The organism is Streptomyces sp. NPDC059355 (genome assembly GCF_042752335.1).
Lineage (GTDB): Bacteria > Actinomycetota > Actinomycetes > Streptomycetales > Streptomycetaceae > Streptomyces.
Genome location: NZ_JBHYXN010000022.1, coordinates 55,495 through 113,165, shown reverse-complemented (window position 1 = coordinate 113,165; position 57,671 = coordinate 55,495). Strand labels below are relative to the sequence as shown.

The following is a 57,671-nucleotide window of genomic DNA, read 5'->3' as shown; positions in this document are numbered from 1 at the left end:
GCCTCCCCCGAGCCCGTCGCGGACGGCCCGCGGCTGCCGTTCGCCTGGTCGGGGGTCTCCCTGTCCGCGGCCGGGGCCTCCGCGCTCCGCGTACGGATCACCGCGACCGGCGCCGATTCCGTCGCGCTCGACCTGGCGGGGGCCGACGGCCTGCCCGTCGCCTCCGTCGAGTCGTTCACGGTCCGCCCGGTCACCGCCGAGCAGCTGCGCCCCCAGGCCCACGACGCGCTCTTCCACCTGCGCTGGACCTCCCGGCCGCTGCCCGCGCCGCTGTCCGCGGACGCCCCGGCCGCCGTCGCCCACCACGCCCTGAAGGGCACCGGGGGCGAGGTCCCCGCGCAGGTGCGCGCCGTCGCCGAGGACGTCCTGACCGCGCTTCAGCAGTGGCTGAACGACGAGGACCCGGCCGCGGGCCGCCTCGTCGTCCTCACCCGCGGGGCGGTCGCCGTCACCCCGGGCGAGGACATCGACCTGGCCCAGGCACCCGTATGGGGCCTGGTGCGCTCCGCGCAGGCCGAGAACCCGGGCCGGTTCGTCCTGCTCGACTCCGACGGCTCGCTGGAGCCGGCCGAGCTGCTGCGGATCGCCGCGGCCCTCGACGAGCCCGAAGCGGCCGTCCGGGGCGGCGAGCTGTACGTCTCCCGGCTGGCCACGCTGCCCGCCGCCGACCCGCAGCCCGCGCCGTGGGGCCCGCAGGGCACCGTACTGATCACCGGCGGCACCGGCGGGGTCGGCGCCGCCGTCGCCCGCCACCTGGTCGCCGAACACGGCGTACGCCACCTGCTGCTGACCGGCCGTCGCGGCGGGGACGCCCCGGGCGTGCGCGAGACCGCCGAGGAGCTGACCGGACTCGGCGCCCGGGTGACCGTCGCCGCCTGCGACGCGTCGGACCGGGAGGCCGTGTCGGCGCTGCTCGCCGCGATCCCCGCCGACCGGCCGCTGACCGCCGTGGTGCACGCGGCCGGTGTGATCGACGACGGCCTGATCGGCTCGCTCGACGCCGGACGGCTGGACACCGTACTGCGGCCGAAGGCCGACGGCGCATGGAACCTGCACGAGCTGACGCGGGACCTGGACCTGTCCGCCTTCGTCCTCTTCTCGTCCACCGCGACCCTGCTCGACGGGGCCGGCCAGGGCAACTACGCGGCCGCGAACGGCTTCCTGGACGCGCTGGCCGCCACCCGCCGCGCCGCCGGACTCCCCGCGACCTCCCTCGCCTGGGGTCTGTGGACCGGAGTCGGCGGGATGGGCGGGCAGCTCGACGAGGCCGCACTGCGCCGCATCGAGCGCCTCGGCCTCCAGGTGCTCTCCCCCGCCGAGAACCTCGCGCTGCTCGACGGCGCGCTGACCGCCACCGGCGGCGAGGGCGCCGTCGTACCCGTCCGGTTCAACCTGCGCACCCTCCAGGCGCGGGCGGCCGAGGTCCCGTCCGTCCTGCGCGGACTGGTCCGCCCCGCCCGCCGCAGCGCGGGCGCCGGCGCCGTCCCCGTCGAGCAGTCCCTGGCCCGCCGGCTCTCGGGCCTGTCCCGCGCCGAGCGCGGCGAGGCCCTGCTGGACCTCGTCCGTACGCAGGTCGCGGCCGTCCTCGGCCACGAGGGCGGAGACCGGATCAACCCGACGCGCGCGTTCAACGAGATGGGCTTCGACTCGCTCGCCGCCGTCGAACTGCGCAACCGGCTCAGCTCGGCCATCAGCCTGCCACTCGCGGCCACGCTGATCTTCGACTACCCGTCGCCGAGCGCACTCGCCGACCACCTGGCGGACAAGCTGGGCGACCCGGGCAAGGAGGCCCGGCGTACGGCGCCCGTCACCGCGCTCGCCGCGGCCGACGACGACCCGATCGTGGTCGTCGGCATGGCCTGCCGCTACCCGGGCGGCGTCTCCACGCCGGACGACCTGTGGCAGCTGGTCCAGGACGGTGTCGACGCCGTCGGCGCCTTCCCGACCGACCGCGGCTGGGACTCCGACATCCACGACCCGGAGCCGGGCAAGCCCGGCAAGAGCCTCAGCGACAAGGGCGGATTCCTCTACGACGCCGCCGATTTCGACGCCGAGTTCTTCGGGATCAGCCCGCGCGAGGCGCAGGCCATGGACCCGCAGCAGCGACTGCTCCTCGAAGTCTCCTGGGAGACCTTCGAGCGGGCCGGCATCGACCCGCACGCCCTGCGCGGCAGCGACACCGGCGTGTTCGCCGGTGTGATGTACCACGACTGGGGCCTGCGCCTGGGCCCGCTGCCCGAGCAGCTCGCCGGCTACCACGGCAACGGCAGCCTGGCGAGCGTGGTCTCCGGCCGCGTCGCGTACGCGCTCGGCCTCGAAGGCCCCGCGGTCACCGTCGACACGGCGTGCTCCTCGTCCCTGGTCGCCATGCACTGGGCGGCGCAGGCGCTGCGGCGCGGCGACTGCGGGCTGGCGCTCGCGGGCGGCGTGACCGTCATGTCCACCCCGGACACCTTCATCGACATGAGCCGGCAGGGCGGCCTGGCCGCCGACGGCCGGTGCAAGTCCTTCGGCAGCGGCGCCGACGGCACCGGCTGGGGCGAGGGCGTCGGCCTGGTGCTCCTGGAGCGCCGGTCGGACGCCGAGCGCAACGGCCACCGGATCCTCGGCGTCCTGCGTGGCTCCGCCGTCAACTCGGACGGCGCGTCCAACGGCCTGACCGCCCCCAACGGCCCCTCGCAGCAGCGCGTCATCCGCCGCGCCCTCCAGGACGGCGGCCTGACCGCCGCCGACGTCGACGTCGTCGAGGGACACGGCACCGGCACCACGCTGGGCGACCCCATCGAGGCACAGGCCCTGCTGGACACGTACGGCCAGGAGCGCCCGGAGGACGGGCGGCCTCTGCTGCTCGGCTCGATCAAGTCCAACATCGGGCACACGCAGGCCGCCGCCGGTGTCGCGGGCGTCATCAAGATGCTCCAGGCGATGGAGCACGGCGTCCTGCCGCGGACCCTGTTCGCCGACGAGCCCTCCCCCCAGGTCGCCTGGGACGCGGGCGCGGTGGAGCTGCTGACCGACGCGGTCGAGTGGCCGGCGGGCGAGCGGCCGCGCCGCGCGGGCATCTCCTCCTTCGGCATCAGCGGTACGAACGCCCACCTCATCCTCGAAGAGCCGCCGGCGGCGGCTCCGGCCGAGGCCGCCGAGGAGGCCCCCGAGGCTCCCGGGGCCCTTGGCGGGCCGGTCCCGTGGGTGGTGTCGGGCCGGACGGCGCCGGCGCTGCGCGCGCAGGCGGAGCGGCTGATCACACACCTGGAGACCCTGGACGACGCCGACCTCGCGATCGCCGGGCGGGCGCTGGCCACCCGGCGCGCCGGGCTGGGCGAGCGGGCCGTGGTCATCGGCGAGAACCGCGAGGAGCTCCTCGCGGGCCTGGCCGCCCTCACCGTGGGCGAGACGGCCGCGGGTGTCGTGCAGGGCCGGGTCCAGGAGGGCAAGTCGGCCTTCCTGTTCACCGGCCAGGGCGCGCAGCGGCTGGGCATGGGACACGAACTCCACGCTGCCTTCCCGGTGTTCGCACAGGCCCTCGACGCCGTGGTCGCGGCCCTCGACGAGCACCTCGACACTCCCCTGCACGAGGTCATGTGGGGTGAGTCCGCCGAGGACGAGGCGCTGCTGAACAGCACCGCCTACACCCAGCCCGCCCTCTTCGCGATCGAGACCGCGCTGTTCCGCCTCGTCGAGTCCTGGGGCGTGCGGCCCGACTTCCTGGCCGGACACTCCATCGGCGAGATCACCGCCGCCCATGTGGCCGGGGTCCTCTCCCTGGAGGACGCGGCCCGCCTGGTCACCGCACGCGGCCGCCTCATGCAGGCGCTCCCGGCAGGCGGAGCCATGGCCGCCATCGAAGCCACGGAGGAGGAAGTCCTTCCGTACGTCTCCGACCTGGTCGGCATCGCCGCCATCAACAGCCCGCGCTCCATCGTCGTCTCGGGTGCCGAGGACGCCGTCGAGGCGATCCAGGCGCAGTTCACCGAGCAGGGCCGCAAGACGACCCGGCTGCGCGTCTCCCACGCCTTCCACTCCCCGCTCATGGACCCGGCCCTCGCCGAGTTCCGCACCGTCGCCGAATCCGTGACCTACGCGCCCGCCCGGATCCCGGTCGTCGCCGGGGTCCACGGAGAGATCAGCGAGGACTGGGGCACCCCCGACTACTGGACCCGCCACCTCCGAGAGGCCGTCCGCTTCTCCGACACCGTCCAGCACCTGGCCGCCAAGGGCGTCACCCGCTTCGTCGAGCTGGGCCCCGACGCGATCCTGACCGCCCTCACCCGTACGACCCTCGACTCCGACGACGCCGTCCTCGTCGAGCCGGTCCTGCGCAGGAACCGCCCCGAGGCGCACTCGCTCCTCGCCGCCCTCGCGCAACTCCACACCACCGGTGCGCCCGTGGACTGGGCGGCCTTCTACCAGGGCACCGAGGACCGTTGGTCCGGGCTCCCGACCTACGCCTTCCAGCACCAGCGGTACTGGCTGGAGGGGGCGGCCGCCGGCGGCGGCGCCGGGCTCGGCTCCGCCGGCCTCGAACCGGTCGGGCACCCGCTGCTCAGCGCCGCCGTCCCGGCGGCCGACTCCGGCGAGGTCGTCCTGACCGGGCGGCTCTCCGTCGACACCCAGCCCTGGCTGGCCGACCACGACGTCCTCGGCTCGATCCTGCTGCCGGGCACCGGCTTCGTCGAGCTGGCCGTCCGCGCCGGCGACCAGGTCGGCTGCGACCGGATCGAGGAACTGCTCCTCGAAGCCCCGCTGATCGTGCCCGCCCGCGGGGGCGTTGCCCTCCAGGTGCGGGTCGGCGCCCCGGACGGCTCGGGCGCCCGGTCGATCTCCATCCACTCCCGCGGCTCCGCCCCGGACGCCCCCTGGACCCGCCACGCCTACGGCACGGTGGTCGCGGACGCTCCGGCACCCGCGTTCGACCTGTCCCAGTGGCCGCCGGCCGGTGCGACCCCGCTCGACGTCACCGGCGCGTACGAGCGGCTGCTGGAGCGCGGGTACGCCTACGGCCCGGTGTTCCAGGGCCTGAAGGCCGCCTGGGTCCAGGGCGACGACGTGTTCGCCGAGGTGGCCCTGCCCGAGACGGCGCACGGCGACGCGGCCCTCTTCGGGCTCCACCCGGCGCTCCTCGACGCCGCGATGCACGCGGACCTGCTCGGCGGCAACGGCGCCGCCGAGGGGGCGACGCTGCTGCCGTTCTCCTGGAACGGGGTCACCCTGCACGCGGCCGGTACGTCCGTACTGCGGGTGCACATCCGCCGGGTCCGCGGGGACGAGGTGTCGGCGATCATGGTCGCCGACGCGACGGGTGCGCCCGTCGCGACCGTGGAGTCGCTGGTCTCGCGCCCGGTCTCCGAGGCCCAGCTGGCCGCCGCCTCCGGTGGCGCCGGCGCCGCCCTGCACCGCGTCGAGTGGCTGCGTACCGCGCCGGCCGGGGCCCCGGCGGCCGAGGCCGCCGTGTACTTCGTCCCCGTCCCGGCCGGTGAGGACGCCGCGGCCCGGGTGCGGGCGGTGGTGCCCGAGGTGCTCTCGAAGGTCCAGGGGTGGCTGGCCGATCCGGAGTCCGGATCCGCCCGCCTCGCCGTGGTCACCCGCGGCGGTGCCGCCGTCCTGGCCGGCGAGGACGCCGATCCGGCGCAGGCCGCCGTATGGGGTCTGGTCCGGGCCGCCGAGGCCGAGAACCCCGGCCGGTTCGTCCTGGTCGACGTGGCCGCCGGAACCCGCGATCCGGGCGCCGACGTGGCCGCCGCGGTGGCCTCCGGCGAGTCCGAGACGGCCGTGCGCTCCGGGGAGGTGCGCATCCCGCGCCTGGCCCGGATCGCCGCCCCCGCCCCCGTCTCACCGTGGGGTACGACCGGCACCGTGCTGATCACCGGCGGTACCAGCGGCCTCGGCGCGCTGGTGGCCCGGCACCTGGTCACCGAGCACGGCGTACGGCACCTGCTGCTCACCAGCCGCCGCGGCCTCGACGCGCCGAACGCCTCGGCGATCGTCGCCGAGCTCGCGGAGCTGGGCGCCCACGCCTCGGTGGCGGCCTGCGACGTGACGGACCGGGAGTCGCTCGCCGGCGCCCTGTCCGGGATCGACGCGGCCCACCCGCTGAGCGCGGTGGTGCACGCCGCCGCCGTCGCGGGCGGCGGGCTCGTCGGCTCGCTGACCGCCGAGGGCGTCGAGTCCGTACTGCGGCCGAAGACCGACGGCGCGTGGAACCTGCACGAGCTGACGCGCGGCGCCGGCCTGTCGGCGTTCGTCCTCTTCTCCTCCGCGGGCGGCTCCGTCCTGGCCGCCGGCCAGGCCGACTACGCGGCGGCCAACTCCTTCCTGGACGGCCTCGCCGCGCACCGCCGGGCCGCGGGCCTGCCGGCCACGGCTCCCGCGTTCGGCATGTGGGGGATCAGCACCGGTCTCGGCGGCGACCTCACCGACGCCGACCTGGAGCGCATGAAGCGGCTGGGCCTGCCGGCGCTGACCGTCGCGGAGGGCCTCGCCCTCTTCGACGCGGCCGTCGCCGGGTTCGACGCCGTGGTCCTGCCGCTCAAGACCGACGCGGCGGCGCTCGCCGCCCGCGGCGAGGACCTGCCCGCCCTGCTGCGCGGCAAGGTGCGCGGCCCGGTCCGCCGGACCGCGCAGGCGCAGGCGCCCGAGACCTCCGAGCTGGAGCGCCGCCTCGCCGGGGCCTCCGCCCAGGAGCGCGACCGGATCGTCCTCGAACTCGTCCGTACGCAGGTGGCGGCGGTGCTCGGCCACCCGTCCCCGGACGCGATCGGCCCGGAGACGGCCTTCCGCGAGCAGGGTTTCGACTCGCTCGCCGCCGTCGAGCTGCGCAATCTGCTCCAGGCCGCGACCGGTCTGCGGCTGCCGGCCACGCTGGTCTTCGACTACCCCAACTCCCGGGCGGTCGCGGGCTTCGTGGTGGACAAGCTGTCGGCCACCACGGCCAAGGCGGCCCCGGCCGCCGCCGCGCCGCGCGCCACGACCCCCTCCGACTCGGACCCGATCGCGATCGTCTCGATCAGCTGCCGCTTCCCCGGCGGGGTGCGGTCCGCGGAGGACCTGTGGAACCTGGTCGCGGAAGGCCGGGACGCCGTCGGGGCGTTCCCGACCGACCGCGGCTGGGACGCCGACGCCATCTACGACCCCGAGCCCGGCACGCCCGGCAAGACGTACGCCAAGGACGGCGGCTTCCTCTACGACGCCGCCGAGTTCGACGCGGAGTTCTTCGGGATCATGCCGCGCGAGGCCCTCGCCATGGACCCGCAGCAGCGCCTGCTGCTGGAGGCCGCGTGGGAGACCTTCGAGCGGGCCGGCATCGACCCGCAGACCCTGCGCGGCAGCCGGACCGGCGTGTACGCGGGCATCATGTACCACGAGTACGGCAGCCGCCTCACCGACGTCCCCGAGGACCTGGCGGGCTACCTCGGCAACGGCAGCGCGGGCTCCATCGCCTCGGGCCGCGTCGCCTACACCCTCGGCCTGGAGGGCCCGGCCGTCACCGTCGACACCGCCTGCTCCTCCTCCCTGGTCAGCCTGCACATGGCCTGCCAGGCACTGCGCTCCGGTGAGATCACGATGGCGCTGGCCGGCGGTGTGACCGTCATGCCGACGCCCGACCTGTTCGTCGACTTCAGCCAGCAGCGCGGACTCGCCGCCGACGGCCGCTCCAAGGCCTTCGCCGGGGCCGCCGACGGCACCGGCTGGGCCGAGGGCATCGGTCTGCTCCTCGTCGAGCGCCTCTCCGACGCGGAGCGGCTCGGCCACCCGGTGCTCGCCGTGATCCGGGGCAGCGCCATCAACCAGGACGGTGCCTCCAACGGCCTCACCGCCCCCAACGGGCCGTCCCAGCAGCGGGTCATCCAGCAGGCGCTGGCCGCCGCCGGCCTCACCACGGCCGATGTGGACGCCGTCGAGGGCCACGGCACGGGCACCCGCCTGGGCGACCCCATCGAGGCGCAGGCGCTGCTCGCCACGTACGGCCAGGGCCGCGACGAGGACAAGCCGCTGTGGCTCGGCTCGATCAAGTCGAACATCGGCCACGCACAGGCGGCGGCCGGTGTCAGCGGTGTGATCAAGATGGTGGAGGCGCTGCGCCACGGCGTGCTGCCGAAGACGCTGCACGTGGACGAGCCCTCGCCGCAGGTCGACTGGACCGAGGGCAACGTCAGGCTGCTGACCGAGGCCGTCGAGTGGCCGGCGGGCGGGCGCCCGCGCCGTGCGGGCGTCTCCTCCTTCGGCCTGAGCGGTACGAACGCCCACGTCATCCTCGAAGAGGCCCCGCACGGTACGCCGGAGCCGGAGCCGGAGCCGGAGCCGCAGGCGCTCAAGCCCGCGGCCGCCGCGCCGGTCGCCCTCACGGTGTCGGCGAAGAGCGCGAAGGCCCTGCCCCGGCAGGCCGAGGCGCTGCGCGCCCACCTGGAGGCCCACCCGGAGCAGTCCCTGGCCGACGTCGGCCACTCGCTGACGGCCTCCCGCGCGGCGCTGGACCACCGCGCGGTGGTCCTCGCCGAGGACCGCGGGGCCGCGCTGCGGGAGCTGGCGAAGCTGGCCGGGGGGACGCAGTCCGCGGACATCGTGACCGGCAGCCGCCTGGACGGCGCGACCGCGTTCCTGTTCACCGGCCAGGGCGCGCAGCGCCTGGGCATGGGACGCGAACTGCACGCCGCCTTCCCGGTGTTCGCCGAGGCCCTCGACGAGGTCGCGGCGGCGGTGGACCCGTACCTGCGGACCCCGCTGTACGAGGTGATCTGGGGCGAGTCCGCCGAGGACGAGGCGCTGCTGAACAGCACCGCCTACACCCAGCCCGCCCTCTTCGCCATCGAGACGGCCCTGTACCGGCTCGTCACCTCGTGGGGCGTGCGGCCGGACTTCCTGGCCGGACACTCCATCGGCGAGATCACGGCCGCGCACGCAGCCGGGGTCCTCTCCCTGGAGGACGCGGCCCGCCTGGTCACCGCACGCGGCCGGCTCATGCAGGCACTGCCCGCCGGCGGAGCCATGGCCGCGATCGAAGCGACGGAGCCCGAGCTCCTTCCGTACCTCACCGACACCGTCGGCATCGCGGCGATCAACAGCCCGCGCTCCATCGTGGTCTCGGGCGAGGAGGACGCCGTCGAGGCGATCCGGGCCGCCTTCACCGAGCAGGGCCGCAAGACGACCCGGCTCCGTGTCTCCCACGCCTTCCACTCCCCTCTGATGGAGCCGGCGCTCGCCGAGTTCCACCTCGTCGCCGAGTCCGTGACCCGGAACGAGCCGAGCATCCCGGTCGTGGCCGGGGTGCACGGCGCGATCAGCGAGGACTGGGCGACCGCGGAGTACTGGACCCGCCACCTGCGCGAGGCGGTCCGTTTCTCCGACACCGTCCAGCACCTGCACGCCAAGGGCGTCCAGACCTTCCTGGAGCTCGGCCCCGACGCGATCCTGACCGCCCTCGCCCAGAACACCCTGGACGGCACCGGCGCCGTCGTCGAGCCGACCGTACGCAAGAACCGGCCCGAGGCGCACACCCTCCTGACCGCCGTCGCCCGGCTCCACGCCACCGGCACGGCCGTCGACTGGACCGCCTTCCACGCCGGGTCCGGCGCGCGGCTGGTCGAGCTGCCGACGTACGCCTTCGAGCGCCGTCCGTACTGGCTCGACGCCCCGGCGCCGGCCCCGGCCGGCGATGTCACCAGCCTGGGCCAGCAGCCGGCCGAGCACCCGCTGCTGAGCGCGGTGGTGGTCTCCCCGGAGGCCGGCGGCGTGGTCCTGACCGGCCGCCTGTCGGTGAAGACCCACGCCTGGCTGGCCGACCACGACGTCCTCGGGACCGTGCTCCTACCCGGCACCGGATACGTCGAACTCGCCATCCGCGCCGGTGAGGAGGTCGGCTGCGACGTCATCGACGAGCTGACCATCGAGGCGCTGATGCCGATGCGCGAGGACGGCGGCGGCCTGGCCGTCCAGGTCACCGTCGACGCGGCCGACGCCACCGGCCGCCGCTCGCTCGCGGTGTACTCGCGTCCCGACGACGGCCCGGCGGACACGCCGTGGACGCGGCACGCGAGCGGTGTCCTGGCTCCCGGGGCCCAGCACCCGCCGGCCCCCGAGTCCTTCGGGGTCGGGACCGGGGTCTGGCCGCCCGAGGGCGCCGACGAGGTCGACATCTCCGGGGTGTACGACTACCTCACCGGCCAGGGCTACGGATACGGGCCCATGTTCCGCTGCCTGCGCGGGATCTGGACGCGCGGCAAGGAGACCTTCGTCGAGGTGTCGCTGCCCGAGGACAACCTGGCGGTGGGCCACGAGTACCGCATCCACCCGTCGATCCTCGACGGCTCGCTGAGCGCGACGGACTTCATGGACGGGCGCAGCCCGCAGGACGTCGGAGGCACCCAGCTTCCGTTCGCCTGGGCCGGAGTGACCCTGCACGCCGCGGGTTCCTCGCAGCTGCGGGGCCGGATCACGGCCGTGGAGTCGCACAAGTCGCAGGGTTCGGACGCCGTCCGGATCGAGCTGTCCGACCTGCGCGGCACCCCGGTCGCGACCATCGACTCCCTGGTGGTCCGCCCGGTCACCGCCGCCCGGGTCAACGCCGCCGCGGCGGCCGGCCGCGACGAGCGCTCGTCGATGTTCCACCTGGTGTGGAACCAGCTGCCGCTGGGCGCCAGCCACACGGCGACCGCCGACCGCTGGGCGCTGCTCGGCGGCGGTGCGGACCACACCTTCGGCGAAGGCCTGACCGCCTACCCCGATCTCGCGGCACTCGCGGCGGCCCTGGACGCCGGCGCGGAGGTGCCCGAGGTGGTCCTGCTGCCCGTACCGGCCGTCGAGGGCGAGGTCCCGGACGCGGTCCGGTCCGTGACCGGCTCCGTCCTCGAGGTCCTGCAGGGCTGGCTCGACGAGCCCCGCTTCGGCCGCTCCCGCCTCGCCGTGATCACCCGCGGCGCGGTGCGGACGAAGGACACCGACACCGTCGACCTGGCGCAGGCGCCCGTATGGGGTCTGCTGCGCTCGGCGGAGGAGGAGAACCCGGGACGCTTCCTGCTGGTGGACACCGACGGCTCGGCCGCCGCCCACCAGGTGCTGCCCGCCATCGCCCTGACCGGGGAACCGGAAGCGGCGGTACGCGGCAGCGAGGTCAAGGTCCCGCGCCTGGCCCGGGTCGCCTCAAGCCAGGTCGCCTCCGACCTGCCCTGGTCGGCGGAGGGCACCGTACTGATCACCGGCGGTACGAGCGGTCTCGGCGCCATCACCGCCCGCCACCTGGTGGCGGAGCACGGCGTACGCCACCTGCTGCTCACCAGCCGCCGCGGCCCGGACGCACCGGGCGCCGAGGAGCTGAGCGCCGAGCTCGTCGGGCTCGGGGCCGAGGTCTCGGTCGTCGCCTGCGACGTGTCGGACCGTACGGCGGTGGAAGCGCTGCTGGCCGGCGTCCGCGCCGAGCAGCCGCTGACCGCGGTCGTGCACGCCGCGGCGCTGATGGACAACGCGCTGACCGCGCAGCTGACGGCGGAGCAGGTCGACGCCGTCCTGCGGCCGAAGGCGGACGCCGCCTGGCACCTGCACGAGGCGACGCTCGGCCTGGACCTGTCGGCCTTCGTCCTCTTCTCCTCCTGCGCCGGACTCGTCGTCGGCGCCGGACAGGGCAACTACGCGGCGGCCAACCGCTTCCTGGACGGGCTCTCCGCACACCGCCGCTCGCTCGGACTGCCCGCCACCTCGCTGGCGTTCGGCCTGTGGGAGACGAAGACCGGACTGGGCGGCGGGGTCACCGACTCCGACCTCGGCCGGATGAAGTCGCTGGGCCTGCCGGCCCTGCCGACCGCGGAGGGGCTGCAGCTCTTCGACGAGGCGATGACCCTCGACGAGGTGATGATCGCCCCGATCCGCGTGGACAACGCGGGGCGCGGCGCGAACCCCGGTCCGGCCCCGGTGCTCCTGCGGGACGTGCTGAAGGCCGAACCGGCGCCGCAGCAGCGCCAGGACGTACGGGCCCCGGCCGTGGCGGCCGCGGCCGCGGTGACGGCGGCCGGCTCGGGAACCCTGGAGGAGCGGCTGGCCCGGATGCGGCCCGCCGACCGGGAGCCCGCGGTCCTGGAGCTGATCCGGGCCCAGGTGGCGGGCGTCAGCCACAGCGACCCCGACACCATCGACGTCAACAAGGGCTTCACGGACCTGGGGCTCGACTCGCTGGCCGCGATCGACCTGCGCAACCGGCTCCAGACCGCGACCGGGATGCGCCTGCCGGCGACCATGATGTTCGACTACCCGAGCCCCGTCGTGATGGCCGAGTTCCTCCTGGAGGAGATCCTCCCGGCCATCGAGGACGTCGCGGAGCCCGAGCCCGCGGCCGCCGCGCAGGACGACCACTCCATCCGCGAGGCGCTCTCCTCGATCCCCGTCGCCGCGCTGCGCGAGGCGGGCCTCCTGGACGCGCTGCTCAGGCTCGCCGGTCCGGTGGAGCAGCAGGGGGCGACGGCCTCGGCGGCCGCGTCCGGTGCGCCTGCCGCCCCGCAGACCGCCGACCGGAGCGAGGAGATCAAGAGCATGAACATCGACGACCTGGTGCGTGCCGCGCTTGCGTCCGCCGAACCGAATTCGAACGAGGGCTGAGGTCATCGTGGAAGCATCAGTGGAACAACTCGTCACCGCTCTCAGACAGTCCATGCTGGACAACGAGCGGCTGAAGCGGGAGAACAGCGAGCTGGCCGAGGAGGCCGACCGGGCCTCCGAGCCGATCGCGATCGTGGGCATGGCCTGCCGGTACCCCGGCGGGGTCAACTCCCCCGACGACCTGTGGCGGCTCGTGGCCGAGGGCCGTGACGGCGTCTCCGCGTTCCCCGAGGACCGCGGCTGGAACACCGACGCCCTGTACGACCCCGAGCCGGGCAAGCCCGGCAGGACGATCACCCGCGAGGGCGGATTCCTCTACGACGCCGGCGACTTCGACGCGGGCCTCTTCGGGATCTCCCCGCGCGAGGCCCTGACCCTCGACCCCCAGCAGCGGCTGCTGCTGGAGGCCTCCTGGGAGGCCATCGAGAACGCGGGCATCGCCCCGCACACGCTCCGCAAGAGCAAGACGGGCGTGTTCGGCGGCGTCATGTACCACGACTACGGTCCCGGCACGAGCGACGGCAGCCTGGTCACCGGCCGCGTCGCGTTCAGCCTGGGCCTGGAGGGCCCGGCCCTGACGATCGACACGGCCTGCTCGTCCTCGCTGGTCGCCATGCACCTGGCCGCGCAGTCGCTGCGCTCGGGCGAGTCCACGCTCGCCCTGGCCGGCGGCGTCACTGTGATGACCGAGCCGGACATGTTCCTCTACTTCAGCCACCAGCGCGGCATGGCCGCCGACGGCCGCTGCAAGTCCTTCTCGGCCGACGCCGACGGGACCGGCTGCTCGGAGGGCGTCGGCGTCATCGTCCTGGAGAAGCTCTCGGACGCGCGCCGCAACGGGCACGAGGTCCTCGCCGTCATCCGCGGCTCAGCCGTCAACCAGGACGGCGCGTCCAGCTCCATGACCGCCCCCAACGGCCCCTCCCAGCAGCGCGTCATCCGCAGCGCCCTCGAGAACGCCGGCCTGACCATCGCCGACGTGGACGCCGTCGAGGCGCACGGAACGGGCACGACGCTGGGCGACCCGATCGAGGCCCAGGCCGTACTGGCCACGTACGGCCGGCGTCCCGACGGCGACAAGCCCCTGTACCTGGGCTCGCTCAAGTCCAACCTGGCCCACACGCAGGCGGCGGCCGGCGTCGGCGGCGTCATCAAGATGGTCCAGGCACTGCGCCACGGCCTGCTGCCCAAGGTGCTCCACCTGGACGAGCCGACCCCGCACGTGGACTGGGAGTCGGGCAACGTCCGGCTGCTGACCGAGGCCGTCGACTGGCCGCCGGGCGAGCGCCCGCGCCGCGCGGGCGTCTCCTCCTTCGGCCTGAGCGGTACGAACGTCCACGTCATCCTGGAGGAGGCCCCAACGGCGGAGGCCGCCGAGACCGGGGGCGCCCGGGAACTCCCGCTGGTCCCGGTCGTCCTGTCGGGCCGCTCCGCGCAGGCGCTGACCGACCAGGCCGCGCGGCTGCGCGCCCGGGTCGCCTCGGACGAGGAGCTCACGCTCACCGACCTCGGCTACTCCACCGCGACCACCCGGACCCCGCACGAGCACCGCGCGGTCGTCGTCGGCGCGGACCGCGAGGAGCTCCTCGCCGGCCTGTCGGCCCTCGCCGAGGGCACGATCGCCGACGCCGGTGTGGTGGAGGGCCAGGCCCAAGGCGGCCGCACGGCCTTCCTGTTCACCGGCCAGGGCGCCCAGCGCCTGGGCATGGGGCGTGAACTCCACTCCGCCTTCCCGGTGTTCGCCCGCGCCTTCGACGAGGTCGCCGCCGCCGTGGACACGTACCTCGACACACCGCTGTACGAGGTGATCTGGGGCGAGTCCGCCGAGGACGAGGCGCTGCTGAACAGCACCGCCTACACCCAGCCCGCCCTCTTCGCGATCGAGACCGCGCTCTTCCGCCTGGTGGAGTCCTGGGGCGTGCGACCCGACTTCCTGGCCGGACACTCCATCGGCGAGATCACCGCCGCCCATGTGGCCGGGGTCCTCTCCCTGGAGGACGCGGCCCGCCTGGTCACCGCACGCGGCCGCCTCATGCAGGCACTCCCGGCAGGCGGAGCCATGGCCGCCATCGAAGCCACGGAAGAAGAACTCCTTCCGTACGTCTCCGACCTGGTCGGCATCGCGGCGATCAACAGCCCGCGCTCCATCGTGGTGTCGGGTGCCGAAGAGGCCGTCGAGGCGATCCAGGCCGAGTTCACCCAGCTGGGCCGCAAGACGACCCGGCTGCGCGTCTCCCACGCCTTCCACTCCCCGCTGGTCGAGCCGGCGCTGGCCGAGTTCCACCTGGTCGCGCAGAGCGTGGCGTACCAGCCGGCGCTGATCCCGATCGTCTCCAACGTGACCGGCCGGCTCGCCACGGACGCCGATCTGGCCTCGCCCGCCTACTGGGTGCGCCACGTCCGCGAGGCGGTCCGCTTCACCGACGCCGTGCGGCACCTGGCGGCGAAGGGCGTCACCCGGTTCATCGAGCTGGGCCCCGACGCGATCCTGACCGCGCTCACCCGGACGACGCTGGACACGGACGACGTGGTCGTCGAGCCGGTGCTGCGCAAGAACCGCCCCGAGTCCCGCACCCTGCTGACCGCCCTGGCGCACCTGCACACCGGAGGCGCCCGCGTCGACTGGGCCGCCTTCTACGAGGGCACCGCGGCCCGGCCCGTGGCCCTGCCCACGTACCCCTTCCAGCGGGAGCGGTACTGGATCATCGAGAACCCGCTCGGCGGGGACGCCTCCGCCTTCGGCCTGGCCCCGGCCGGCCACCCGCTGCTCGGCGCGGTCATCCCCTCCCCCGACACGGACGGGGTGACCTTCACGGGCCGCCTCTCCGTCGACACCCACGGCTGGCTGGCCGACCACGACGTCCTGGGCACCGTGCTCCTGCCCGGCACCGGCTTCGTCGAACTCGCCCTGCACGCCGGTGAGCAGGTCGGCTACCCGGCCCTGGAGGAGCTCATCCTCCAGGCGCCGCTCGTACTGCCCGAGCGCGGCGGGGTCGCCCTCCAGGTCTCCGTCGGCCCCGACGACCTGGGCCGCCGTACGATCCGCATCCACTCGCGGCACCAGGACGCCCTGCCCGACACCCCGTGGCTGCTGCACGCCGAGGGCCTGCTGGGGACGGCCCCCGCCGCCGCCGGCGCCGATCTCGGCGCGTGGCCGCCGGCCGGTGCGCAGGAGGTGCGCGTGAGCGACGCGTACGAGCTCCTCTTCCGGCAGGGCTACGACTACGGGCCGGTGTTCCAGGGCCTCAAGGCCGCCTGGCGCGAGGGCGACTCGGTGTACGCCGAGATCGAACTGCCCGAGGAGGCGCACGAGGACGCCGCCCTCTTCGGGCTCCACCCGGCCCTCCTCGACGCCACGATGCACGCGCTCGGGGTCGGCGAGGGAGTCACCGGGGAGGAGCAGACGGAGCTGCCGTTCTCCTGGTCGGACGTGTCCCTGCACGCGGTCGGCGCCACCTCGCTGCGGGTGCGGATCACCAAGCACGGCGAGAACAACCTGTCGCTGGCCCTCGCGGACCGCGGCGGCGCCCCGGTGGCCTCCATCGGCTCGCTGACGTTCCGCCCGGTCTCGCCGGAGCAGCTCGGCGGCGGCCGGCAGGACACGCTGTTCGAGATCGCCTGGCGCCCGCTGGCGGCGCCGGCCGCCGGCTCCGGTTTCCAGGTGTGGGACGAGGTGCCCGCCGGCCCGGTATCGGGTGCGGTGGTCTTCCCCGTCCCGCGGGCCGACGGCCCCGTCCCGGAGGCCGTGCGCTCGGTGGCGGGCGACACCCTCACCGCCGTCCAGGAGTGGCTGGCCGACCCGCGGTTCGAGCGGTCCACGCTGGTCGTGGCGACCCGCGGTGCGGTGGCCGCCGGCAGCGGGGAGGACGTCGACGTGGTGCAGGCCCCGGTGTGGGGTCTCGTGCGCGCCGCCCAGGCGGAGAACCCGGGCCGCATCCAGCTCACCGACCTTCCGGCGGGCGGCGCCGGCTTCGAGGGCCTGGCGGCGGTCGTCGCCTCCGCCGAGCCGGAGAGCGCCGTACGCGAGGCGGGCCTGCTGATACCGCGCCTGGCTCCGGTCACGGACGCGGCCGCCGACGCGCCGGCCCTCGACCCCGAGGGCACGGTCCTGATCACCGGCGGCACCGGCGGCATCGGCGCCCACCTGGCCCGCCACCTGGTCACCGAACACGGCGCCGGCCACCTCGTCCTGACCAGCCGGCGCGGCCCCGGCGCCGAGGGCGCGGCCGAACTGGCCGCGGAGCTCACCGGGCTCGGCGCCGAGGTCACCGTCACCGCATGCGACGTCTCCGACCCGCGGGCGGTCGCGGCCCTGCTCGCCGGGATCCCCGCCGCGCACCCGCTGACCGGTGTGGTCCACGCGGCGGGCACCGGCGACAACGGCCTGATCGCCACGATGGACGCCGAGCGCCTCGGCGCCGTCCTGGCGCCGAAGGCGGACGCGGCCTGGTACCTGCACGAGCAGACCCGCGGGCTGCCGCTGGCCCTGTTCACGCTGATCTCCTCGGCGGGCGGGCTCACCCTGGCGGCCGGCCAGGCCAACTACGCGGCGGCCAACACCTTCCTCGACGCCCTCGCCGCCCACCGCCACGCCGAGGGCCTGCCCGCGCAGGCGCTGGCGTACGGTCTCTGGGCGGCCAGGACGGGACTCACCGAGTCCATCGAGGAGGACGTCCGCCTGATGGCGGCCCGGGGCCTGCCCGCCCTGGAGGTCGAAGAGGCCCTGCGGCTCTTCACCTCGGCCCACGCCAAGGGCCGCCCGGCCCTGGTCCCGCTCCGCGTGGACACGGCCACGCTCCGCTCGCGGGCGGACGACCTCCCGGCACTCCTCAAGGGCCTGGTCCCCCAGCCCACCCGCGCCACGGCCCGCGCCGCCGACCGCGGCACGGACCCCGCGGCGCTGGTCGAGCGCCTGTCCGCCCTCCCCGTCAAGGAGCGCGAGCAGGAACTGCTGGACGTCGTACGGGCCCACGCCGCCGCCGTACTCGGCCACGCCGGCCAGGACGCGGTCCGCGCGGACCGCGGCTTCCTGGACCTCGGCTTCGACTCGCTGACGGCCCTGGAACTGCGCAACCGCCTGGGCGCCCTCACCGGCTCCCGCCTGACGCCCACGCTGATCTTCGACTACCCGTCCCCGGTCAAGCTCGCCGCGCACCTGCGCGAGCTCCTGTTCGGCGCCGAGGACCCCGAAGACGATCTGAGCGCCGCCACGGCCGAGGAGTTGTTCGACATCCTCGACGGCGAGGAGATCTTCCAGTAGCACCCCCGGCACCCCGCCCCGCACGCCCGATGCCCCGGTCCTCGAGAGGACCGGGGCATCGGGCGTCGTGGGCCGGGTGACGCGTCAGGTCGAGAGGGTGGCGACGGCCTCGAGGCCGTAGGTGCGGGCGTAGCCGTTCTCGGTGCCGACGAGGAGGTCGACGACCTTGAAGTAGCGGTCCCAGAACGGGGTTTCGCGCAGTGCGTCGATGAGGAGCTGATAGGCCTCGTGGTCGTCGGCTTCCCAGACCCAGACGTCGGTGACGCGGGTGGAGTAGAACTCCGTGTCGTAGAAGCGCGAGCGGACGCCGGTGGTCCTGGCCTCGATCGCGGGGACGACCCGGGTCACGAAGGCGTTCATCCGCTCCCGGGGGGTCATGGCGAGCCACTCGGGGGTGGTCTTGATGAGCATGAACGCCGTGACCGGCGGTGCGGTCTTCTCAGCGGGCATGACGGGTGCCTCCCGAGACCGCGGGCCCCAGGGTCTGGGCGCACCACTGTCGGAAGGTGGTGGGAGAGCCGGTGGCCGGGGTACGGGTGACGCCTGCGTCGAGGCCCTCGTTCTTGGCCCTCTTCATGTCGACGACGCCCTGGGCGAACGCCTCGTCGAGTCGGTAGCCGAGGAGATCGGTGTACAGCTCGTCGAGGGGCTGCTGTTCGTAGCGGACGGGACGGCCCAGTTCTTCCGTCATGATGCGGGCCAGGTCGTCGGGGGAGAGGTCCTGGGGTCCGAGGACGGGGACGCTGTCGTTGCCGGACCAGGTGCGGTTCAGCAGCAGGTCGGCGGCGACGGCCGCGATGTCGGCGACGGCGGCGCGGGGGGCCTTGAGGCCGGCGTCGACGGCGTCGGTGAAGACGCCCTTCTCCCGGATCGTGTCCGCGTCCTCGAGAAGGTTCTCGAAGAAGGACGGGCAGGCCAGGGCGCGGTAGGCCGCGCCGGTGCCGGCGATGAGGTCGTCCATGGCGAGGGAGGCGCCGACGAGTCCGGCGCGGTGGGCGACCGGGGTGCCGCGGCCGAGCGCGGAGACGCCGACGACGTGGCCGACGCCGTGGGCGACGAGGGCCTTCGCGGCGGGCCGGGTGAAGCCGCAGTAGGCCTCCTCGGGGGTCAGGGACGCGTCCGGGGGGACGAGCCAGAACACGGCGTCGGCGCCCTCGAAGGCGCGGTCGGCCACCTCGGCGTCGCCGTGCGAGCCGGTGACCACCTCGACGCGGTCGCGCACCGCGTCGGGCAGCCGGGCGGGGTCCCGTACGACCACGCGCAGCTGCTCGTCGTGGGCGGGGGCGGATGCCAGGAGCAGGGACAGCAGGTGGCTGCCGATGTTCCCGGTGGGAGCGGTGATGACGATCATGAAAACCTCATGGGGCGTGCGGATCGGGACGACCCCCATGCTGTGGAAGACAAGAGCATTGCCACAATGGGAATTTGAGCACGGGATCATTGCCTGGAACGGAATAACGCCTATGAGCAGCAGCGCAGAGCCTGTCATCGACGCCAATCTCGCCGTCGCGCTGGACGCTTTGCTGACCGAGCAGAGCGTCACTCGCGCCGCCGCCCGCCTGCACACGTCGCCGGCCGCCATGAGCCGCACGCTCGCCCGGCTGCGGCGCATCCTCCAGGACCCGCTGCTGGTCCGGGCCGGCCAGAGGATGGTCCCCACGCCCCGCGCCCAGGCCCTGCGCGAGGAGACGGCCGCGGTGGTGCGCCGCCTGGGAGCGCTGCTGGCTCCCGGCGCCGGCGTCGATCCCGCCCTCCTGCGCAGCACCTTCACCGTCCAGGCGGCCGACCTGGTCGGCGCGGCGCTGGCCCCGGGGATGCTGCGGCTCGCCCGGCAGGAGGCGCCGGGGATCTCGCTGCGGTTCCGGGCCGAGGAACTGGAAGCCGGATCGGCACTGCGCGACGGCCGGATCGACCTGGAGATCGGGTCCATCGACCACGTGGACCCCGAGACCCGGATCGAGGAACTGGTCACCCTCCGGATGGCGGCGGCCGTCCGGCCCGGCCACCCGCTCACCGACGGGACCCTGACCCCGGACCGGCTCGCCGGCGCCGATCACGTGGTGGTGAGCCGCCGCGGCCGGTTCACCGGTCCCCTGGACTCCGCTCTGGCCGAGCGGAACCTCCGCCGGCGGGTCGCCGTCGTCCTCCCGAGCCACATGGCCGCGATGACCCTCGCCGCCCGGAGCGAGTACGTCTGCCTCGTCCCCACCACGCCGCCCGGCGGCGCCCCCTCCCCCCTCACCGACATCGCCACCACCCTGGGCCTGCGCCTCCTCGACATCCCCCTGCCCCTGCCGCCGCTGACCATCGGCATGGCGTGGCACCCCCGCCATGCCGCCGACGGAGGCCACCGCTGGCTCCGCGACGCCGTTCGCCGGACCCTTCACGCACCCGGCGGTCCGACGGTCTGAGGTCGTCCCGGCCGGTACGGCGCCACCGGCGCCCTCGTCCCGGAGTACAGCGCTCCTCCAGCGCTCCTTGGGACCGTGAGGACTTCACCTCGACAAATCGTCAAGTGGTCAAGTCGTCATGTGGGAGGCAGCGCATGTCCGCGTCCGTCACCGAGCGCCCCGCCGCGGCCGGGGCCGGGGCCGGCACGCCGGCCGCGGCCGGCGCGCACCGCTCGCGCCCCGGGCTCGCGCTCGCGGTCATCGCGGGCTGCAACGCGATGATCCAGCTCGACGACCCCATCATGAACATCGCGCTCCCCGGCATCCGCGCCGATCTGGGGCTCTCCGCGCTCGCCGCGTCCTGGGTGATCGGCGCCTACCTGCTGGCGTTCGGCGGCCTCCTGCTGCTCGGCGGCCGGGCCGGCGACATCCTGGGGCGGCGCAAGGTCTTCGTCGCGGGCGTGGCCCTGTTCACGGCCGCCGCCGCGGTCCGGGCCGCGGTCCCGAGCGGTGAACTGCTGATCGCCGTACGCGCCGTGGAGGGCGCCGGCGCCGCGTGCGCCGCGGCCAACGGGTTCGTGCTGATGCTGAGCACGTTCGCCGAGGGGCCCGCCCGCAAGCGGGCCATCGCCGTCTGCACCGCGGTCGGCGCGGCCTCCACCGCCGGCGGCCTGCTGCTGGCGGGCGCGCTGACCTCGGCGGGCTCCTGGCGCTGGGTACTGCTGCTCAATGTCCCGATGGGATTGGGCGTCGTACTGCTCGCCCCGCGCGTGATCGCGGAGACCGAGCGGATCCGCGGCCGCTTCGACCTGCGCGGCGGGCTGCTCTCCGCGCTGGGCGCCGCCGCGCTCGTGTACGGGCTGTCGCAGGCGGCCGAACACCCGTGGACCGACGCCCTCGTCGCCGGCCCGCTGCTCGCCGGCCTGGTGCTGCTGTCCGTGTTCGTCGGTACGCAGCGCCGCGCCGCCGAACCGATCGTCCGGCTCGGGCTCTTCCGGGACCGGGACCGGGCGCTGGCCTTCGCCAGCATGCTGGTCCTGCCGGGCGGCCTGATCGGGGCCTACTTCTTCCTGAGCCAGTTCTTCCAGCAGCACCACGGCTGGTCCCCGCTGGGGGCGGCGTTCGGCCTGCTCCCGGTGCCGGTGACGATGGCCGCCATGGCCGGTGTCGGCGTACGGGTGGAGCGGGCGATCGGCCCGAAGCCGATGATGGCGATCGGCACGGCCGCGCTGCTCGCCGAGAACCTGTGGCTCTCGCGCCTCGGTCCGGGCGACGCGTACCTGACGGGCGTACTGCCCGGTCTGCTGCTGCTGGGCGCGGGCATGGCGTTCTGCGTCATCCCGCCGACCGTGCTCGCCACGTCGGGGCTGCGCCCCGAGGAGCTGGGCTCCGCGGCCTCCGTGCTCAACGCCCTGCAGTCGGTGGGCGGTTCGCTGTGCATCGCCCTGATGGTGACCGCCTCCGCAGGCCACGCCGACTTCTCGGACACGATGTCCGCGGGCTTCACCGCGGGCGCCGCCTTCGCGGCGGCGGCCCTCCTGATCGCCCTCTCCCTACGCCCCCGCCGCCCGTAACACCCGCACCGCACACGCGTCAGCCCCCGTTCGGCCCCTTCCGGGACCGTACGGGGGCTGCCAAGGTCCGCCGTTACTTCAGCAGGGTCCGGAACTCCTCGAAGTCGAGGACGCCGTCGTGGTTCGCGTCGGCCTCCATGGCCTTCTTGACCTCTTCCGCGAGGTGTCCCTGGCCGCCCTCGGCCTTGATCCCCTCGGCCAGTTCGACGATGTTGATCCGCCCGTCGCCGTCCGTGTCGATCTCGTCGAACAGCGCCCTGAGCTCAGCCTCGGTCATGACGTTCCCCTCTCACATTCACACAGGACCGTGCAGGTCCACATGACCCACCAGCCTGGCAGACGCCCTCCGTGAACAGGTGCGCCGCACCCCCGAACGGGTGTATCTCCCCCGTGGAGCGGGCGGGTGGCGGAGTGGCCCCGCTACGACTCGTGGCGGGTGGCCGCCCACAGGGCGCGGGAGAGGTCCTGGGCCGAGGCCTGGCTGCCGTCGGCGGTGCCGCCGATCGACACCAGCGGGGCCCGCCAGCCGTGGGCGCCGATGCGCTCGGCCACCTCGTACGCGACGGCCCCGCCGCCGGAGAAGCAGCCCAGCAGCAGCGGCTCCGCCGCGGCGAGGACCGGCCGCAGCGCGGCGAGGCAGGCCGCGGCATCGGCCGGGGCTTCGAGGGTGACCAGCGCCTGCAGGCCCCGGTGGGCCCGCGCCACCGCCGCGTAGCAGTCCGCGGGCGCGTCCGGGGGCGGTACGAGCAGCACCGTCCCGGCCCCGGGGTACGCGGCGGGGCGCAGGGTGACCAGCCGGGGCGCGGCCGCGTGCGGCAGGGCCACCGCGCCCGGTACGGGCAGGCCGTCGAGCAGCGTCAGCGCGTCGGCGACGGTGGTGCGGCGGAGGTCGGCCTCGGGGAGCTCGCGCAGCAGCAGGGCGGTCTGGGCGAGGATGCGCGCCGCGTCGGCGTCGGCGAGGCGGGCCCGGTCGCTGTCGGCGGTCAGGACGAGGCCGCCCGCGCGGTCGTGGCGGGCGGTCAGGGCGAACGGCAGCCCGGTGTACGCCTCGACGGCCTCCGGCGGGCCCACGCGTACGTCGGCCCCGGCCAGTTCCTCGTCCAGCGGATCGACGGCGCCGCCCGCCCCGAAGCGGGCGGGCACCCGGTCGAAGGTGATCAGCGATTCGGTCTGCGGCGCTTCCCCGGAGCGTCCGGGCCGCTCCCGTATCTGCCCGGCCGAGAACCACTCGTGCGCGGCCAGGCCCAGCGCCCCGTCCCGGAGGCCGGTCAGCAGCCGGGTCAGCGGGGCCGCCGGGTCCACCTCCACGGACAGCGGGAGCGGGTTGCCGAGCGGGCCGGGCAGCCGGTCGGCGCCGTCAAGGGCGATGCCGCGCCCGGACACGGTCACGCCGAAGGCGACGGTGAGGGGCGCGGCGGAGGAGGAGGCCGGCCCGGCCGCCCGGTGCAGTTGGAGGGCCCAGGCGGCGTGCAGGGCGGTGCTCTCCGCGACCCCGCACGAGGCCGCCCACCCGCGCAGCCGCACCACCTCGGTGGGGTTGAGCCGTTCCACGGCGCGGCCGTACCCGCTGCCGCCCTCGCCCGACACCGGCCGGCGGCCCGCCACCGGGACCGCGGGGAGCGTACGGGCCCCGGCGGGCGGGGCGGCCCGGTCCCAGAACTCCCGGGCCGGGCCCGGGTCCCGGGCGGCCAGCCAGCGCAGGTGGTCGGGGAGCGCCGGGCGGCGCTCGCCTCCCGCGGGACGGCCGTCGGCCGCGTACGCCCGCAGGAAGGAGCGCAGCAGCTGCTGCACGCTCGGGGCGTCGAGCAGGGCCTGGTAGTACGTCAAGGCGATGCGGGCGTCGGGGCCGTGGGCGCCGGGCTCCCCGTCGACGCGGCGGATGCGCAGCGGGCCGGGCCGGCCGGGGTCGAAGGCCTGCTCCCGCTCGCTGCGGAGCACGGCGGTCCAGGCGGCCGCCCCGCCGGCCGGGCCGGCCGCGTCCCCGGGCTCGTACGGATCGTGCCGTACCTGGATCTCGACCCGTTCGTGCAAGGTGACGACGGGCCCGCTGCCGCCCCGGCCGGGGCCGGGTGCGAACGCGGCGCGCAGCACTGCCTCGCGGTCGGCGACGCTCTGCCAGGCCTCGTCGAACCGCTGCCGGTCCAGCGGCCCGTACCAGCGCAGGTGCAGCTGGCCGAGGTGGAGCTGCGGTCCGGGCGGGGCGGCCATCGCGTCGAGCAGCACCTCGCGCTGGCGGGCGGAGGCGGGCAGTCCGGCGGCGGCTCCGGCGGGGTGCTCCTCCCGGCCGGGGAGAGGCTGCTGCGGCAGGGCGGCCAGTACGCCCGACCACCAGCCCGGGCGGCCGTCGGCGGCGGCCGGGTCGGTGAGCAGATCCGCGAGGCGGCCGGCCAGGCCGGGCCGGTCGGCGGGCCGTTCACCGGGTCGGCAGGTCAGCTGGAGCGTGTGGTGCGTGGCGGTGTGCCGGCGCAGCGTCGGCCCGCATGGCGCGGCCATGGCGAGGGCATTGGCCAGGAGCGGGGCGTCGAGGGGTCCGAGCAGGTCGAGTGCGAGCGGCGTACCGGGTGCGATCACCACCGTCATGGCGCCGTCCATCCGCCCCTCCCCCCGTGCCCGTCGCATGCCGCAGACACGCCTCCGAGAAGGACGAGTCAAGTAGGGGTCAATTCTAAGGTAAAAACAGGTCAAACAACATGCCTCAGGCACCGGAGTGTCTTATTCCACATGGAAGTTGGCAAATTCCATGTGTAACTGCCAGCTTTTTCGGGGCGATTCAGACAGCCGTTTGGATCAGGCCGGCTCGGACCGGGTCAGGCCGGGTCGAGAAGCGCCGACACCATGCCGACGAAGCCCTCGTCGAGCATCGTGGACACGGAGCTGTCGCGGGACGTGTCCAGCCCGGCGTCGTGACAGGCGACGCTGAGCAGGTAGCGCCCGGCCACCGGGTACGTGCCGAACGCCCATTCGCCGTGCGTGGCGGGCGAGCCGTCGGGGGTGAGCAGCCCGGTCTCCCCGCTGGTCTCCGTGGCGAAGCCGAACTCGGCGAAGCCCATCCGCAGCCCCAGTCCGAGCGCCTTCGTGTACGCCTCCTTCAGCGTCCACAGCCGCAGCATGCCGGCGCTCTGCCCGCGCTCCCCCAGCGCCGCGAGCTCGGCGCGCTCGGCCGCGGTGCACACCTGGTCCTGCAGCAGCTCGAAGGACAGCCTGCGGTCGGCGGGTTCGGTGTCGACGCCGATGCGCCCGTTGCGGCTGATACCGACCGCGATCAGGTCGTCGGTGTGGGTCAGGCTCAGGTCGATCTGGTCGAATCCGCGCAGGTAGGGGCGGCCCCCCGGCTTGTACGAGAGGTCCAGCTCGGCGGGCCCGCAGCCGAGCGCGGCGGCGGCCGTGTACCGGATCGCCAGCCGGGAGGCGACGAAGCGGTGCCGGGTGGTGGCGTCGGCCGTGTCCCGGTAGCGCGCCCAGTCGCGGCCCAGCAGGATCCGCAGCGCGGTGGGAGAGCCCGGCTCGGCCGGCCACTCCTCCCAGGTGGTGTACACGCAGGCGTTGCCGGCCCGGGTCATGCCGTCGGCCACCTCCGCCCAGGGCCCGTCGGGCCCCGCCGCGTGCACGGGCACGCTCAGCAACGGCGAGTTGTGCCAGGTCATCAGGTGTCCCCTCCGGTCACTGGGCCAGGTCGGTGGCGTCGAGGTCGCAGCTGCGGCCCGCCCGGTAGCGGCGTACGAGCTCCTCCAGCACCTGCCCGAGGCAGTCGTCGGGCAGCTCCGGCACCGGGATGCCGAGCCGGCCGCCGATCCGGGTCAGCGCGAGCACCGCCCAGGCGGGCGAGGCGAGGAAGGGCTCGCTGCCGTCCTGGCCCTCCCAGGTGCCCAGGACCGCGGCCGCCGCGAGCACCAGCGCGTAGCGGTCGCTGAGCACGCACCAGGCGGGGTCGGCCAGGGCGGCCGCGCCCTGCGGGATCGCCCGGCACTGCTCGCGCAGCGCCCGCAGTTCGGTGACGAACGCCTCGGCCAGGTCGGCGAGGACGGCGAGCTGCCCGCCGACCCCGCGGACCTCCGCCAGCCGGGCGGCCGAGCCGACGAGGGAGGCGGCGAGGAAGTCCCCGCCGTCGGCGATGCCCAGGAGCCGGTAGTCCAGGTGCGGCAGGCCCGCGCCGGAGCGGAACAGCTCGGAGGGCGGCTCCTCCTCCCTGAACCAGGCCCGCTCGGCCAGCGCCCGCAGCTGCGGCACGATCACGGCCTGGCAGGCGGCGGTCCCCGCGTGGCCGAGCCCGGCGACGGGCAGGTCGCGCGAGAGCTTGTCGAGCGCCCCGTACTCGGGCGTGCCGTGCCGGTAGCCGCGCGAGCCGAGTACGGCCGCCAGCTCCTCCAGGCTTTCCCGGAGCAGGTCGGGGACGACGTACTTGACGGCCGCCGCGAGCACGTGGGTGCGGTCGGGCAGCAGGCTCAGGGCGCGCAGCGCGACGGTGGCCATGCTGTCGCAGGCCAGCAGATCGGCGAAGACCCCGGCCAGGGGCTTGTGGAAGCGGCGGGCGACGGGACGGCTGCGGCCGGTGGTGGCGGCCCGTACGGCGGAGTGCAGGACGGTGCCGGCGGCGGCGACGGCGGTGGCCGAGATCACGCAGCGGTTGACCTGGTACGTGCGCAGCGCCAGGGCGACGCCTTCGCCGACGCGGCCGACGAGCGCGTCCTCGGGGACCTCGCAGTCCGTGAACTGCAGTCCGGAGAAGAGGGATCCGCGCATGCCGGCGGTGGGGACGCGCGGCAGCCGGGCCAGCCCTCCGGCGGCGGTGAGTTCGGCCGGGTCCAGCAGGAGGACGGAGTGGCTGAGCGGGCTGCGGGCGCGGTCGGTCCGGGCGTAGACCACGTACGCCTGCGCCCGCGCGGCGTTGATGATGACGTCCTTGCGGCCGTTGAGCGAGAAGCCCCCGCCCGCCAGCGGGGCGGCGGCGAACTCGTCGCGCAGGATGGCGTTCGCGTGGGCGAGCTCGTGGTGGACGATCGAGGCGCGCCCGCCGCCGAGCAGGACGTCGGCGGTGGCCCGGCGCTGGGCCGTGCTGCCGGCGGCCCAGACGGCGGAGGTCGCGAACAGCGAGGTGATGCCGGAGCCGAAGCCGAGGGCGAGATCGCGGCGGAAGACCGGGCGCAGCACCTTGACGAGCAGGTCGGCGCGGGTGAGCCGGCCGCCGAACTCGGCGGGCACGAACTCCGCGCCCAGGCCCGCCCCGACGAGCAGCCGCTCGGTGGCCGCGGGCGGCTCGCGCCGCTCGTCGGCGGCGAACAGGGCACCGAGGCCGTGCGGGTTGGCGGGGTCGTACGGGTCGCCGAGCAGGGCTTCGAGGCGCGCGGCCCGGCGCAGCGCCTCGGTCTCCTCGGCGGCCCGCCCGGCGGCGGTCCGGCTGTCGGCGCGGCCGACGGCCCCGCTCTCGGGACGCGTGGGGGTCTCGGTGGTGGTGGCCATGGCGGCGGAGATCAGCTCCTTCGTCCGGGACTCTCGGCCTGCTGCGCGCAGTCCGCGGGGCTGGTCCGTCTTCTGTTGCGGGTCTTGCGGGTCTTGCGGGTCTTGCAGGGCTTGCGGGCCCTACGGCCTACACGCCCTACGGGTCTACGGGTCCTGCCGCTCTTCAGCGTGCGGGGATCCGCTCGACACCCGCTTGAGGCGTCCTACAGCGGCCGCGGGGAAGAGCCGGAGACCGGCCGCCGGGGTCACCGGTGGCGGCCTGCGGCCTGTCCTTCGGTCCGTTCGGGCCCTTCGATGTGCGGCAGCACGGCCCGGGCGGCGCGCAGTTCGCAGCCGGGCAGGGTGTCCTCGGGGTCGGGCCCGCAGGGGTGGGGGCGGGTGAATCCGGCCGCTTCGAGGGTGCGCACGGCGTCCGCGGTGCGGATGACCTGGTGGGTCTGGAGCAGCAGCCGTTCGGGCCGCAGGGGGCGTTCGTCCGGACCCGGGCCGATGGCCCGGCCGGTGGCGGTGCAGACGAGGTCGACGGACCGCGGCGCGGTGGCGCTCTCGCGGGCCGCCTTCAGGAACTCGGCCTCGGCGGCCCGCGCGGCGCCGGGTGCGGGCCGGGGCGGGACGAGGCGGCCGAGCGCGGCGACGAGTCGTGCCGCGTCGGCCAGGGTGAGGACGCCCGCCACGTGGGCGGCGGAGAGTTCGCCGGCGCCCTGACCGGCGACGGCGTCGGCGCACAGGCCCCAGCTCTGCCAGAGCCGGTACACGGCGACCTGGAAGGCGAACAGCGCCGGCTGGGCGAACTCGGCCCGGCGGATCAGGCCCGAGTCCACCCCGCCCTCGGGGGCGAAGACCACGGCGGCCAGCGGCAGCCGCAGCCAGGGGTCCAGTGCGTCGCGTACGCCGTCGTACGCGGACCGGAAGGCGGGGACGGCGCAGTACAGCTCGCGGCCGAGGGCGAGGCGGCGGCCCGCGTGACCGGTGAACAGGACGGTCAGGGGCGGGGCGGGCGCTCGCCGGGGCGGGCGCGGCCGGCGGGGCCGGCGGGCGAGGAGGGCGGCCGCGTCATCGGACACCGGGCGCCGCCTCCACGGTCTCGTACAGACCGGGCTCGGGGGTGGCCAGCGGGCCGAGGTCCTTGACGAGGGCCTGGAACTGCTCGCTGCGGACGGCGTTGGCGTGGGCCGCCGCGTCCTCCCACACGGCGAGTTCGAGGAAGACCCGCTGGTCGCCGAGGTGACGCAGGGCCTCGTGGCCGATGTAGCCGGGCTGGCTGCTCATATAGGCGGTCAGGCGGTCCTTGACGGCCAGGAACCGGTCGATGTCACCGTGGACGGTCAGCTTGTTGACGAAGGTCACCATGAGGGCTCCTCGGGTCTGCGGGGTGTAGGGGGTCCGGGAGCCACGCTCGGTGGCGCGGCTCGAAGAGCCCTGGAAGACGGCTCGACCACCCCTCCAGCCCGCTCGGAGGATCCTTCCCCGGGCGCGGGCGCCCACCCCCCTAACTCCGGGAATCAGCCGTACAGGGGGTGTGCGAGGGGAAACCCCAGAAACCGGGAACCTCCATGGATCCTGCCGGATTTCCGTAATAGCTTGAGGATTCCTCGACCGCTGGCCCTGGAGGTGCCCGTGCGCATCCGACCGATGCCGGGAGTGCGCGTGGCCTCCGTGGACGCCGACGGCCGCCTGGAGTTGCTGGCCGCGTCGACCGCCGGCCCGGAGAGCTACCGCTGCGGCCCGGTGGGCACGGCGATGTGGATCGCCCTGCGCCAGCACGACGGCGACACGGCGGCCGCGGCCGATCTCCTGGCCCGCCTCTGGAACACGGTCCCGGAGAACGCCCGCGCCGACCTGGACGTCTGGGTGGAGGAAATGCGCGACGCGGGCCTCCTCCACGCCGTCGCCTGACCCCCTGGACCGCCGGGCTCTAGTCCCCCGGCGCCCGCTTCCAGTCCTCGACGAGGAGTCCGAGCAGTACCTCGTCCAGGAACTCGCCGAGCACCCAGGCCGAGGAGCGCAGCACGCCCTCGCGGACGAAGCCGTTGCGCTCGGCGGAGCGCAGCATCGCGTCGTTGTCCGACAGCGTCTCGATCTGCAGCCGCCGCATGCCGCGTACGACGAAGCCGTAGTGGCAGAGCGCCGCGACCACGTCGGTGCCGTATCCCTTGCCGCGGGCGGACGGCAGCAGGCCCAGCCCGATGTGCGCGGACCGGTTGTGGTTGTCGATGCCCCACAGGTTCGCCATGCCGACCAGGGTGCCGCCGTCCAGTTCGACCACGGAGAACGGGACGCGCCCCTGGTCGTTGTCGTCCACGACGAGCCGCGAGTCCTTCGTGCCGGGCGTGATCGGCCGCCAGGGCCGTCCCTCGGCCCGCGCGCCGTTGACCACGTCGTCGTAGAGCTCGGTCCGCAGGACCGGGATGTCTTCCTCGTACCGGGCCCTGAGCCCGATCTTGTCGCCCCTCAGCATGCGAGCTTCTTATCCGAGGATCATGACCGGCGGCAAACCGATAATCCGCTCAAGGGCACCGCTCAGCGGGCCGCGGCCGCCGTCAGCGCACGGGAGAGGGACTCGGCGTCCGCAGCGACGGCCACCACGGGCGCGGGCCAGCCGAACGCCGCGACGCGGCGGGCGATCTCGTGGGCCAGCGGGGCCCCGCCCGCATGGCACCCCAGTACCAGCGGCTCGCCCGCCGCCAGGACCGGGCGCAGCGCCGCCCCGCATCCCGCGGCGTCCACCGGCATGTCGAGAGCGGCCAGTTGCCCCTCCCAGGGATGGATCCGGGCCAGCGCGGTGAAGCAGCCGGCGGGCGAGCCCGGCGGCGGGACCAGTACGACGGCCCCGGCCCCGCGACGGGCGGCCTGCCGCAGCACGACCAGCCCCGCGGCTTCGGCGGGTCGCCGCGCGGACGGCCGTACGGCCGCGGGCGGGGGCGGCGGCGCGGGCGGGGGCGCGGGCGGCGGCCAGGGGCCCAGCAGGCGGAGGGTTTCCGCGACCGTCGTCGACCGGCGGTCGGTGGTGGGGAATCCGCGGAGCAGGCGCGCCGTGTGGTGGACGGCTTCGCGGGCGTCCGCGAGCCCGCTGCGGTCCTGCACCCCCGTCAGCACCAGGCCGCCCTCGCGGTCGTGGTGCGCCGTCAGGGACAGGGCGTGGCCGCCGGGCGTGGCCACCGCTTCGGGTTCCGTCAGGCGTACGCCCTGCGCCGCGAGGTCCTCGTCCAGGGGGTCCGCGTCCGTCGTCGGCGGCGGGTCGAAGGACAGGACGCTCCGCGCGAGCGGCGTGTCCGGGGTCCGGCCGCTCCACGCCTGGACCTGCCCCATCGAGACCCATTCGTACGCCGCGAGGTCCAGCGCCCGGTCGGCGAGATCGGACAGCAGCCGGCTGAACGGCTCGGCGGGGTCCACCTCCACCGACATGGGCAGCGGAGTGCGCAGCGGGCCCGGGAGACGGGACGCGCCGTCGAGGGGGATGCCCCGGCCGGACACGGCCGTCGCGAACGCCACCGGGACCGGACCGCCCGCCGGCACGGAACGGCGCAGCTGGAGGGCCCAGGCCGCCCGGAGAGCGGTGCTCTCCGTCACTCCCTGACCGGCCGCCCAGTCCCGCAGGAGCGAAGCCTCGTACGGGGCGAGCCGTACCGTCGTGCGGACCCCGGCCGCGCCGCCGCCCCCCGGCGGCAGCGTGGCCGAGCCCGCCTGCGGCGCGGCGCCGGCCCAGAACGCGCGGGCCGCGCCGCGGTCCTGGCCCGCCAGCCAGCGCAGGTGGTCGCGGACATCAGGGCGCCGCTCACCGCCGACGGCGCCCCCCTCGGCGAGGTAGGCCCGGGCGAAGGCGCGCATCAGCAGCCGTACGCTGCGCCCGTCGAGCACGGCGTGGTGGTACGTCAGGATCACGCGCTTCGGCCCCGCCGGCCCGGGCTGCTCGTCGAGCAGCGCGATCCGCAGCAGCCCCGGCCGCGTCGGGTCGAAGCCCCGCCGCCGCTCGCCCGCGAGCAGCGCCTGCCAGTCGGTGGATCCGTACGGATGGCGCACCAACTGCGGGACGACCCGCCGGTGTACGACGACCCGCGGGCCGCCCCGGGCCCCGTACGGCGCGAACGCGGCCCGCAGCACGGCCTCCCGGTCGTACACGCACTGCCAGGCGGCCTGGAACCGCCGGGTGTCCAGCGGCCCGTACCAGCGCCAGTGCAGCTGCCCGACGTGCGGCCCGGAGCCCGGCCGGGCGGCCATGGCGTCGAGCAGCACGTCGCGCTGGCGGGCGGAGGCGGGCAGCCCGGGCCCGGAACGTGCGGGTCCGGCGTGTGCGGGCGGGCCGGCCTGCTCGGAACCGACGCTCATCCTCTCCCCCTCGTCTCGGCCTCCGACTTCAAAGGGGTCGAGTATGCGCGGGGTTCCCACGTTTCGCTGACGCGCTCCTGACACGCCACCGGAGTACCGGTCGAGCGGGCCTCACAGCATGCGGATGGCGGTCTCCGCATGGCGCTTCGCCAGCCCCAGCGTCGTGAGGCTGTTGCGTCCGAGCGCCTCCCGCACGTACGTCCTGGCCGCGACCAGGTCCGCATCCGGGCCCAGCACCCGCTCGACCGCCTCCTCCCGCAGCAGCACGCTGTGGTGCGCGACGGCGGTGACCCCGCTCTCGTCCGGGATCAGCGACCACTCGCCGGTGTGCGCCGCCATCAGGGCCGGGGTGGCGGTCTGCTTGTAGACGATGCGGCCGGCCGCCGGGAAGCACACCCGCACCGACTCGGTCGTGTGCGCGGACCCGTCCGCGGTCACCGTGTCCATGCTCAGCAGCTGCACCCCGGGCGCGTCCTCCGTCACGGCCACGCGCGAGACGTGCGGCACCCGGTCCGGCCAGTCGGCGGCCTCGTACAGGAACTGGTAGGCCAGATCGGCCGAGCCCTTGATCCGCACGGAGTCCTCGAAGGACAGGAGCAGGCCGTCGAGCCGGGTCCAGCCCTCCGCGGCCTCCTTCAGCGTGGCCAGCTGGGCCCGGCTGTTGGTGTCGGTGGCCTCCTTCGTCCAGTCGACGTCGGCGGGCCGGTCGCCGGCGACCGCGAAGTCGTGCAGCAGGACCAGCCGCGAGCGCCCGGTGCCCCGGGGCTCCACGATCCAGCTGCCGCCCATCGAGACCACGGGGGCGGCGGGGACCTCCTGGCGGAAGTCGATCCGCAGCCGGGCCGCGTCCAGGGTGCGGCGCGAGAGCCAGGACCTGACGGTCCCGTTCGCGGTCACCCAGATGTGGAACCGGTCCCGGGACCCGTCGAAGTCGAGCCGCTCCACGTGGATGCTCGACGGGAAGTACAGCGGCCACTGGGTCGTGTCCGCGATCAGCCCGTAGACCACGCCCGCGGGAGCGTTGACGTCCACGGAATAGGACGTGCGGTGCACCTGCTGGACCGACATCGCCACACCTTTCCGTCACAAGTGATCCAGAGTCTGTCCGTACCGGCCGGAGCTCCGGTCGAGACGACCTGGAGCCCGATCCGCAACACCGTCCCCGCGCCTCAGCGCGCGAGCGCCGACTCCGCGTACTGCTTCGCGTACGCCATCGTCGCCGTGCTGTTGCGGCCGAGCGCCTCGCGCACGTACCGGCGGGCCGCCGCGAGGTCGGCCGACGCGCCCAGCACCCCGGTGACCGCCTCCTCCCGGAGCACCACCCCGTGCCGCGAGGTCACCGTGGAGCCGTACGCGCCGCCCGTGACCGTCCACACCCCGGTGTGCGCGGACATCAGGGCGGGGGTGCGGGTCTGCTTGTAGACGATGCGGCCGGCCGCCGGGAAGCACACCCGCACCGACTCCGTCGTGTGCGCGGACCCGTCCGCGGTCAGCGTGTCCATGACCATGACCTGTACGCCGGGCAGCTCCTCCGGCTCGGTGAGCTCCAGCCGCGACACGTGCGCCAGCAGCTCCGGCCACTGCTCGGCCCGTTCCAGGAACGCGTAGACCAGCTCCGGCGGGGCATCCACGCGCACGGTGTCCTCGAAGGACATCACGAGGTCGTCGAGGCTGCCCCAGCGCTCGCCGAGGCGCGCAAGGTTCGCCAGCTCCGCCCGGCTGTTGGTGTCGGTGGCGCGCTCGACCCACTCGACGTCCTCGGCCCGGTCGCCCGCGACCGCGAAGTCGTGCAGCAGGACGAGCCGCGAGCGCTCGGCGCCCAGCGGCTCCACGATCCAGGTGCCGTTCATCGCCGACAGCGGGGCCGCGGGGACCTCCTGGCGGAACTCGATGCGCCGCGCGGCCGCGTCGAGCACCCGGCGCGAGGTCCAGGACTTGACCCGGCCGTTCGCCGTCGCCCACATCCGCAGCCGCTCGTCGACGCCGTCGAACTCCAGGCGCTCCACGTACACGTTGGGCGGGAAGTAGAGCGGCCACTGCACGGGGTCCGCGATCAGTCCGTAGACCACGCCCGCGGGGGCGGCCACCTCGGTCTCGTGCACGGTGCGGTGCACCCGCTCGGCCGCCATCAGAAGTTCCCCAGCCCGCCGCAGACGTTCAGCGCCTGCGCGGTGACGGACGCGGCGAGGTCCGTGGTCAGGTAGCCGACCATGGCCGCCACCTCCTGCGGGGTCGCGTAGCGCCCCAGCGGGATCTTCGCCTCGAACTGCTCCTGCACGTCCTCGGCGGTGGTGTCCCAGGCCGCCGCGTAGCCGGCCCGCACGCGCTGCGCCATCGGCGTCTCGACGTAGCCCGGGCACACCGCGTTGACCGTGATCCCGGCCGGGGCCAACTCCTTGCCGAGGGCCTTGGTGAAGCCGACGACGGCGTGCTTGGACGCCGAGTAGGGGGCGCCCAGCAGGACACCCTGCTTGCCAGCCGTGGAGGCGATGTTGATGATCCGGCCCCACGGGGCCCCGCCGAGCCCGCCGTACTTGAGCACCTCGCGGGTCAGCAGGAAGACGCTGTTCAGGTTGGTGTCGATGACGTCGTACCAGAGCTCGTCGCTGATGTCGGCGGTCGGACCTCCGCCGCTGCGCCCGGCGTTGTTGACCAGCACGGAGACCGGGCTCCCCCACTCCGCCACGGCGGCGGCCACCAGCTCGGCGACGGCCTCGCGGGAGCGGACGTCGGCGGCGGCGCCGGCCACGTCGAGGCCGTCGGCGCGCAGCTCCTCGACCGTCTGCTTGACGTTCTCGGGGGTGCGCGCACACAGGAACACCCGGTGACCGCGCCCTGCCAGGTCCCGTACGACCGCCAGGCCGATGCCGCTCGTGCCGCCGGTGACGAGGGCCACCGGCTTCTCCGGCGCCGACGGCACCGGCCGTGTTGTCGTCGTGGTCGTCGTGGTCATCGCTGAGCCTCCAGAACCCGTGGTGGAACTCCGACCGTGTCGCGGCGCTCTGGAGGTGCGGTGGAAGCGGGATCGAGGCCCGGTACGGATCCTGCCGCGGCCGGGGCCGCAGCGGAGGCCGGCGCCCGTGCCGCGTCGGGTTCGGCGGACGGCAGGGCGGCCCGCGGCCCCAGCGGCGCCAGGGCACGGGCGAGGGCGCCCCGGGTCAGGGCGGCGCCGCCCGCGGCGACGTAGCCGTCGGGCCGGATCAGCAGCCAGCCGCCGGGCCGCAGCCCCAGCGCGCGCCGCAGCACCCCGTCGGGATCGGCCAGCGGGCGCGGGCCGCCGGCCGCGTCGGGCACGCCGTCCGCACCGTCCCCCACCGTCCGCACCGACAGCCAGTCGCCGTGCGCGCGGGCCGCCGCGGCCGCCACCGCCCGCAGGGTTCCGCCCGGACCGCCCGCCTCCCACACCAGGGACCAGCGGGTGTCGCGCAGTTCGGCCCGCAGCGCCTCGGATCCCGGGTCCCCGCGCCGTTCGGCCGCCGCGGCCGCCCGGGAGCCGACGGGCAGCCCGGTCAGCGGGTCGGCGGTGCTGAGCGGGCTGTCCTCGTACGACAGCCGCAGCCCGGACATGCCGCCGAGCACCTTGCGCTGGATGGCCCGGCGCAGCGGACCGACGTTCCGTACGAAGGTGAAGACGACCGGCAGTGCCACCCCGGCCAGGACGTTCTTGAACTGCACCAGGAAGGTGGCCTTCCGGGTCGATCCGATCAGGGCCTTCCCGATCGGCACCCGTTCCTGCCCGTACGTGGCCAGCAGCTCCGGCCCGGCCTGCCCCCGGGCGGCCATCGCCAGCTTCCAGGCCAGGTTGTACGCCTCCTGGATGCCGGTGTTCATGCCCTGACCGGAGGCGGGGCTGTGCACGTGGGCCGCGTCGCCCGCCACGAAGCAGCGGCCTTCGTGCATGCGCGGCACCATGCGCTGCTGGAACGTGAACACCGAGGTCCACTCGGGTTCGCCGACCTCCACCGGGCGGCCGAGCCCGGCGCTGAGCTTCTCCGAGAGGAGCCGCGCAGCGTCGTCGCCCTCCCGCCGCGGCCCGGGGGCGGTGTCGAGCAGCCGCCAGTGCCCCTCGCGCCGGTACGGGACCATCATCAGGGCCTGGCTGCCGGTGTGGACCCAGTAGATGGTGTCGGGCGGCAGGTCGGTGACGACGGGCGCGTCGGCCAGGGCCCAGGTCTCGCTGGACTCGCCGAGCAGCGGCAGCCCCAGCTGTTTGCGCACGGTGCTGTGGCCGCCGTCGCAGCCCACCAGCCAGGGCACCTCGTACTCCTCGGCGGTGCCGTCGGGGTGTTCCAGGCGGGCCCGTACGCCGTCCCCGTCCTGGGTGAGCGAGCCCAGCCGCACCCCCCATTCGACGGTGACGCCGAGCCGGGCGAGGGCCTCGCGCAGCACGGCCTCCGTCTCGGTCTGGGCGATGACGAGGCTGTACGGGAAGCGGGTGGGCATCGTCCGGTAGTCCGCGTCGAGGCGGACCAGCCGGCTGCCCCGCGCGTACATCGTGAAGGCCCGGTTCTTGCGGCCCCGGGCCAGGATCCCGTCCACGAGGCCCATCTGGTCGAAGGTCTCCAGGGTGCGCGGGTGGACGGCCACGGCGCGGCTCTCGCGGGCCGGTCCCGGGGCTGCGTCGACGAGGCGTACGCGCAGCCCCCGCCGGGCCAGTTCATGGGCGGCGGTCAGGCCCACGGGGCCCGCCCCCACCACGAGGACCCTGGCGGACCCGGCCGTCCCGGACGGTGTGCCGGTACTGCTCGCCACGTGTTTGCTCCTCTGCTGTTCGTACGTACGGAAGGAAGACGGGCGCGGGCCGCGGATCACCCGGCCGCGGGTCACCCGGCCGCGGGTCACCCGGCCGCGGGTCACCCGGCCGCGGCCTCCGCGGCGGCCCGCGCGCGCAGGCTGAGCCGCAGCGGGCGCCGGTCGGGCTTGCCGACGTGGTTGCGCGGCACGGCGCCGAGCACCTCGACGCGGCGGATCTGCTCGAAGTCGTTCAGGCGGGCGTTGGCGCGCTCCACGATGGAGTCGAGGACGTCGAGCAGGCCGGGGGCGGTGGGGTCGCGCAGCACGATGCCGGTCCACACGAGCGCGCCGTGCACCGGATCGGGCCAGCCCGCCACGATGCATTCGGCGACGCGCGGGTCGGCGCCGATGACGTCTTCGACCCCGCTGGGCGAGACGAGTTCGTTGTCGTACTTGAAGACGTCGTCGAGCCGGTCCACGAGGAACAGCACGTCGTCCTCGCCCAGGTATCCGACGTCCCCGGTGGAGAACCAGCCGTCCGCGTCGATCGGCGAGGGCGCGGTGCCGTCGAGGTAGCCGGCCATCACCTGCGGCCCGCGGACCTGCACCTCGCCGGTGGCGTAGACGTCGAGCGGGGTGCTCGTGTCCACGGCGACGATGCGGCATTCGGTGCCCGGTACGGCGGGCCCCACCGAGCCGCTCTTGGGACGCCGGGGGTCCTGGCAGTGGGAGAGCGGGGAGAGTTCGGCCAGTCCGTAGCCCTGGACGACGGGCACGCCGAGGCGGGCGCGCAGGGTCCGGGCGGCGGTCGGGGACAGGGCGGTGCCGCCGGAGAGCACGGCGGTCAGGCGGCGCCCGCCCGGGAAGTCGTGGGTGAGCCGCTCGTCCTGGGCCAGCCGGTGCAGCCGCGCGGGCAGCCCGTAGTAGTGGGTGGCCTCCGCGCGGGCGGAGGCGGCCAGCGAGGCGACCGGGTCGGGGTCGGTGCACAGCACCTGGCAGGCTCCCGCGTACACGCCCGAGTTGAGGTGCATGGTGTGGTAGAGCGGCAGGTGGTTGAGGGTGACCGAGTCACTGCCGAGGTCGTGCGCGGCGGCGGTCTGGGCGGCGTTCGCCACCAGGTTGCGGTGGGTGAGCCGGACGCCCTTGGGGCGGCCCGTGGTGCCGGTGGTGAACTGGATGCAGGCGTCGCCGTCCATGTCGACGACCCCGGGCGAGGCCGTGCGCTCGGGTGCGCGGGCCAGTGCTTCGGCCAGCGGCAGGGCGTCGCCGGGGACCACCCCGTCGGGCGCGTCGGTCACGACGACGGAGCGCAGCAGCGGCAGCCGGTCGCCCACTTTGACGAGCAGTTCGGCGGTGGCGGTCGGTACGAACGCCACCTCGACCCCGGCCGTCCGCATGACGTGGACCAGACCCGCCTCCTTGATCAGCGGGTTGACCAGCACGACCGTGTTTCCGCTGCGCACGGTCCCGTAGTAGGCGGCGGCGAAGACGGGGTCGAGGACGTTGGCGACGCCGACCCGGGCCCCGCGGCGGCCGAGGGTGTGCTCCAGGTGGGCGGCGAAGCGGTCGGCCCGGGCGTCCAGTTCGGCGAAGGTCACCGTCTCCGTGAAGCCGGCCCCGGTCGCGGTCCGGATCGCCCGCCCGGCGGGGTCGCGGACCGCAGCCCGGCGCAGCAGGCCGTCCAGCGGGAGTTCCGGGTACACGAATCTCGGCATGGTGCTCTCCTCCTGGCTCCCGAAGGGGCGGCCGCGGCGGCGCCCCCTGGGGCTTGTCCGCCGGACAGGCCCTGGACTCTGTCGGCCCAGCCTGGGCAGCGGCGCTTGAGGAGTCTTCGAAGAGCGCTCGATCTGCGGTGCGGATGCTGTCGGGAACCGATGGAACGGAGTCCCCCCGATGACAGCGACGACGACGGCGGCAGTCAGGGAGTTCGGCCTGCTGTACGCGGAGGTCCAGCAGTTCTACTCCCGCCAGATGCAGCTCTTCGACTCCTTCGAGGCCGAGCCGTGGGCGCGGACGTTCACCGAGGACGCCGTCTTCGACGTGCCGACGCTGCCCGCGCCGGTGGTCGGGCGCGCGGCCCTCGCCTCGAACGTCCGGCGCAACGCGGAGGTCCAGGCGGGCAGCGGCGAGCAGCTGCGGCACTGGCTCGGCATGCTGGACGCGCGGCCGCAGCCCGACGGCACGGTGCACACGCGCAGCTACGCACTGGTGTACCTGACCCCGCGGGGCGGTGAGTCGAAGGTGCACCGGGTGTGCGTGATGGAGGACGTGCTGGTCCCCGCGCCGGGCGGCTGGCAGGTCGCCCACCGTCTGGTGACGCGCGACGACCTGCCCTGAGCCTGCCCGTCTCGGCCCGGCAGGAACGGCCTGCGGGAAACGGCCTACGGGAGCCTCATGGGGACCGGCCTACAAGGACCGGTCGAAGTGCAGCACCGGGAACAGGTCGGTCCGGACCCCCGCCGGGTCGTGGCCGTGCGCGACCTTCCGGGTGATCTTCGCTCCGATCGGGGTGCGGGTGACGACCGCCGCCGCCCGCGCCCGCAGGAACGCGGCGGCCGGTCCGCCCCCGCCGAACAGCGAGCGGGCCTGCAAGACCTGCATGCGGTGCACGGCGGCCGCGGCCGGGGCGCGCCGGTCCCGGTAGGGCGCGAGGCGCTGCGCCGTGGGCTCCCCGTCGGACAGCGCGGAGACGAGCACGGGGTGCAGCGCGGCGGCGTCCTGGAGGGCCAGGTTGATGCCCTGGGCGCCGATCGGCCCGTGGGTGTGGGCGCTGTCGCCGAGCAGTACGAGCCCGTCGCGCACCCATTCGCCGGCGTGCGAGGCGAACACGTCGAGCAGGGTCAGGTCGGCCATCGAGGTGATCTGCTCGTGCACGAGGTCGGCGTACTGCGGCAGCACCTCGGCCAGTTCCCACCGGATGTCCTCGATGCCGCGCCGCACGGCGCCGTGCCAGCCGCCGTGCGGCAGGGTCCAGCCGATCCGCAGCCGGTCGGGGTGGGTGTCGTGGACGAGTACGGCGCTGCCCGCCGCGCGGTGCACCCGTACCTGCCCGGTGGCCCGGTCCGGAGCGTGCAGCGAGAACCACACCACGTCGTGGGCGAAGGACTCGCGCCGCCCGGCGTCGATGCCGGCGAGCGCGCGGGTCTTGGAGAACCGGCCGTCGGCGCCGACGACCACCTGGGCGCGGACGGTGACCGGCACCCGGTCGGGCCCGTTCACGACGGCGCCCGTGCAGGGGCTGTCCGGGCGCTTCTGGCGGAGCGCGGCGATCCGGTGCCCTTCGAGCAGGGTGAATCCGGGCAGCTCCCGGCAGGCGGCGAGGAGTTCCTCCAGCAGGTGCGGCTGCGGGAGGGCCAGCAGGTGGTCGTACGGGGCGGACAGCCGCCCGTAGTCGATGTCGAGCACCACCCGCTCCCGCTCCAGCACCTGGAACCCGCGCAGGCGGGCCGCGCCGCGGGCCGTCGCCCCGGCCAGGACGCCGAGCTCGTCGAGGATCCGCTGGCCGCCTGGCTGGAGGATCTCGCCGTGGAATTCGCGGCGGAACGCGGTGGAGCGTTCGACCAGGGTCACGCGGACGCCGGAGCGCAGCAGCATGAGCGTCAGTGCCAGCCCGGCGGGTCCGGCGCCGATCACGCAAACGTCGGTGTCGAGGGTGGCGGTGGTGTCGGTGGTGGTGGGGGTCTCCTGGATCACGGATCAGACCGCGGCCCGTGCGGAGAGCACCTCGTTGACCATGGCGAGGTAGCGGCGCGGGGTGTCGGCGTCGTCGAGGGCCTCCTCGTCGAGGAGCACGTCGTACTCGCGCTCGATGTACCCGGTGGTCTGGAGGACGGCGAGCGAGTCGTAGCCCAGCTCGAACCAGTTCAGGTCGAGGACGTCGCCGTCGAGGTCGACGCCCTCCTCCTCGCCCGCGCATTCGCGCAGGATGCGCTTCAGGTCGTCGAGTTCCAGCCGGTCCATGGTCTTCCTCTGTTCTGCGTCGGCGTGCGGGGGTCGGTGGGGGGATGCGGGTCAGGCGTCCGGCGCGCGTACGACGACGGCGGAGTTGAAGCCGCCGCGCCCGCGGGCCAGGACCAGCGCGGTCCGCAGCGGCAGCCCGAGGGCCGGGCTGGGCGCGCCGGTGACCAGGTCCAGCAGGTACTCCCCGGCCGGGAGCTCGGTCCCGGTGGTCGGCGGGATCAGCTGGTCGCGCAGGGTGAGCAGGGCGGCGGCCACGTCGAGGGCCGCGCCTCCGGCGGCGAGCCGCCCGGTCATCGACTTGGGCGCGGTGACGGGCACCCCGTACGGGCCGAACAGGGCGGTGATGGCCTCGGCTTCGGCGCGGTCGGCGCCGCGTTCGCCCGCCGCGTCGGCGAAGACGACGTCGATCTCGTCGGGGTGCACGCCCGCGTCGGCCAGCGCCAGTTCGGCGGCCGCGCCGAGCCGGGAGGTCCCGTCGGCGTCGAAGGTGGCGGCGTGCCCGGCGATGGCGCCGTAGACGCGCGCTCCGCGCCGGCGGGCCTCCTCGGCGCCCTCCAGGACCAGGAGCGCCCCGCCCTCTCCCGCGACGTGACCGCTCGCGTCCTCGGCGAACGGCAGGTAGGCGCGGGCCGGGTCCTCCCGGTCGGTGAGCCCGCCGCCGGCCAGGTAGGCGGCCCAGCCCCAGGAGCACAGTGCGGAGTCGATGCCCCCGGTGACGACGAGCTCGGCGCCCTTGCGGATCTGGCGGCGGGCGTGGGCCATCGCGTCGAGGCCGCCGGCCTGCTCGGAGACGATCACTCCGGAGGCGCCGCGCAGGCCGTGCCGGATGGAGATCTGGCCGCTGTTGACGGCGTAGAACCAGGCGAAGGACTGGTACGCGGAAACGTGCTGGCCGCCTTTGCTCCACAGCGCCTGGAGTTCCTGCTGGCCGAACTCGAAGCCGCCGAAGGAGTTGGCGGTGACCACGCCCGCGGCGTGCTCGGGCAGCTGCGCGGGATCGGCCCCGGCGTCGTCGAGCGCCTCCTTCGCGGCGGCGAGCGAGAGCCGGGTGACGCGGTCGGTCTGCGGCATCAGCCGGCTGGAGACGTGCTCCGCGTCGACGAATCCGGGCACCTCCCCGGCCAGCTTCGCCGGGTAGCCGCTCACGTCGAACCGGCTGACGGGCCGGATGCCGGAGCGGCCGCGCAGCACGGCGGACCACCAGGCCTCGGTGCCGAGCCCGTTGGGCGCGGCGACCCCGATGCCGGTGACGACGGGGGCGGCGGTACGGGAGGGCGCCCAGGCGGCGGGGGCGATCGGGGCGGCGAGAACGGTGGTCATCGGTCCGCCTTCAGGCTCGGGCTGGTCAGGATCATCGCGCTCTGGAACCCGCCGAAGCCGCTGCCGACGGTCAGGACGGCGTCGGTGCGCTGCCGGCGGGCGGTCAGCGGTGTGTAGTCGAGGTCGCAGGCCGGGTCGGGCTCGTGCAGGTTCGCCGTCGGCGGGACGGTGTCGTGCTCGATGGCCAGTGCGCAGGCGGCCACTTCGAGGGCGCCGATCGCGCCGAGCGAGTGCCCGATCATCGACTTGATCGAGCTGACCGGGACCTCGTACGCCCGCTGCCCCAGGCTCCGCTTAAACGCCTCGGTCTCGTGCTTGTCGTTCTGCTTCGTGCCGGAGCCGTGCGCGTTGATGTAGTCGATGTCCCCGGGCACCAGTTCCGCCTCGGCGAGCGCGGCCGTGATGGCGGCGGCCATCTCGATGCCGTCGGGCCGCAGTCCGGTCATGTGGTACGCGTTGCTGCGCGAGGCGAAGCCCGAGATCTCGGCGTAGACGTGCGCGCCCCGCGCGCGGGCGTGCTCGTACTCCTCGATGACGAGGACGGCCGAGCCCTCCCCCAGGACGAACCCGTTGCGGGTGCGGTCGAAGGGCCGCGAGGCGGTCTCCGGCTCGTCGTTGCGGGTGGAGGTGGCGCGGATCGCGTCGAAGCAGGCCGCGGTGATCGGCGTGATGGGCGCCTCGGCCGCGCCGGTGACCATCACGTCGGCGCTGCCCTCGCGGACGAGGTCGACGGCGTGGCCGATCGCGTCGAGGCCGGAGGTGCAGCCGGTGGACACCAGCGCGACGGGCCCCTGGGCGCCGACGGTACGGGCCACCTCGGCCGCCATCGAGCTGGGGACGAAGTAGTCGTAGAGATGGGGTGCGGCCTTGGTGTGGTCGACGAGCGTACGGGTGCCCTGCTCGCTGACGACCCCGTACTCGGCGTCCAGGCCGGTGGTGCAGCCGAGCGCGCTGCCGAGGGTGACCCCGGTGCGCGTGGCGTCGTACGAGCCGGCCAGGCCGCTGTCGGCGAGGGCCTCGCGGGCGCTGACGACGGCGAACTGGGCGGCGCGGTCCAGGCGGCCGGCCTGCTCGTCCGTGAGCCCGGACTCCCGGGGGTCGAAGTCGGCCTCGGCGGCGATCCGGGAGCGGAAGCCGGAGGCGTCGAAGAGGGTGATGGCGCGGGTGGCCGTACGGCCGTCGGTCAGCAGCGACCAGAATTCCTTGGTGCCCGGGCGGCCCGGGGCCACGACCCCGATGCCCGTGATGACGACTCGTCTCATCGCCCTTCCCCCTGTCCTGTCCGGTCTGACTGGTCTGTCCCGTCGTGGTGCCCGCGCAGCACGACGCGGGCGGCCCGGCCGAGCATCCGCGGCAGTTCGGCGCCCCGCACGAAGAAGTGGCCGCCGGGCACGGTCCGCCGCAGCAGCCGGCCGGTGGTCCAGCGCTGCCAGCCCGCGGCGGCCCCGGCGTCGACCAGGGGGTCCTCGGTGCCGGTGACCGCGAGCAGCGTTACGGGCACGGGGCCGGGCGAGGTGGGCGCGAGGGCGGCGGCCCGCAGGCTGCGGGCGAGCCGGAGGTCGGCGCGGAGCACGGGGAAGACGGACCGGAACCACACGTCCCCGGGCCGCACTCCGGGCGGCAGCGCGTCGAACCGGTCCAGTACGCGCAGCAGTTCCTCGTCCGGCAGCTCGGCGGAGTTCGCGAGGGCGGCCGGCAGGTCCGGCGGCGGGCTGGCGCCGACGGCCAGCAGCGCGGGCATCGGCAGCCCGTACTCCAGCGCGGCGTGCGCGACCGTGAGGGCGACCGACGCGCCGAGGCTGTGCCCGTAGAGGATGTAGGGGGCGCCGGATTCGTCGGCGATCTGCTCGAACAGCGGCTTGAGGTCGGCCAGGAGCTCGTCACGGCCGGTCAGCCGGATCTCACGGCGCCGCTCGTCCCGCCCGGGCAGCAGCCAGGGCGTGGTCCTCACCCCGCTCCCGGCGAGCTTGTCCCACCGGTAGAACGAGGACACTCCGGCCCCCGCATGTGCGAAGCAGTGCAGCCGTACGGCTTGTCTGTCGCCCATCGCCACCTCCCAGGAACCCCACCGCGTAGGTCTCGACACTCACCGACCGCGCTTGAGACCGGCTCGAATCGGTGTGTACGACCGCCGTGGAAGGCACTGGGAGGGACTGGAGGGACCAGAGGGACTGGACGGACGGATCTAGGCCCCGGCCACGATCCGCCGGCAGGCCCTAGGGAGTGTCGTCGAAGTGGCGTCGGCCGCCCGGGAGGGCGGGGCCGGCGGGGCCTGGTGCGTGCGATCGCAAGGCGGAGGAGGGAATCGACGCGGAGCGTCGATGACCGACGACAACGCGGCGAGCGTGCGTGCCAGGCCCCGCCGGCCAGACGGGACTTGGACGACACGACCTAGGCGGCGTACAGGTCGAACGTGGACCCCCGGCGCGGCCCCGCCACCACGTCCAGTGCCGGATCCACCGTCAGCATCGCCTGGTGCAGGCGCTGCAGCTGCGGGGACGGCTCCACTCCGAGTTCGTCGATCAGCCGGTTGCGCAGCCTGCGGTAGACGTCCAGGGCCGTGGCCTGGCGGCCGGACCGGTACAGCGCGACCATGGCCTGCGAGTGCAGGCCCTCGTGCTGCGGGTGCCGGGCGATCAGCTCGATCAGCTCGGCGATGACCTCGACGTGGCGGCCGAGCCGCAGGTCCGCGTCGATGCGCCGCTCGACCGTCACGAGCCGGCTCTCCTCCAGCCGCATGACCTCGATCTCCAGGATCGGTCCCACGCGTACGTCGACCAGCGCCGGGCCGTTCCACAGAGCGAGCGCCCGGCGCAGCATGTCGGCCGCACGCTCGTCGTCCCCGTCCTCGTAAGCGTGCTGTCCGCCCACCACGAGGCTTTCGTACGCGTGGACGTCCACGGCGTCCGGCGGTATCTGCAGCAGGTAGCCGCCGTGCCGGGTCGCGAGCACGTCCTTGGCGCTGCCCGGGACGCCCGGCCCCATGGCCGTGCCCAGTCTCCTGCGCAGCTGCAGGATGTATGTCTGCAGGGTGGTGAGCGCGCTCTGCGGGAGGTCGGTGCCCCAGATCTCCTCCATGAGGGTCTGCACGGGCATCACCCGCCCCGGATAGAGCGCGAGCAGCGCCAGGATCTGGCGCGGCTTGCCAGCCGTCGGAACAATCGAGCCCCCGTTGACCTCGGCACTCAACGGACCCAGAACCTGAATCTTCACGGTGTCCTCCGTATTTCGTCGAGTTCCCATCGATTTCCAGCCTTCGACTCCGGCACGGTAGCGGTGTCCAGCATGCCGTCCCGGAATTCTTGAGCGGGTGTCGAGCAGCCCTCCGCTTCAAACTGTTGCAGGCTGAAAACAAGCTGGTAGATTCCGCTCAGGGGATAAAAACCGGCACATATTTCATTTCCGCCGGGAGGGGGCACGGGATCCATGGGCGACGGCACCGGAACGGACTTCGGCACGGACTTCCGTGTCCTGGGCCCGGTGGAGGTGCTCGACCGCCGCACGGGGACGTATGTCGCGCCCTCCGGAGCCAAACAGCGGGCACTGCTCGGCGCCCTGGTGGTCCGGGCGGGCCGGGTGCTGCCCGCCGAGCGGCTCATCCACGAACTGTGGGGCGAGCGCCCGCCGGCGAGCGCGGCCAACGCCCTGCACGCCCACGTGGCCCGCCTGCGCCGGCTGCTGCAGGACGCGGCGGGCCAAGACCCGATCTCCACCCACGCGACGGGCTACGCCCTGGGGCGGCCCGGAACACGGACGGACGCCCACCACTTCCAGGACCTCTCCTCGAAGGGCCGCGGGACACTGGCCGCCGATCCCGTACGCGCGGCGGAACTCCTCGGTGACGCCCTCTCCCTGTGGCGGGGCCCGGCCCTGGAGGGCAGCGGGCAGGGTCCGCTCTGCGCGAGGGAGGCGGAGCGCCTGGAGGAACTGCGGCTGACCACGCTGGAGACCCTGTACGAGGCCCACCTGCGCAGCGGCCGGCACGCGGAGGCCGCCCGCGAGCTGGAACGGCTGACGGCCCGCCACCCGGTGCGCGAGCGGCTCTACGACCTCCAGATGCTGGCCCTCTACCGCTGCGGCCGCCAGGCCGAGGCGCTCGGCGTGTACGAGCGCGCCCGCCGGCGCCTGGTGGACGAACTCGGCGTGGAACCGGGCCCGGCCCTGCGCGAGCGGATGGAGGCGATCCTGCACCACGCCCCGTCCCTGTCGACGCCGGACCCGGACGCCTCGCTGCACGAACTGAGCAGTGCGATAGCGCGCCTGGGCACCCGGATCGAGGCCCTGGCGCGCGAGCAGCAGAGCCTGATCCGCCGCCTGAACGGCCTGACCTCAGGCGTGGCACTCCGGAGGCCGCCCGTGGAAGGCGGTCATCTCCGCGAACAGGGCGCCGACGTCGAGAGGTGATCCCTCGGGCAGCCGGCCCTCCGCCTCCGCGTACCCGCGGTGGAGGTTGGGCAGCAGCCGCTCGGAGTCGAGCAGTTCACCGTAAGGCCCGAGGTCGGTGCCGCGGGCCAGCTCCAGCGGACTCACCCCGGCCGCGACGCCCTCCCGGGCCAGCTCTCGCACCCAGCGCAGGTACTGCTCGTTGACGTCGAACACCTCGGGCCCGGCGACGGCCCCGTGACCGGGTACGACGACCGCGGCCCCCAGCCCCCGCAACTGCTCCAGGGCCCGCAGGCTGCCCTCGACGGACCCCATGACACAGAACGGGGTGACCCCGTTCATGACGAGGTCACCGGTGAACAGAACGCCCTGATCGGGCAGCCAGACAACGGTGTCGTCGGTGGTGTGGGCGGCCGGTCCGATGTGGATGAGCTCGGCGCGGATGTCCCCCACGTGCAGGGTGGTCCGGTCCCGGAAGGTCAGCTCGGGCGGCCGGACCTCGATGTCCCCCCAGCACACGTCGGGCCACAGCCCGGCCATGTGCAGCCCGGCGGCCCGGACCATGGCCCGGGTCCGCTCGTGCCCGATGGTGAGCGCCTCGGGGAAGAGGAAGTTCCCGTAGGTGTGGTCCCCGTGGAAGTGCGTGTTGACGAGCGCCCGCGGCGCCTGCCCCGCCACCCGCAGCGCGGCCCTGCGCAGCTCCCGGGCCCGTTCCTCGGTGGCGACGGTGTCGACGAGCGCACTGGACCCGCGGTGACTGATGATCCCCGAGTTGTTCAGGCACCACCCGCCCTCGGGCTGTACGTGGGCGTGGACCCCGTCCGCCACCTCAAGAACGCCGCTCTCCCGACCCACGCCGCACCCCTCGCCATTCCCCGAATACCCGGCCCCCGAATCCTCCCTCGCCCCGCTCGATTCCCCCTGGATTCCGGATATCCCCGCCCCGCGAACCGCCCGGAATTCCCCGTCGCTCAATCCCCGGTCGAGCAGAATTCCGATGACCCTGTTTTCTTTTGCCGGTCGGGAGGGCCTCAGACCCCGGCCGGCGCCGGGAGGACCAGCCGGCGGGGGGCCGCTCGGCCCCACGGGAAGCCGTGGTGGAGGTGGACCGCCGGAGGGCGCGCGGCGTCGACCTCCACCGCCACCGCCGCCAGTACCTCCGGCACCGGCTCCACCTCCAGGAAGCGCCACCGCTCCGCCGAGTCATCGGCCGGCGGCCGGAACGAGCGCACCCCCCGGTCCTCGGCCAGCGTGAACGCGAACGAGTCGAACGGCAGCCCCAGCCCCAGCCCCCGCGCCTTCGAGTACGCCTCCTTCAGCGTCCACAGCCGCAGCGCCCGCCGGTCCCGCGGCCGCCCCGGCGCGGCGCTGGCGATCCAGTCCTGCTCCTCCCCGGAGAACGTCGCGATGATGTTGTCCAGCCCGCGTTCGCCCCGGTCCAGCCGCTCCACGTCCACACCGATCCGCAGCCCCCGTGCAACCCCCAGCAGGTTGTACGCGTTGGCGTGGGAGAGGTTGAAGTCCAGCGCATCGGCGCCCCGCGGCAACCCCCCGGCCGGCGTCTGCAGGAACGGCCGCCCGCGCGACGACCGCCAGATGATCGCCTCGGCCTCCGGGATCCCGGTCTCCAGCGCCAGCACCCGCCGTACCAGCGCGTGCGCCACGAGGTACTGCCGGCGGTCGCGTTCGAACAGGAACCGGCCCGCCACCTCCTGCTCGTTCTCGTCCAGCCAGTACGAGGCCAGCGTCGCGGCGATCCCCGGCGCGAGGTCCTCGTTGGGGCAGAACCACAGATTGACGGGGGCCGGCTCGTTCTCCCCCGGCCCCGCCGGGTCGAGCGGCAGCGTCGTCATGCCGGCCCCTCCTCGCCGCCCAGCCACAGCGGTACGCGCAGGAAGGCGGACGCGGGCAGCGACACCGGCTCAGCCCCGGCGCCCACCGGCTCCAGCACCGCCCAGTCGACGTCCAGCCCGGACAGCCACAGGCCCCGCAGCTGGTGCAGGTGCCCGGCCTGCCAGAGCGCGGCGAGGTACCCGTCCGTCTCCGGTACGGCTCCCAGCCCCAGCGGGTCGGCCCCACCGCCGCGCAGATCGGCGCAGGGCGCCCCGTCGCGTACGAACTCCTCCAGGGCCCGCACCAGTTCGCCGGTGTCCCCGACGACGGCCGCGAAGCGGCAGTCCATGGCGGCCCGGCCGGTCCGAAGGGCCCGCGCGAGCCGCCCGAGCGGCGGCACCGGCCCGGCCCCGCCCAGCATCCCGGCGAACCGCCGCGCGGTGGCCGCCAGATGCGCCGGGGTCGGTGCGGACAACAGGAACAGCTCGGGGCCCGCGGATTCCCGCGGCTCGGGGGCGTCCGGCAGGTACTCCTCCAACACCACCTCCGCGTCCGCGCCCCCGGCCCCCCGCACCCCGACGCTGATCCGCCGCGGCCCCCGCTCCTCGCCCTCCCAGGGGCGCGCCCGGGCGTGCCCCGCCCCGGGCGCCAGGACCCGGTGCCCGAGCTGCAGGGCGGCCCGGGTCAGCACGGCGACCCCGGTGGCGACCCCCGCGTCCCCCACCAGCGCCCGCACGGCGCCGGCATCCTCACGTACGAGACCGTCCGCCCCGCCCACACCGGCGACCCTCAGCGCCTCCCGCGACACCCGCCCGGGTACGCCGTCGGGGACGGCCTCCTCGAGCGGTGATCCCGCTGCCCTGGCGGCGGCTGCCGTACGGGCGCCCGCGGAGCGGGATCCGCGGCCGGGGCCGGGGGCCGTCGGGTCGGGCGCGGTGTGGCCGACCGCGCTGCCGCGGACCAGGCAGTGGATGCCGTCCCCGTCGGCCAGCGCCCGCGCCAGCGGCTTGAGCAGCAGCGCGCCGACGCCCTCGCCCGCGCCGGGGTGCCGGCTGGAGGGATGCAGCAGCAGCCGTGCGCCTCCGACGAGCGCGGCGGCGCACTCGCCCCGCCGCAGCGCGGCCACCGCGAGATGCAGGGCGACGAGGACCGAGGACTCCGCGGTGTCCACCGACTGGCTGGGGCCGGTCAGGCCGAGCAGGGCAGAGAGCCGGTTGGGCAGGCTCCACTGGCCGCCCCTCGGCATGGGACGGGGCCGCTCGCGCCGCCACGTCCGGGCGGCGAGCAGCGCGTAGTCGCCGGGCCCGGCGCCGGTGAACACCCCGACGCTGCGCGGTGTCCCGTCGGCGGCGGTCAGGGCGTCGAGGCGGCCGCCGGTGCAGCCGGCGTCCTCGAGTGCCTCCCACGCGGTTTCGAGGAACAGCCGCTCCTGGGGGTCCATCAGGGCCGCTTCGCGCGCGTCGATCCCGAAGAACTCCGGGTCGAAGTCCTGTACGCGCTCCAGGTAGTGGCCGCGCTCGTCCCCGGGCCGGCCGGCCGGCGGGGTGGAGGCGCTGTCGTACCCGCCGCGCGCCTGCCGCCAGAACGCGGCCAGGTCGGGCGCCCCCGGATAGCGCCCGGCCATCCCGACGACGGCGACGGGCTCGGCGACCGGCTCGGCGACCGGCGGCGCGGCCCGCTCCACAACCGGCTCCACGACCGGCTCGGCGACCGGCCCGCCGGCCGGCTCCGCGGGCGCGGGACGCGGCCGAAGCTCCGGCAGTGCGAGGACGACGGGTCCCGCCCCGGTGGCGGCGCCGGTCAGCAGCGCGGCGACCTGGGTCCGGTCCAGCTGGCCGTTCTTGAACCGGGTCAGGACTTCCTTCTCGTCCATCTGGACGTGCTCCTTCTGGGGGGTGTCCGGCGGATCGGCTTCAGCCGCGACGGCCGAGCAGTACGAGGGCCTCGTCCACGGTGAGCCGGTCGTCGCGGATCGCGTCCAGCAGGACGTCGAGGTCGCTCGCGGGAAGCGGCCGTACGGAGGGCGCCGGAACGGCCGCCGCGGAGACCGCGGCTGCGGAGACCGCGACCGCAGCGGCCGGGCGGAACGCCGGTTCCGGTGTCCGCGGGGCCGGGGTGAGGTCGTGCGCGGGGAGCGCGTCCTGGACCGCTTGCGCCGCCGCCCCCGTCCGCGTCGCGATGTACGCGGCCATGGCGGCCAGGTTCGGGTGCTCGTACAGCAGGACGGACCGCTCCCGCAGGCCGAAGCTGCGGTTGACGACCGCGATGAACTCCGCGCCCACCATGGAGTCGACGCCGAGCACGTTGAACGCGGCCGTCGTGTTGATGTCCCAGGGGTCGCAGCACAGGATCCCCGCGAGCTGCTCGCGCAGCACCTCCGCGATCCGGGTCGCCGCGGCGGCCGCCGGCGACTGCCGGACGGCGGGGGCGGCCGGCGCTCCGGGGCCCGCGGCCGCCGCGACGGGAACCGGTACCGCGGGAACCGGGGCCGCGGCCGCGCGGTTCGCCGCCGCCCGCGCGACCTCGCGCGCGAAGGACGCCGGGGTCGGGAAGTCGTACAGGTCGGTCGCGCGCACGCGCAGCCCGTACCGGGTGTTGACGACGGCCACGAACTCCACGACCAGCAGGGAGTCGAGCCCCATGGACTGGAAGGTCTGCTCGGGGTCGATCTTCTCCGGCTTGACCCGCAGGACGTCGCCGAGCACCCCGATGAGGTCGGTCAGTACGTCCGCAGGATGTTCCATCGTCATCGCAGGCTCCTCCAAGCCGTCGGGTGGCACACGGTCACGCGCTGCTGCCGGAGTACACGGGACACGAGGAGTGGTGGTCGCCCTCGTCCCCGTCCCGTACGTCCCCCACCCGCCACGGCGCCGTGTCGGGATCCGGCATCCCGACCCGGAACTCCCGTTCGGCCCCGTCCGGCACCAGGCCCGGCAGCATCAGCGACCACAGCCCCGACACCCGCCGCTGCAACTCGGCGTACGGCATGCCCGTGGCCGCGAGCGCCTCGATGCCGCAGGCCGCCGCGGCGACCAGGGACTCGATGCTCTCCCAGCGGCCCTCGGCGCGCAGTTCGCCCGCGTCCCGGGCCTCGCGCAGCAGCCCGCAGACCTCCGCGAGCCAGACCCGGTGGAAATCGGTGGCGAGTGCGGGCAGTCCCGCGCATTCCTTGGTGATGCGGAAGCTGGCCGGGATCGCCGGTTCCTCGCGCAGGTTGAGCGCGAGCCAGTGCGTCGTGTCGACCAGGGTCTGCAGCGGGGAGCTGCCGGATGCGCGCAGTTCGCGCACCGATTCGCGCAGCAGCTCGCAGCCGCGGAGCTGGACCGCCTCCGCCAGTTCGTCCTTGGAGGCGAAGTGGAAGTACAGCGCCCCCTTCGTCACTCCGGCGTACGCGGCGATCTCCAGGAGCGTCGCGTTCGCGTAGCCGTTGCGGTGGAACATCTCGGCGCCCGCGTGCACGAGCTTCCTGCGGGTCCGCTCCGACCTCTCCTGCACGGCGCTGCCTCCTCGGCCCGCGGTCCGGACGCGCCCCCGGCCCCGGGCCCCGGCCCCGGCCGCGTTCCCGGTGTCGGTTTCGGTGTCGCGTGCGGCGGCCATCTCAGCCCACGCGCGCGAGTCGCTCGCCGTTCGCCTCCGCCGCCACCGGAGTCTCGGGGCTGGCCATGAGGATCGAGCGCTGCAGCCTGCGCAGGGCGGCCGAAGGCTCCAGCCCGAGCTCGCGCACGAGCGTGGCGCGCAGCCGCTGGTAGACGTCGAGGGCCTCGCCGCGCCGACCGGAGCGGTGCAGGGCCAGCATGAACTGGCCGTGCAGGTTCTCGTGGGTGCGGTAGCGGCTGGCCAGCACGGTGAGTTCGGCCAGCAGTTCGCGGTGCCGGCCGATCCGCAGATCGGCCTCGATGCGCTGGTCGAGCGCGCAGAGCCGGGTCTCCTCCAGCCGCCGTGTCTCCATGTCCAGCTGGATGCCGCCGTGTACGTCGGCGAAGGCCGGACCGGACCACAGCGACAGTGCCTCGCGCAACAGCCGGGCCGCGCCCGGGAAGTCGCCCGCGTCCATCGCCCGGTAGCCCATGCCCGCGAGCCGGTCGAACTCGCGGACGTCGCTGGTGCCGCCGCCGCTGTTGAGCAGGTAGCCGCCGGGCAGCGTGACGAGCACGTCCTTGGCGGTGCGCCGGCCCGCGGGGGCCGTTTCGCCCTCGCCGGCGGCCTCGCCCTGTTCCAGGGCGGTCGCGATGAGGGCCCGCAGCTGCAGTACGTAGGTCTGCAGCGTGGTCCGCGCGCTGCGCGGCGGCGCCCCCTGCCACAGTTCCTCTATCAGAGCCGACACCGGAACGACCTGGTCGGCATGGAGCGCCAGCAGCGCCAGCACCTGTCGCGGCTTCGGGGCGGTCGGCGTAACGGAGATTCCGCGTTCCCGCACCGCCAGTGTGCCCAGTACTTCGATGTCCACGCCGTACTCCCCTGTCCGTGGATGAGCCTTCGCCAGTAAAAAACAGGACCGGCGGTTTGTCAATACGAAACCGACCGCGCTGTTTTGTTTCTTAGCTCAGCTAACCAACCCTCAAAACACGTCCTTGACCTGGGGTGTTGTCGGAGCGTCAGGACCCGGAGACTGCTGCAGCCCCACTCCGCACCCTCTCCAGAACAGCCCTAGATTTGGCAAAACAAACCGCGAAGTCTTCGTGCGGGCAGGGTGAACAAACGCACCCGGCCCTCCGCGCTGGTGCGCGAAGGGCCGGGGCACATGAGAGGAAGTGCAGGGACTACAGGGACTACAGGGACTACAGGGACCGGGACCGCGTACGGCTACCCGGGCCGCCGGTTGGTGCCCGCGGCCTCGAAACCGGCGAGGCGGTCCGCCGACACGAGCGTCGGCAGCAGCAGCCGCCAGAACCGGGTCACCGTCGCCGCCGACAGCCACGCCCCGTCCCGTACGGCGAGCACCTCGAAGCCCACGGTCGCCGCCACCACGGCGGTCACCACGTCCCCGGCCGCCGCCTCGGGGCGCAACTCCCCCTCCAGCTCCGCCAGCTGCAGCGTGTCCTCGACCCAGCGCCGCCAGCGTTCGCGCAGATCGCCCGGACGCGGCCGGGACAGCTCGCCGCTCAGCGCGAACCCGGCCCGCAGCACCGGATCGCCGCGCAGCGCACCCGCGAGCCCGTGGGTGACGTCGACGAGGAGCTGCACACGGCTCGCCCCGGCCGGGAACGCGTCGTCCTCCACGTCCCCCGTCAGGGCCAGCAGCCGGGCCAGCGCCGATTCCTCCACGGCGTTCGCCAGTGCGGCCTTGCTGGGGAAGTGGAAGTGGAGCGCCCCGTTGCTCACCCCGGCCAGCGAACTGATCGCGGTCAGCGAGGCCACCGAGAAGCCGTCCCGGTCGAAGGTCTCGGCTGCGGACCGGATCAGGGTCTCGCGCGTACGCGCCGCGCGTTCCTGTTTGACCATCGACTGCTCCGTCACTGCGAGGGGTGCCGGGCCCGCGAAGGCGGACCGGCGGGTGCTTGCCGCGGAGCATCGCGAGGCGGCCGCTCACTCCGGACTCCACTATAACAAACCGTCTGTGCGGTTTTTGGGAAGAGGGCCGACACGGTTTAGCGTCAGCCGAAGTTGGCCGAAGAACACGCCGGGCGACCGGCGGCATTCGGACACCGTTGATCAGCAGACTTGAGGATCACTTAGGCCGCACTCGACCCACCGGGGGCCACGAAGGGCTCCGAAGGGTGCACCCAGAGTGGGGCAGAGGCCAGAAGGGCTGCCCTGACCAGCGAAAACGTATCATTCGGAAGGAAGTCGTCCGCAGCTTGCACGAGCGGATGGTCGGATACCGCTAGAAATTAAACCGGTTGGTATGTATCTTTCCCAGCCAGAGGCAACACGCCCTTCTCGCCAGCGGAGCCCAGGGGGAGCAATGTCTGCGAGCACGTTCCGAGTTGAGCGCACAACGGTCAGCGACGAGCAAACGAGGGGCCTCTCAGCTGGAACAGCCCAGCCGAGCGGCTTCCGCTTCCCGTCCCTGACCTTCACCGTTCCCAAGGAATTAGTGCATCGAGCGTCCGTCGCCGAGGTCGTCCTGACCGACTGGCAGCGGGTGGACGACACGCACTTCGAACTGACCGCGCAGTGGCCCCGGGGACACAGCTTCTTCACCCCGGTCGCGGACGGCTACCACGATCCGCTGATCGGCTGCGAAACGATCCGCCAGATCGGCATGCTCCTGGGCCACGCCGAGTTCGGCGTCCCGCTGGGCCACCAGTTCATCGTCTGGGACATCGACATCGCCGTACGCCCGCAGCACCTGCGGGTGGGCTGGGCCCCCGCCGCACTCGACATCGAGGTCGTGTGCACGGAGGTCAAGCGGCGCGGCAAGAACCTGTCGGGTCTGCGCTTCGAGGCGGTGCTGCGGCGCGAGGGGAACATCGTCGCCACCGGGGGCGGTTCCTTCTCCTGCATGCCACCGGGGGTGTACGAGCGCGTCCGCGGTGGCCACAACCTCGGAGGCGACTGGTACCAGCTCCCGCTCATCAGCCCGGCCGCGCCGCAGAGCGTGGGACGCATGTCGCCCATGGACGTGGTCCTCTCGCCCACGGGCGAGGCCGACCGCTGGCAGCTGCGGGTGGACACGCGCCACCCCATACTCTTCGAGCACGCGGTGGACCACGTACCCGGCATGGTGCTCCTCGAGGCGGCCCGGCAGGCGACGGCCGCCGTACTGGGGCGGTCCTCGTACCTCCCGCTCGGCATCGCCGGCGAGTTCAAGCGGTACGCCGAACTGGACGCCCCCTGCATGATCGAGGCGAGCCGCCTCCCCGAGCGGGGCCCCGACGGCGAGGAGACGGTCCTGGTGACCGGGCACCAGGACGGCGCCGTGGTCTTCAGAGCCACCGTGACCGCGGGGGAGCACGGCCTCTGACCCGCGGTGGCAGGCGGCGAGCCGCGAAACCGCGGAACATCTTCACAGGGACGAGAAGGCGCCTCGATGATCCTCCGCCCACCCGCGGAAGGTACCCGCGGGACGGCCCAGCAGCGCGGGGACCGTCGTCTCCACCCCGGCCTTCGCCCCCGCACGCTGACGCTCCGCACCGGCCAGGAGCGCCTCGACGAGGTCGCGCGGATGACGCGCGGCCAGTGCCGTGCGCGCCTGCTCCGGAGCGAGTTCCTCGAAGCGCAGCGGGCGGCCCAGCAGCTCGGCGAGCTGGGCCGTCTGTTCCGCCGCACTGATCGCCCGCGGTCCCGTCAGCGTGTAGGCCCGTCCCGCGTGCCCCGCCTCGGTGAGCGCGCGTACGGCCACCTCCGCGATGTCCCGCGGGTCGACGCACGCGTTGGCCGACCTCCCGTACAGGGCGCGCACCACGCCCTCCGACCGGATGGACCCCGCCCAGGACGCCGCGTTGGACATGAACGCGCGCGGGCGCAAAAGGGTCCAGTCCATCCCCGAGCCGCGCACCAGATCCTCGGTCGCCCGCTGCCACCGGGTGATCACGTCATCGGCCCGCGGGTCCACGACGGCCGCCGCGGACAGCTTCACCACGTGCCGCACCCCGGCCGACCGCGCGGCCCGTACGAAGCGCTCGTCGTCGTCCCCGACCCGGCTGGTCACCAGGAACGCCGCCGTCACGCCGCCCAGTGCCCGCGCGAGCGACTGCGGATCGCCGTAATCCGCCCGTACGACCTCGGCCGCCGCGGGCCCGCCCGCGACCCTGGCCGGATCCCGGGTCATGACGCGGACCGCCGAGCCCACCGGGAGCCGCCCGACCACTTCCCGCCCGACCGTCCCCGTGGCACCGGTGACGAGAATCATGGGCTTCCCTCCCTGACTTGACTTCTTCTTCCGCCGCCCGCGGCCGATGATGGTCACCCGCTGTAAGATACGAACTGGGCGGTTTTTTTATGACCGCTTTGGACGACAACCCTGAGGAAGGGAGGAGGCACAGTGGCTGAGCAAGTCCGGGCCATCCGCACACGGCAGGCGATTCTTTCCGCGGCGGCCAAGATCTTCGAGGAACACGGCTACCAAGCCGCCACGATCTCCCAGATCCTCGGCGAGGCCGGGGTGACCAAGGGAGCGCTCTACTTCCACTTCCAGTCGAAGGAAGACCTGGCCCAGGGCGTGCTCGCCGAGCAGGACCAGCAGCTCATGGTCCCCGACCGCGCCTCCAAGGTGCAGGAGATCGTGGACGTGGTCATGCTGCACGCCCACCGCCTGCAGACCGACCCCATGGTGCGCGCCGGCGTGAGACTGTCGATGGACCAGTTGGCGCAGGGCCTCGACCGCAGCGGCCCCTTCCTGCGCTGGGGCGAGGTCGGCACCACGCTGCTGGAGCGGGCGCAGGCCCAGGGCGAGCTGCTGCCCCACGTCGTGGTGCCCGAGACCGCGGACGTCATCGTGGGCTCCTTCGCCGGCATCCAGTCCATGTCGCAGGCCATCTGCGACTACGGCGACCTGGTCGTCAGGGTGTCCGCCCTGATGCGCCACCTGCTGCCCAGCGTCGTGGTGCCCTCGGTCCTCGCCTCGCTCGACCTCGCCGAGACCCGCGGAGCCACGGTCTACGCCGAGGCCCGCAAGGCGGCGGACGCGCTGGAACTCGCGCCCGCCGGCTGAGCCGCCGCCGTCATCCGGGCCGGGGCCGCAATGCCCCTGCCCGTACGCCGACTTCGGCCGGAGCCCGGGCCACCGCCCGGCCCGGAGCCGGGGCCCGCGCCCCGGCCTCCGCTCCGTCACGCGCATTCCGTACGGGCACCCCGGGCGAAGTACACCGACAGCGCGGCGCCCAGGTCCGCGCCGCCCGGCGCCCACGCGATGTAGCCGTCGGGCCGCACCAGCAGCGCCTCGTACGGCACCTCGGGTGTGGGGCGGGCGCGCACCACGCGCACGACCCCCTCCCAGCCCCGCGCCTCCTCACGGTGGCCGGCGCCCTTCTCACCGAGGAGCAGCAGCAGCGGCCGGCCGCCCTGGAGCAGCCGGATGACGTCCGTCTCGCCGGTCGAGGTGGTCAGTACGGCATTGTGCAGAAACGTTCCTGCCAACGGGCAGGAGGGTCCGGGCCGCGTCGGCAGCACCGCCGGCAGCACCGTGTCCTGCGCGCTGATGACCCCGCCGAGGTGCCCCTGCGCGCCCTCCTGCGCCAGCAGTCCCGAGAACACCCCGCGCAGGGCGTCGAGCTCGGGCCCCGGCCGCATCAGCGCGAGCTGGGCCCGGGTGTTCTCGACGACCCGCCGGGCGACCGGCCTGCGCTCCGCGTCGTACGTGCCGAGCAGGTCCGGGCCCGCCTCCCCGCGCACCGCGAGCGCGAGCTTCCAGGCCAGGTTGAGGGCGTCGAGGACCCCGGTGCTGAGGCCCTGCCCGCCGATCGGGAAGTGCACGTGCGCCGCGTCCCCCACCAGGAAGACCCGCCCCGCGCGGAAGGTCCGCGCCAGCCGGGAGAAGTCGCTGAACCGGCCGAGCCAGCGCGGCTCCGCCATCCCGATCTCGCGTCCGGCGATCCAGGACACCTCCCGGCGCAGCTCGTCCAGGGTGGGCGGCAGGTGCCGGTCGGCGTGCGCACCGGTGCAGTTGAGCGTCCGGATGTGCGTCCTGCCCTCGGCGTCGCCCTTGGACACGATCCAGCCGCGCGGGGTCCGGTGCCAGCCCGGGGGCAGCGCGTCCGGTGCCGCGAGCCGGACCGCGCCCATCAGCGCGGAGATCGTGGCCGGGTGGGTGTCGGAGCCGATGCCCGCCTGCTCGCGGACCGTACTGCGCGCGCCGTCCGCCCCCACCACGTGCTCCACCTCGTACACGGCCGGTCCCCGCGGCCCCTCGGCCGTGATCCGCACCCCGTCCGGCCCCTGGACCATCCCGGTCACGCGGTGCTCGCGCAGGAT

At 74.5% G+C, this 57,671-nt stretch carries 39 protein-coding genes (2 of these 39 only partly in view); 9 read left to right on the top strand and 30 right to left on the bottom strand.

The features are described from left to right. Positions 1–12,579, top strand: the 3' portion of a protein-coding gene (locus ACFXGI_RS21815) for an SDR family NAD(P)-dependent oxidoreductase (protein WP_384709078.1). The gene continues 3,783 nt to the left of window position 1, outside the view; 12,579 of the gene's 16,362 nt are visible here — the last part of the coding sequence; the start codon falls outside the window, past its left edge; it ends in the stop codon at positions 12,577–12,579. Positions 12,580–12,586: 7 nt separating this feature from the next. Next, positions 12,587–17,839, top strand: coding sequence for an SDR family NAD(P)-dependent oxidoreductase (locus ACFXGI_RS21810; protein WP_384709075.1), 5,253 nt, complete (start codon positions 12,587–12,589; stop codon positions 17,837–17,839). Positions 17,840–17,923: 84 nt separating this feature from the next. On the opposite strand, the gene ACFXGI_RS21805 is transcribed toward ACFXGI_RS21810, so the two are convergent. Next, on the bottom strand, positions 17,924–18,289 hold the full coding sequence (locus tag ACFXGI_RS21805) for a darcynin family protein (RefSeq protein WP_384709072.1): 366 nt from the start codon (positions 18,287–18,289) through the stop codon (positions 17,924–17,926). Continuing rightward, positions 18,279–19,190 (bottom strand): NAD(P)H-binding protein, encoded by a 912-nt coding sequence (locus ACFXGI_RS21800; protein WP_384709069.1) that lies wholly within the window; start codon positions 19,188–19,190, stop codon positions 18,279–18,281. The genes ACFXGI_RS21805 and ACFXGI_RS21800 overlap by 11 nt, the downstream gene beginning before the upstream one ends. 112 nt (positions 19,191–19,302) lie before the next feature. Between ACFXGI_RS21800 and ACFXGI_RS21795 the strand changes: the two genes are divergently transcribed. Beyond that, positions 19,303–20,250, top strand: a complete 948-nt coding sequence (locus tag ACFXGI_RS21795) for a LysR family transcriptional regulator (RefSeq protein ID WP_384709066.1) — start codon at positions 19,303–19,305, stop codon at positions 20,248–20,250. 134 nt (positions 20,251–20,384) lie between these two features. Continuing rightward, complete coding sequence (locus ACFXGI_RS21790) at positions 20,385–21,803, top strand: MFS transporter (protein WP_384709063.1); 1,419 nt, start codon at positions 20,385–20,387, stop codon at positions 21,801–21,803. A 73-nt stretch (positions 21,804–21,876) separates the two neighbouring features. On the opposite strand, the gene ACFXGI_RS21785 is transcribed toward ACFXGI_RS21790, so the two are convergent. From ACFXGI_RS21785 to ACFXGI_RS21760, 6 genes are all read right to left on the bottom strand, one after another. Then, positions 21,877–22,080, bottom strand: coding sequence for an EF-hand domain-containing protein (locus tag ACFXGI_RS21785; protein ID WP_229346025.1), 204 nt, complete (start codon positions 22,078–22,080; stop codon positions 21,877–21,879). 143 nt (positions 22,081–22,223) lie between these two features. Continuing rightward, on the bottom strand, positions 22,224–24,395 hold the full coding sequence (locus ACFXGI_RS21780; protein ID WP_384709060.1) for a peptide synthase condensation domain-containing protein: 2,172 nt from the start codon (positions 24,393–24,395) through the stop codon (positions 22,224–22,226). Positions 24,396–24,610: 215 nt separating this feature from the next. After that, complete coding sequence (locus tag ACFXGI_RS21775; RefSeq protein WP_384709057.1) at positions 24,611–25,447, bottom strand: 4'-phosphopantetheinyl transferase family protein; 837 nt, start codon at positions 25,445–25,447, stop codon at positions 24,611–24,613. Between the two features lie 16 nt (positions 25,448–25,463). Continuing rightward, a complete protein-coding gene (locus tag ACFXGI_RS21770; protein WP_384709054.1) occupies positions 25,464–27,260 on the bottom strand; it encodes an acyl-CoA dehydrogenase in 1,797 nt (598 codons plus the stop codon). 245 nt (positions 27,261–27,505) lie between these two features. Beyond that, positions 27,506–28,324 carry an acyltransferase domain-containing protein gene (locus ACFXGI_RS21765; protein WP_384709051.1) on the bottom strand — a complete coding sequence of 273 codons (819 nt, stop codon included), beginning with the start codon at positions 28,322–28,324 and terminating at the stop codon, positions 27,506–27,508. Then, entirely contained in the window at positions 28,314–28,610 is a 297-nt protein-coding gene (locus tag ACFXGI_RS21760) for an antibiotic biosynthesis monooxygenase (RefSeq protein ID WP_229345996.1), read from the bottom strand. The genes ACFXGI_RS21765 and ACFXGI_RS21760 overlap by 11 nt, the downstream gene beginning before the upstream one ends. A 267-nt stretch (positions 28,611–28,877) precedes the next feature. On the opposite strand from ACFXGI_RS21760, the gene ACFXGI_RS21755 reads away from it, so the two are divergent. After that, a complete protein-coding gene (locus ACFXGI_RS21755; protein WP_229345998.1) occupies positions 28,878–29,156 on the top strand; it encodes a PqqD family peptide modification chaperone in 279 nt (92 codons plus the stop codon). A gap of 19 nt (positions 29,157–29,175) precedes the next feature. Here the strand turns inward: ACFXGI_RS21755 and ACFXGI_RS21750 are convergent, their stop codons facing one another. The 7 genes from ACFXGI_RS21750 to ACFXGI_RS21720 form a co-directional block, all read right to left on the bottom strand. Continuing rightward, positions 29,176–29,718, bottom strand: coding sequence for a GNAT family N-acetyltransferase (locus ACFXGI_RS21750; RefSeq protein ID WP_384709046.1), 543 nt, complete (start codon positions 29,716–29,718; stop codon positions 29,176–29,178). A gap of 62 nt (positions 29,719–29,780) precedes the next feature. Next, positions 29,781–31,586 (bottom strand): condensation domain-containing protein, encoded by a 1,806-nt coding sequence (locus ACFXGI_RS21745; RefSeq protein ID WP_384709043.1) that lies wholly within the window; start codon positions 31,584–31,586, stop codon positions 29,781–29,783. 111 nt (positions 31,587–31,697) lie between these two features. After that, positions 31,698–32,654, bottom strand: coding sequence for an aromatase/cyclase (locus ACFXGI_RS21740; RefSeq protein WP_384709040.1), 957 nt, complete (start codon positions 32,652–32,654; stop codon positions 31,698–31,700). Positions 32,655–32,755: 101 nt separating this feature from the next. Further along, positions 32,756–33,715, bottom strand: coding sequence for an aromatase/cyclase (locus ACFXGI_RS21735; protein ID WP_384709037.1), 960 nt, complete (start codon positions 33,713–33,715; stop codon positions 32,756–32,758). Beyond that, the gene (locus ACFXGI_RS21730; protein WP_384709034.1) at positions 33,715–34,539 is read right to left on the bottom strand and encodes an SDR family NAD(P)-dependent oxidoreductase; all 825 of its coding nucleotides are present in this window, start codon (positions 34,537–34,539) and stop codon (positions 33,715–33,717) included. Before ACFXGI_RS21730 ends, ACFXGI_RS21735 begins: the two co-directional genes overlap by 1 nt. Continuing rightward, a complete protein-coding gene (locus ACFXGI_RS21725) occupies positions 34,536–36,338 on the bottom strand; it encodes an FAD-dependent oxidoreductase (RefSeq protein ID WP_384709031.1) in 1,803 nt (600 codons plus the stop codon). The genes ACFXGI_RS21730 and ACFXGI_RS21725 overlap by 4 nt, the downstream gene beginning before the upstream one ends. Positions 36,339–36,439: 101 nt before the next feature. Further along, on the bottom strand, positions 36,440–38,035 hold the full coding sequence (locus tag ACFXGI_RS21720; RefSeq protein WP_384709028.1) for a class I adenylate-forming enzyme family protein: 1,596 nt from the start codon (positions 38,033–38,035) through the stop codon (positions 36,440–36,442). 178 nt (positions 38,036–38,213) lie between these two features. Here ACFXGI_RS21720 and ACFXGI_RS21715 point away from each other — a divergent pair, with 178 nt between their 5' ends. After that, entirely contained in the window at positions 38,214–38,657 is a 444-nt protein-coding gene (locus ACFXGI_RS21715; RefSeq protein WP_384709025.1) for a nuclear transport factor 2 family protein, read from the top strand. A gap of 69 nt (positions 38,658–38,726) precedes the next feature. Here the strand turns inward: ACFXGI_RS21715 and ACFXGI_RS21710 are convergent, their stop codons facing one another. The 6 genes from ACFXGI_RS21710 to ACFXGI_RS21685 all read right to left on the bottom strand — a co-directional run bounded on the left by ACFXGI_RS21710 (position 38,727) and on the right by ACFXGI_RS21685 (position 44,813). Next, positions 38,727–40,013: an FAD-dependent monooxygenase gene (locus ACFXGI_RS21710; protein ID WP_384709022.1), complete on the bottom strand. Its 1,287-nt coding sequence runs from the start codon at positions 40,011–40,013 to the stop codon at positions 38,727–38,729. A 3-nt stretch (positions 40,014–40,016) separates the two neighbouring features. Then, positions 40,017–40,280 (bottom strand): acyl carrier protein, encoded by a 264-nt coding sequence (locus ACFXGI_RS21705; RefSeq protein ID WP_053692531.1) that lies wholly within the window; start codon positions 40,278–40,280, stop codon positions 40,017–40,019. Between the two features lie 51 nt (positions 40,281–40,331). Beyond that, a complete protein-coding gene (locus tag ACFXGI_RS21700) occupies positions 40,332–41,600 on the bottom strand; it encodes a ketosynthase chain-length factor (RefSeq protein WP_384709018.1) in 1,269 nt (422 codons plus the stop codon). After that, the gene (locus ACFXGI_RS21695) at positions 41,597–42,862 is read right to left on the bottom strand and encodes a beta-ketoacyl-[acyl-carrier-protein] synthase family protein (RefSeq protein ID WP_384709015.1); all 1,266 of its coding nucleotides are present in this window, start codon (positions 42,860–42,862) and stop codon (positions 41,597–41,599) included. Before ACFXGI_RS21695 ends, ACFXGI_RS21700 begins: the two co-directional genes overlap by 4 nt. Next, positions 42,859–43,647: a thioesterase II family protein gene (locus ACFXGI_RS21690; RefSeq protein ID WP_384709012.1), complete on the bottom strand. Its 789-nt coding sequence runs from the start codon at positions 43,645–43,647 to the stop codon at positions 42,859–42,861. The genes ACFXGI_RS21695 and ACFXGI_RS21690 overlap by 4 nt, the downstream gene beginning before the upstream one ends. A 344-nt stretch (positions 43,648–43,991) precedes the next feature. After that, a complete protein-coding gene (locus ACFXGI_RS21685; protein ID WP_384709009.1) occupies positions 43,992–44,813 on the bottom strand; it encodes a BTAD domain-containing putative transcriptional regulator in 822 nt (273 codons plus the stop codon). 213 nt (positions 44,814–45,026) lie between these two features. On the opposite strand from ACFXGI_RS21685, the gene ACFXGI_RS21680 reads away from it, so the two are divergent. Next, positions 45,027–46,004, top strand: coding sequence for a BTAD domain-containing putative transcriptional regulator (locus ACFXGI_RS21680; protein WP_384709006.1), 978 nt, complete (start codon positions 45,027–45,029; stop codon positions 46,002–46,004). Here ACFXGI_RS21680 and ACFXGI_RS21675 read toward each other — a convergent pair. The 7 genes from ACFXGI_RS21675 to ACFXGI_RS21645 all read right to left on the bottom strand — a co-directional run bounded on the left by ACFXGI_RS21675 (position 45,930) and on the right by ACFXGI_RS21645 (position 53,258). Next, on the bottom strand, positions 45,930–46,838 hold the full coding sequence (locus tag ACFXGI_RS21675; protein WP_384709003.1) for an MBL fold metallo-hydrolase: 909 nt from the start codon (positions 46,836–46,838) through the stop codon (positions 45,930–45,932). The genes ACFXGI_RS21680 and ACFXGI_RS21675 overlap by 75 nt on opposite strands. Positions 46,839–47,014: 176 nt before the next feature. Continuing rightward, the gene (locus ACFXGI_RS21670) at positions 47,015–47,836 is read right to left on the bottom strand and encodes a 4'-phosphopantetheinyl transferase family protein (RefSeq protein WP_384709000.1); all 822 of its coding nucleotides are present in this window, start codon (positions 47,834–47,836) and stop codon (positions 47,015–47,017) included. Further along, positions 47,833–49,689 (bottom strand): beta-ketoacyl synthase N-terminal-like domain-containing protein, encoded by a 1,857-nt coding sequence (locus ACFXGI_RS21665; protein ID WP_384708997.1) that lies wholly within the window; start codon positions 49,687–49,689, stop codon positions 47,833–47,835. The genes ACFXGI_RS21670 and ACFXGI_RS21665 overlap by 4 nt, the downstream gene beginning before the upstream one ends. Positions 49,690–49,729: 40 nt before the next feature. After that, on the bottom strand, positions 49,730–50,566 hold the full coding sequence (locus ACFXGI_RS21660) for a phosphopantetheine-binding protein (RefSeq protein WP_384708994.1): 837 nt from the start codon (positions 50,564–50,566) through the stop codon (positions 49,730–49,732). A gap of 34 nt (positions 50,567–50,600) precedes the next feature. Beyond that, complete coding sequence (locus tag ACFXGI_RS21655; RefSeq protein ID WP_384708990.1) at positions 50,601–51,311, bottom strand: ScbR family autoregulator-binding transcription factor; 711 nt, start codon at positions 51,309–51,311, stop codon at positions 50,601–50,603. A gap of 103 nt (positions 51,312–51,414) precedes the next feature. Continuing rightward, complete coding sequence (locus ACFXGI_RS21650) at positions 51,415–52,263, bottom strand: BTAD domain-containing putative transcriptional regulator (protein ID WP_384708987.1); 849 nt, start codon at positions 52,261–52,263, stop codon at positions 51,415–51,417. Positions 52,264–52,619: 356 nt separating this feature from the next. After that, on the bottom strand, positions 52,620–53,258 hold the full coding sequence (locus ACFXGI_RS21645; RefSeq protein ID WP_384708984.1) for a ScbR family autoregulator-binding transcription factor: 639 nt from the start codon (positions 53,256–53,258) through the stop codon (positions 52,620–52,622). A gap of 595 nt (positions 53,259–53,853) precedes the next feature. Between ACFXGI_RS21645 and ACFXGI_RS21640 the strand changes: the two genes are divergently transcribed. After that, positions 53,854–54,723 carry a ScbA/BarX family gamma-butyrolactone biosynthesis protein gene (locus tag ACFXGI_RS21640; protein WP_384708981.1) on the top strand — a complete coding sequence of 290 codons (870 nt, stop codon included), beginning with the start codon at positions 53,854–53,856 and terminating at the stop codon, positions 54,721–54,723. Positions 54,724–54,765: 42 nt separating this feature from the next. Here the strand turns inward: ACFXGI_RS21640 and ACFXGI_RS21635 are convergent, their stop codons facing one another. After that, positions 54,766–55,611, bottom strand: a complete 846-nt coding sequence (locus tag ACFXGI_RS21635) for an NAD(P)H-binding protein (RefSeq protein WP_384708978.1) — start codon at positions 55,609–55,611, stop codon at positions 54,766–54,768. A 132-nt stretch (positions 55,612–55,743) separates the two neighbouring features. Between ACFXGI_RS21635 and ACFXGI_RS21630 the strand changes: the two genes are divergently transcribed. Next, the gene (locus tag ACFXGI_RS21630; RefSeq protein ID WP_384708975.1) at positions 55,744–56,412 is read left to right on the top strand and encodes a ScbR family autoregulator-binding transcription factor; all 669 of its coding nucleotides are present in this window, start codon (positions 55,744–55,746) and stop codon (positions 56,410–56,412) included. Between the two features lie 116 nt (positions 56,413–56,528). On the opposite strand, the gene ACFXGI_RS21625 is transcribed toward ACFXGI_RS21630, so the two are convergent. Then, positions 56,529–57,671 carry the 3' portion of an FAD-dependent monooxygenase gene (locus tag ACFXGI_RS21625; protein WP_384708972.1) on the bottom strand. 363 nt of this gene lie beyond the right edge of the window, so 1,143 of the gene's 1,506 nt are visible here — the last part of the coding sequence; the start codon falls outside the window, past its right edge; the stop codon is at positions 56,529–56,531.

Excerpts from the sequence above, each read along its gene's own strand:
- ACFXGI_RS21805 (WP_384709072.1), bottom strand. The coding sequence starts at position 18,289 with ATGCCCGCTGAGAAGACCGCACCGCCGGTCACGGCGTTCATGCTCATC.
- ACFXGI_RS21800 (WP_384709069.1), bottom strand. The coding sequence starts at position 19,190 with ATGATCGTCATCACCGCTCCCACCGGGAACATCGGCAGCCACCTGCTG.
- ACFXGI_RS21795 (WP_384709066.1), top strand. The coding sequence starts at position 19,303 with ATGAGCAGCAGCGCAGAGCCTGTCATCGACGCCAATCTCGCCGTCGCG.
- ACFXGI_RS21790 (WP_384709063.1), top strand. The coding sequence starts at position 20,385 with ATGTCCGCGTCCGTCACCGAGCGCCCCGCCGCGGCCGGGGCCGGGGCC.
- ACFXGI_RS21785 (WP_229346025.1), bottom strand. The coding sequence starts at position 22,080 with ATGACCGAGGCTGAGCTCAGGGCGCTGTTCGACGAGATCGACACGGAC.
- ACFXGI_RS21780 (WP_384709060.1), bottom strand. The coding sequence starts at position 24,395 with ATGGACGGCGCCATGACGGTGGTGATCGCACCCGGTACGCCGCTCGCA.
- ACFXGI_RS21775 (WP_384709057.1), bottom strand. The coding sequence starts at position 25,447 with ATGACCTGGCACAACTCGCCGTTGCTGAGCGTGCCCGTGCACGCGGCG.
- ACFXGI_RS21770 (WP_384709054.1), bottom strand. The coding sequence starts at position 27,260 with ATGGCCACCACCACCGAGACCCCCACGCGTCCCGAGAGCGGGGCCGTC.
- ACFXGI_RS21760 (WP_229345996.1), bottom strand. The coding sequence starts at position 28,610 with ATGGTGACCTTCGTCAACAAGCTGACCGTCCACGGTGACATCGACCGG.
- ACFXGI_RS21750 (WP_384709046.1), bottom strand. The coding sequence starts at position 29,718 with ATGCTGAGGGGCGACAAGATCGGGCTCAGGGCCCGGTACGAGGAAGAC.
- ACFXGI_RS21745 (WP_384709043.1), bottom strand. The coding sequence starts at position 31,586 with ATGAGCGTCGGTTCCGAGCAGGCCGGCCCGCCCGCACACGCCGGACCC.
- ACFXGI_RS21740 (WP_384709040.1), bottom strand. The coding sequence starts at position 32,654 with ATGTCGGTCCAGCAGGTGCACCGCACGTCCTATTCCGTGGACGTCAAC.
- ACFXGI_RS21735 (WP_384709037.1), bottom strand. The coding sequence starts at position 33,715 with ATGGCGGCCGAGCGGGTGCACCGCACCGTGCACGAGACCGAGGTGGCC.
- ACFXGI_RS21730 (WP_384709034.1), bottom strand. The coding sequence starts at position 34,539 with ATGACCACGACGACCACGACGACAACACGGCCGGTGCCGTCGGCGCCG.
- ACFXGI_RS21720 (WP_384709028.1), bottom strand. The coding sequence starts at position 38,035 with ATGCCGAGATTCGTGTACCCGGAACTCCCGCTGGACGGCCTGCTGCGC.
- ACFXGI_RS21715 (WP_384709025.1), top strand. The coding sequence starts at position 38,214 with ATGACAGCGACGACGACGGCGGCAGTCAGGGAGTTCGGCCTGCTGTAC.
- ACFXGI_RS21705 (WP_053692531.1), bottom strand. The coding sequence starts at position 40,280 with ATGGACCGGCTGGAACTCGACGACCTGAAGCGCATCCTGCGCGAATGC.
- ACFXGI_RS21700 (WP_384709018.1), bottom strand. The coding sequence starts at position 41,600 with ATGACCACCGTTCTCGCCGCCCCGATCGCCCCCGCCGCCTGGGCGCCC.
- ACFXGI_RS21695 (WP_384709015.1), bottom strand. The coding sequence starts at position 42,862 with ATGAGACGAGTCGTCATCACGGGCATCGGGGTCGTGGCCCCGGGCCGC.
- ACFXGI_RS21690 (WP_384709012.1), bottom strand. The coding sequence starts at position 43,647 with ATGGGCGACAGACAAGCCGTACGGCTGCACTGCTTCGCACATGCGGGG.
- ACFXGI_RS21680 (WP_384709006.1), top strand. The coding sequence starts at position 45,027 with ATGGGCGACGGCACCGGAACGGACTTCGGCACGGACTTCCGTGTCCTG.
- ACFXGI_RS21670 (WP_384709000.1), bottom strand. The coding sequence starts at position 47,836 with ATGACGACGCTGCCGCTCGACCCGGCGGGGCCGGGGGAGAACGAGCCG.
- ACFXGI_RS21665 (WP_384708997.1), bottom strand. The coding sequence starts at position 49,689 with ATGGACGAGAAGGAAGTCCTGACCCGGTTCAAGAACGGCCAGCTGGAC.
- ACFXGI_RS21660 (WP_384708994.1), bottom strand. The coding sequence starts at position 50,566 with ATGACGATGGAACATCCTGCGGACGTACTGACCGACCTCATCGGGGTG.
- ACFXGI_RS21645 (WP_384708984.1), bottom strand. The coding sequence starts at position 53,258 with ATGGTCAAACAGGAACGCGCGGCGCGTACGCGCGAGACCCTGATCCGG.
- ACFXGI_RS21635 (WP_384708978.1), bottom strand. The coding sequence starts at position 55,611 with ATGATTCTCGTCACCGGTGCCACGGGGACGGTCGGGCGGGAAGTGGTC.